This window comes from Clostridium sp. SY8519 (assembly GCF_000270305.1).
Taxonomy (GTDB): Bacteria; Bacillota; Clostridia; order Lachnospirales; family Lachnospiraceae; genus SY8519.
Map to the genome: position 1 here is coordinate 1,453,873 of NC_015737.1, position 57,671 is coordinate 1,511,543.

The 57,671-nt window shown below is 52.4% G+C and carries 51 protein-coding genes and 1 tRNA gene (2 of these 52 only partly in view); 42 read left to right on the forward strand and 10 right to left on the reverse strand.

Going from position 1 to position 57,671, the window contains the following annotated elements; genetic code table 11:
* Nucleotides 1-116, forward strand: partial view of a group II intron reverse transcriptase/maturase gene (gene ltrA, locus CXIVA_RS06865; RefSeq protein ID WP_013977280.1) — the 3' portion only. 1,156 nt of this gene lie to the left of the window's left edge; 116 of the gene's 1,272 nt are visible here — the last part of the coding sequence; its start codon lies beyond the left edge, outside the window; it ends in the stop codon at nt 114-116.
* A gap of 70 nt (nt 117-186) precedes the next feature.
* Here ltrA and CXIVA_RS06870 read toward each other — a convergent pair whose 3' ends face one another.
* The gene (locus CXIVA_RS06870; protein WP_013977281.1) at nt 187-2,985 is read right to left on the reverse strand and encodes a YhgE/Pip domain-containing protein; all 2,799 of its coding nucleotides are present in this window, start codon (nt 2,983-2,985) and stop codon (nt 187-189) included.
* Between the two features lie 335 nt (nt 2,986-3,320).
* Between CXIVA_RS06870 and CXIVA_RS06875 the strand changes: the two genes are divergently transcribed.
* The 6 genes from CXIVA_RS06875 to CXIVA_RS06905 all read left to right on the forward strand — a co-directional run bounded on the left by CXIVA_RS06875 (nt 3,321) and on the right by CXIVA_RS06905 (nt 10,722).
* Entirely contained in the window at nt 3,321-3,962 is a 642-nt protein-coding gene (locus tag CXIVA_RS06875; protein ID WP_013977282.1) for a TetR-like C-terminal domain-containing protein, read from the forward strand.
* Nucleotides 3,959-4,885 (forward strand): LysR family transcriptional regulator, encoded by a 927-nt coding sequence (locus CXIVA_RS06880; RefSeq protein WP_013977283.1) that lies wholly within the window; start codon nt 3,959-3,961, stop codon nt 4,883-4,885. Before CXIVA_RS06875 ends, CXIVA_RS06880 begins: the two co-directional genes overlap by 4 nt.
* Nucleotides 4,886-5,081: 196 nt before the next feature.
* A complete protein-coding gene (locus tag CXIVA_RS06885; protein WP_013977284.1) occupies nt 5,082-6,371 on the forward strand; it encodes an O-acetylhomoserine aminocarboxypropyltransferase/cysteine synthase family protein in 1,290 nt (429 codons plus the stop codon).
* A 310-nt stretch (nt 6,372-6,681) separates the two neighbouring features.
* Nucleotides 6,682-8,625, forward strand: a complete 1,944-nt coding sequence (locus CXIVA_RS06895; protein WP_013977286.1) for a DUF2207 domain-containing protein — start codon at nt 6,682-6,684, stop codon at nt 8,623-8,625.
* A 97-nt stretch (nt 8,626-8,722) separates the two neighbouring features.
* Complete coding sequence (nrdG, locus tag CXIVA_RS06900) at nt 8,723-9,265, forward strand: anaerobic ribonucleoside-triphosphate reductase activating protein (protein WP_013977287.1); 543 nt, start codon at nt 8,723-8,725, stop codon at nt 9,263-9,265.
* A gap of 56 nt (nt 9,266-9,321) precedes the next feature.
* Nucleotides 9,322-10,722: an NAD(P)/FAD-dependent oxidoreductase gene (locus tag CXIVA_RS06905; RefSeq protein ID WP_013977288.1), complete on the forward strand. Its 1,401-nt coding sequence runs from the start codon at nt 9,322-9,324 to the stop codon at nt 10,720-10,722.
* A gap of 43 nt (nt 10,723-10,765) precedes the next feature.
* Here CXIVA_RS06905 and CXIVA_RS06910 read toward each other — a convergent pair whose 3' ends face one another.
* Nucleotides 10,766-11,401: a M50 family metallopeptidase gene (locus CXIVA_RS06910; RefSeq protein ID WP_041727702.1), complete on the reverse strand. Its 636-nt coding sequence runs from the start codon at nt 11,399-11,401 to the stop codon at nt 10,766-10,768.
* A gap of 126 nt (nt 11,402-11,527) precedes the next feature.
* Nucleotides 11,528-12,901: a sodium-dependent transporter gene (locus CXIVA_RS06915; RefSeq protein ID WP_013977290.1), complete on the reverse strand. Its 1,374-nt coding sequence runs from the start codon at nt 12,899-12,901 to the stop codon at nt 11,528-11,530.
* Nucleotides 12,902-13,280: 379 nt separating this feature from the next.
* Here CXIVA_RS06915 and CXIVA_RS06920 point away from each other — a divergent pair, with 379 nt between their 5' ends.
* From CXIVA_RS06920 to CXIVA_RS06940, 5 genes are all read left to right on the forward strand, one after another.
* Complete coding sequence (locus CXIVA_RS06920) at nt 13,281-14,255, forward strand: carbohydrate kinase (protein WP_013977291.1); 975 nt, start codon at nt 13,281-13,283, stop codon at nt 14,253-14,255.
* Nucleotides 14,256-14,339: 84 nt separating this feature from the next.
* Entirely contained in the window at nt 14,340-14,564 is a 225-nt protein-coding gene (locus CXIVA_RS06925) for a hypothetical protein (RefSeq protein WP_013977292.1), read from the forward strand.
* 206 nt (nt 14,565-14,770) lie between these two features.
* Complete coding sequence (locus tag CXIVA_RS06930; protein WP_013977293.1) at nt 14,771-15,589, forward strand: HAD-IIA family hydrolase; 819 nt, start codon at nt 14,771-14,773, stop codon at nt 15,587-15,589.
* A gap of 123 nt (nt 15,590-15,712) precedes the next feature.
* Nucleotides 15,713-16,351 carry a class I SAM-dependent methyltransferase gene (locus tag CXIVA_RS06935; protein WP_013977294.1) on the forward strand — a complete coding sequence of 213 codons (639 nt, stop codon included), beginning with the start codon at nt 15,713-15,715 and terminating at the stop codon, nt 16,349-16,351.
* Nucleotides 16,338-17,039 (forward strand): class I SAM-dependent methyltransferase, encoded by a 702-nt coding sequence (locus CXIVA_RS06940; RefSeq protein WP_013977295.1) that lies wholly within the window; start codon nt 16,338-16,340, stop codon nt 17,037-17,039. Before CXIVA_RS06935 ends, CXIVA_RS06940 begins: the two co-directional genes overlap by 14 nt.
* Nucleotides 17,040-17,222: 183 nt before the next feature.
* Here CXIVA_RS06940 and CXIVA_RS06950 read toward each other — a convergent pair.
* A tRNA-Leu gene (locus CXIVA_RS06950) sits at nt 17,223-17,302 on the reverse strand.
* Nucleotides 17,303-17,492: 190 nt separating this feature from the next.
* On the opposite strand from CXIVA_RS06950, the gene CXIVA_RS06955 reads away from it, so the two are divergent.
* Nucleotides 17,493-18,329, forward strand: a complete 837-nt coding sequence (locus CXIVA_RS06955) for a hypothetical protein (protein WP_013977296.1) — start codon at nt 17,493-17,495, stop codon at nt 18,327-18,329.
* 115 nt (nt 18,330-18,444) lie between these two features.
* Here the strand turns inward: CXIVA_RS06955 and CXIVA_RS06960 are convergent, their stop codons facing one another.
* Both CXIVA_RS06960 and CXIVA_RS06965 read right to left on the reverse strand, forming a co-directional pair.
* Nucleotides 18,445-19,863, reverse strand: a complete 1,419-nt coding sequence (locus CXIVA_RS06960; RefSeq protein WP_013977297.1) for a sodium-dependent transporter — start codon at nt 19,861-19,863, stop codon at nt 18,445-18,447.
* 112 nt (nt 19,864-19,975) lie between these two features.
* Nucleotides 19,976-20,356, reverse strand: coding sequence for a metal-dependent transcriptional regulator (locus CXIVA_RS06965; RefSeq protein WP_013977298.1), 381 nt, complete (start codon nt 20,354-20,356; stop codon nt 19,976-19,978).
* A 312-nt stretch (nt 20,357-20,668) separates the two neighbouring features.
* Here CXIVA_RS06965 and CXIVA_RS06970 point away from each other — a divergent pair, with 312 nt between their 5' ends.
* The 16 genes from CXIVA_RS06970 (at nt 20,669) to CXIVA_RS07045 (ending at nt 38,942) form a co-directional block, all read left to right on the forward strand.
* Complete coding sequence (locus tag CXIVA_RS06970) at nt 20,669-21,343, forward strand: hypothetical protein (RefSeq protein WP_041727710.1); 675 nt, start codon at nt 20,669-20,671, stop codon at nt 21,341-21,343.
* Between the two features lie 77 nt (nt 21,344-21,420).
* A complete protein-coding gene (locus CXIVA_RS06975) occupies nt 21,421-22,161 on the forward strand; it encodes a DUF1653 domain-containing protein (RefSeq protein WP_013977301.1) in 741 nt (246 codons plus the stop codon).
* A 185-nt stretch (nt 22,162-22,346) separates the two neighbouring features.
* On the forward strand, nt 22,347-23,687 hold the full coding sequence (gene tig / locus CXIVA_RS06980; protein ID WP_013977302.1) for a trigger factor: 1,341 nt from the start codon (nt 22,347-22,349) through the stop codon (nt 23,685-23,687).
* Between the two features lie 232 nt (nt 23,688-23,919).
* Nucleotides 23,920-24,504: an ATP-dependent Clp endopeptidase proteolytic subunit ClpP gene (clpP, locus tag CXIVA_RS06985; protein WP_013977303.1), complete on the forward strand. Its 585-nt coding sequence runs from the start codon at nt 23,920-23,922 to the stop codon at nt 24,502-24,504.
* Nucleotides 24,505-24,537: 33 nt separating this feature from the next.
* Entirely contained in the window at nt 24,538-25,806 is a 1,269-nt protein-coding gene (gene clpX / locus CXIVA_RS06990; RefSeq protein ID WP_013977304.1) for an ATP-dependent Clp protease ATP-binding subunit ClpX, read from the forward strand.
* Between the two features lie 143 nt (nt 25,807-25,949).
* On the forward strand, nt 25,950-28,292 hold the full coding sequence (gene lon / locus CXIVA_RS06995; protein WP_013977305.1) for an endopeptidase La: 2,343 nt from the start codon (nt 25,950-25,952) through the stop codon (nt 28,290-28,292).
* Between the two features lie 17 nt (nt 28,293-28,309).
* Entirely contained in the window at nt 28,310-29,062 is a 753-nt protein-coding gene (yihA, locus tag CXIVA_RS07000; RefSeq protein ID WP_013977306.1) for a ribosome biogenesis GTP-binding protein YihA/YsxC, read from the forward strand.
* Entirely contained in the window at nt 29,059-30,093 is a 1,035-nt protein-coding gene (locus tag CXIVA_RS07005) for a metal ABC transporter substrate-binding protein (protein ID WP_013977307.1), read from the forward strand. Before yihA ends, CXIVA_RS07005 begins: the two co-directional genes overlap by 4 nt.
* On the forward strand, nt 30,094-30,930 hold the full coding sequence (locus CXIVA_RS07010; RefSeq protein ID WP_013977308.1) for a metal ABC transporter ATP-binding protein: 837 nt from the start codon (nt 30,094-30,096) through the stop codon (nt 30,928-30,930). It abuts the gene before it with no gap.
* 1 nt (nt 30,931) lies between these two features.
* Nucleotides 30,932-31,741, forward strand: a complete 810-nt coding sequence (locus CXIVA_RS07015; RefSeq protein WP_013977309.1) for a metal ABC transporter permease — start codon at nt 30,932-30,934, stop codon at nt 31,739-31,741.
* Between the two features lie 115 nt (nt 31,742-31,856).
* The gene (locus tag CXIVA_RS07020; protein ID WP_013977310.1) at nt 31,857-34,502 is read left to right on the forward strand and encodes a valine--tRNA ligase; all 2,646 of its coding nucleotides are present in this window, start codon (nt 31,857-31,859) and stop codon (nt 34,500-34,502) included.
* An 85-nt stretch (nt 34,503-34,587) separates the two neighbouring features.
* Nucleotides 34,588-35,943, forward strand: a complete 1,356-nt coding sequence (locus tag CXIVA_RS07025) for a Mur ligase family protein (RefSeq protein ID WP_013977311.1) — start codon at nt 34,588-34,590, stop codon at nt 35,941-35,943.
* Nucleotides 35,936-36,082 carry a hypothetical protein gene (locus CXIVA_RS14185; RefSeq protein ID WP_013977312.1) on the forward strand — a complete coding sequence of 49 codons (147 nt, stop codon included), beginning with the start codon at nt 35,936-35,938 and terminating at the stop codon, nt 36,080-36,082. Before CXIVA_RS07025 ends, CXIVA_RS14185 begins: the two co-directional genes overlap by 8 nt.
* A 22-nt stretch (nt 36,083-36,104) precedes the next feature.
* Complete coding sequence (locus tag CXIVA_RS07035; protein ID WP_013977313.1) at nt 36,105-37,493, forward strand: tetratricopeptide repeat protein; 1,389 nt, start codon at nt 36,105-36,107, stop codon at nt 37,491-37,493.
* A gap of 35 nt (nt 37,494-37,528) precedes the next feature.
* Nucleotides 37,529-38,485 carry an alpha-hydroxy acid oxidase gene (locus tag CXIVA_RS07040; protein ID WP_013977314.1) on the forward strand — a complete coding sequence of 319 codons (957 nt, stop codon included), beginning with the start codon at nt 37,529-37,531 and terminating at the stop codon, nt 38,483-38,485.
* 34 nt (nt 38,486-38,519) lie between these two features.
* A complete protein-coding gene (locus tag CXIVA_RS07045) occupies nt 38,520-38,942 on the forward strand; it encodes a hypothetical protein (RefSeq protein ID WP_013977315.1) in 423 nt (140 codons plus the stop codon).
* Nucleotides 38,943-39,222: 280 nt separating this feature from the next.
* On the opposite strand, the gene CXIVA_RS07050 is transcribed toward CXIVA_RS07045, so the two are convergent.
* On the reverse strand, nt 39,223-40,608 hold the full coding sequence (locus tag CXIVA_RS07050; RefSeq protein WP_013977316.1) for an IS3 family transposase: 1,386 nt from the start codon (nt 40,606-40,608) through the stop codon (nt 39,223-39,225).
* Nucleotides 40,609-40,762: 154 nt separating this feature from the next.
* Between CXIVA_RS07050 and CXIVA_RS07055 the strand changes: the two genes are divergently transcribed.
* Nucleotides 40,763-41,974 (forward strand): IS256 family transposase, encoded by a 1,212-nt coding sequence (locus tag CXIVA_RS07055; protein WP_148267800.1) that lies wholly within the window; start codon nt 40,763-40,765, stop codon nt 41,972-41,974.
* Nucleotides 41,975-42,023: 49 nt separating this feature from the next.
* On the opposite strand, the gene CXIVA_RS07060 is transcribed toward CXIVA_RS07055, so the two are convergent.
* A complete protein-coding gene (locus tag CXIVA_RS07060) occupies nt 42,024-42,209 on the reverse strand; it encodes a hypothetical protein (RefSeq protein ID WP_013977318.1) in 186 nt (61 codons plus the stop codon).
* Nucleotides 42,210-42,595: 386 nt separating this feature from the next.
* On the opposite strand from CXIVA_RS07060, the gene CXIVA_RS07065 reads away from it, so the two are divergent.
* From CXIVA_RS07065 to CXIVA_RS07075, 3 genes are all read left to right on the forward strand, one after another.
* Nucleotides 42,596-43,771, forward strand: a complete 1,176-nt coding sequence (locus tag CXIVA_RS07065) for a sugar ABC transporter substrate-binding protein (RefSeq protein WP_013977319.1) — start codon at nt 42,596-42,598, stop codon at nt 43,769-43,771.
* 70 nt (nt 43,772-43,841) lie between these two features.
* Entirely contained in the window at nt 43,842-45,335 is a 1,494-nt protein-coding gene (locus CXIVA_RS07070) for a sugar ABC transporter ATP-binding protein (RefSeq protein WP_013977320.1), read from the forward strand.
* Nucleotides 45,336-45,374: 39 nt separating this feature from the next.
* The gene (locus CXIVA_RS07075) at nt 45,375-46,337 is read left to right on the forward strand and encodes an ABC transporter permease (protein ID WP_013977321.1); all 963 of its coding nucleotides are present in this window, start codon (nt 45,375-45,377) and stop codon (nt 46,335-46,337) included.
* A 366-nt stretch (nt 46,338-46,703) separates the two neighbouring features.
* Here CXIVA_RS07075 and CXIVA_RS07085 read toward each other — a convergent pair whose 3' ends face one another.
* Together CXIVA_RS07085 and mobB are read right to left on the reverse strand one after the other, a co-directional pair.
* Nucleotides 46,704-47,564 carry a MerR family transcriptional regulator gene (locus tag CXIVA_RS07085; protein ID WP_013977322.1) on the reverse strand — a complete coding sequence of 287 codons (861 nt, stop codon included), beginning with the start codon at nt 47,562-47,564 and terminating at the stop codon, nt 46,704-46,706.
* Nucleotides 47,565-47,815: 251 nt separating this feature from the next.
* Nucleotides 47,816-48,988, reverse strand: a complete 1,173-nt coding sequence (gene mobB, locus CXIVA_RS13855) for a molybdopterin-guanine dinucleotide biosynthesis protein B (protein WP_158309834.1) — start codon at nt 48,986-48,988, stop codon at nt 47,816-47,818.
* 304 nt (nt 48,989-49,292) lie between these two features.
* On the opposite strand from mobB, the gene CXIVA_RS07095 reads away from it, so the two are divergent.
* The 9 genes from CXIVA_RS07095 to CXIVA_RS07135 form a co-directional block, all read left to right on the forward strand.
* A complete protein-coding gene (locus CXIVA_RS07095) occupies nt 49,293-50,249 on the forward strand; it encodes a substrate-binding domain-containing protein (protein ID WP_013977324.1) in 957 nt (318 codons plus the stop codon).
* A gap of 87 nt (nt 50,250-50,336) precedes the next feature.
* Nucleotides 50,337-51,191: a phosphate ABC transporter permease subunit PstC gene (gene pstC / locus CXIVA_RS07100; protein ID WP_347475620.1), complete on the forward strand. Its 855-nt coding sequence runs from the start codon at nt 50,337-50,339 to the stop codon at nt 51,189-51,191.
* Between the two features lie 67 nt (nt 51,192-51,258).
* Nucleotides 51,259-52,092: a phosphate ABC transporter permease PstA gene (gene pstA / locus CXIVA_RS07105; protein ID WP_041728681.1), complete on the forward strand. Its 834-nt coding sequence runs from the start codon at nt 51,259-51,261 to the stop codon at nt 52,090-52,092.
* A gap of 72 nt (nt 52,093-52,164) precedes the next feature.
* A complete protein-coding gene (pstB, locus tag CXIVA_RS07110) occupies nt 52,165-52,917 on the forward strand; it encodes a phosphate ABC transporter ATP-binding protein PstB (RefSeq protein WP_013977327.1) in 753 nt (250 codons plus the stop codon).
* A 19-nt stretch (nt 52,918-52,936) separates the two neighbouring features.
* A complete protein-coding gene (gene phoU, locus CXIVA_RS07115; RefSeq protein ID WP_013977328.1) occupies nt 52,937-53,584 on the forward strand; it encodes a phosphate signaling complex protein PhoU in 648 nt (215 codons plus the stop codon).
* 107 nt (nt 53,585-53,691) lie between these two features.
* Nucleotides 53,692-54,918, forward strand: coding sequence for an MFS transporter (locus CXIVA_RS07120; RefSeq protein WP_013977329.1), 1,227 nt, complete (start codon nt 53,692-53,694; stop codon nt 54,916-54,918).
* A gap of 226 nt (nt 54,919-55,144) precedes the next feature.
* Nucleotides 55,145-55,774 (forward strand): histidine phosphatase family protein, encoded by a 630-nt coding sequence (locus CXIVA_RS07125; protein WP_041727722.1) that lies wholly within the window; start codon nt 55,145-55,147, stop codon nt 55,772-55,774.
* 63 nt (nt 55,775-55,837) lie between these two features.
* Nucleotides 55,838-57,202, forward strand: a complete 1,365-nt coding sequence (gene trkA / locus CXIVA_RS07130; RefSeq protein ID WP_013977331.1) for a Trk system potassium transporter TrkA — start codon at nt 55,838-55,840, stop codon at nt 57,200-57,202.
* A 40-nt stretch (nt 57,203-57,242) separates the two neighbouring features.
* A protein-coding gene (locus CXIVA_RS07135; protein WP_013977332.1) for a TrkH family potassium uptake protein crosses the window boundary here: on the forward strand, nt 57,243-57,671 show its 5' portion. It continues 1,095 nt past the right edge of the window; only the first 429 of its 1,524 coding nucleotides appear in the window; the start codon lies at nt 57,243-57,245; its stop codon lies beyond the right edge, outside the window.

Below are 57,671 nucleotides of genomic sequence, written 5' to 3' on the forward strand. Positions count from 1 at the left end.
ACTGGTATTGTGCGAATCTGACAACAGTTAAGAAAGCCATGACAAAAGAAAGACTGATAAACAGTGGCTTTTATGATTTAGCCACAGCCTATCAGTCTGTGCACGTCAACTATTGAAACCGCCGTGTACCGAACGGTACGCACGGTGGTGTGAGAGGACGGCGGTTAGTCACCGCCTCCTACTCGATTACAGTCCCATGGATTTGATGAAGTCGGATAATACCGGTTTGTTCTGCTTGATTCGAACGGATCGCGCGGAGAACAGAAGAATGGTGGCTGCCGCAAATCCAACGGCATACAGCAGCAGACGGGCCACATCGAACTGAATGGAAGTGCCGCCGGCAATCGTGCTGCGGAATGCATCTACCGCATAGCTGAACGGTACCCAGCGGTGTACCAGGCTGACGTAACGGCCGGAAAGTTCCAGGGGATAGGTTCCGGCGGAAGCGGCCAGCTGGACCACGGTAAAGATCAGCATCAGGAAACTGCCGACTTTGCCCAGCAGCGCATTGAAGAAATACATGATGGACATGTACGCCAGTGACGCGGCGATGGCTACGAGGATCGTTTTTCCCATGGATGCCGGCTGGAATCCCAGGACCTGATGGAGAATCAGTACCATAAGCGGTGCCATAAGAATGCTTAACGGATAGAAAACGCTGGCTTTGCTGGCCCACCAGCCCAGGCCGGAATGCAGCTTTCCTTCATAATCCAGAATCGGGTACATGATGGAAAAGGCGATACATGCGATCCAGAGTCCCACGTTCATCATATAGGCGGCCATGGCATGGCCATTGTTCGGTACAGAGGTGATCTGTGATTCGCTGCCTGTTACAGGCGAAGCAAACATGCCGGTGGTTTTGCCGGTGAAATGCAGATCCTGAACCGTATCCGCCCCTTTGGAGAGACCGGAAGACAGTTTGGCGGATCCGCTGTAAGCGCTGGCAAGACCGGTGTTCAGCTGCGAGGAGCCGTCTGACAGTTTCCGGGAACCGGAGGCCAGCTGCGCGGTTCCGGATGCCAGCTGACCGGCGCCGGAATTTAAGGCCGCACTGTTGGACACCAGAGTGGCAAGACCGGTGCTCAGCTGTTTGGAACCGGAGGCCAGCTTCCTGGCACCGGATACTGCGGAAGCAGTGCCGTCGGTCAGGGTTTTTCCGGAAGAAATCAGGGTATTGCCGGCGGTCTGCAGTTTGACATTATTGGAAGTCAGCGCTGCGAGACCGCTGCGCATCTGTTTCATGCCGGCGGCTGCTTCCGGGAAAGAAGCAGTGGCTGTTTCCAGCTGATCAACAGCGGAACCGACCCAGGTTACACCTGCGCTGAGCTTCTGGGAACCGGCGTAAGCGGTATCCAGAGCCGCGGACAGACGGTTGATGCTGTCGCTGTCGATGGAGGCATTTGCCAGTCCGGCGGAAATTTTGGACAGGTATCCGGAAGCGTCGGACAGGGAAGAGCTGACCGTGTTCAGCTGTTTCTGTGCGGTGTTTAAGTCGGATACCGCGGTCTGCAGGCTGGATTTGTATTTTGCCGCCAGGGCAGAAAGGTCCACCGATGCGGAGGAAGCGGATACTTCCTCTACGGAGTCCTGTTTGGCGGATTCCAGCTTTTTGACCAGGATTTCTTTTTCTGATTCGCTTAAGCCGTCTGTCTGCCGGATGCTGCGGATACTTTCGTCGATTTTGGCGTTGGATGCTTTGATCCGGCTGTTGGCGGTGCGGATGGAATCGTTGGCCTTGGAGGAAACCGCGGAAATCTGCCTGCCGGCAGACTGTTCGGCAGCAGTTTCCATCCCGGAAATCATGCGGTCCAAAGTGGCCGGAAGGGTATTCAGCGTACGGCTGATCTGTCCCAGGCCTTCCGCGGACTGCTGAATGCCCGTCTGGCTTCTGGAAACAATGGTCCGGGCATTGCCGATGGCGGAAGAAAGGGTTTTCAGATTTTCTTCCGTGGCGGAACCCTTAAGGGCGCGTACCTGATCGGAAATGGTTTTTAGGCCGCTTTCCAGTGAATCCGCGCCTGCCTGCAGAGTCGTGCTGCCGGAACCGTTGATATTGTCCGACAACGTGGAAACGGCAGAAGACACCTGGCCGAGATTTTCCAGACCGGAGAGTTTCTGTGCGCCGAGATACAGTTTCCGCGCGCCTGCGGTATAGGTGCCGACACCATTGACATAGGAAGCGACGCCGCGGGTATATGCGGCGGTTCCGTTATTCAGTCTGGAGGCGCCGGAAGACAGGGCAGCGGCGCCGGAACTCAAAGTATCAGATCCGTTCTTCGCCGTGGCTGCGCCGTCTGTGTACTGCTGAATGCCGGAGGCCAGCCTGCCGGTGCCTTTTTTCAGGCTAAGTGTGCCGGCTGCCGCGGTGCGTAAGCCCTTGGAAAGGGCCTTTCCCCCGTTATTCAGCTTCTGCAGACCATTTGTCAGCTGACCGGAGCCGTCGGCAGCCTGGCTGATCTGGCTGCCGGCATCCCCGATCACGTCTTTCATAGCGTCCGCGTAGGTTTTGGTGACGGTGCGGGACACGCTGTTTTTCAGTTTTTCCATGGCAGATTCGCTCATTTTGGAAGCGATGTAGTTTTTGCCCGGATTGGTGTAATAGTACAGGTGCATTTTCTTCGGATTCTGATCCAACAGGGTGGCGGCATTGGAAGAAAAATTCTCCGGAATCCGGATTGCCATATAATAGTCACCGTTCTGCAGGCCCAGTTCTGCCTGCTGTTCTGTGACAAAATGAAAATCCAGGGAGTCATTTTTCTTCAGCCGCTTCACCAGCTGATCGCCCACGTCCAGCTTCTTGCCCTGATAGGTGGTGCTTTTGTCCTGATTGACGACGGCTACCGGCAGATTGCCGGTTTTTCCGTAAGGATCCCACATGGAGCCGAGAAACAGGGTGGTGTAAATGGCGGGGATCAGAAGAATCGCGATCAGTACGAAAATGATGATTTTGTTTTGAAACAGTTTATTCCATTCCTTGCGAATCATAGTATGGTCCTTCCTTAAAAAACTGACAGAATCAATGGAACATGCCATGCTGTCCTGCACACAAAGTATGTTAAACGGCAGGATAAGCATTAAACAATAACTAGTATGTTAATAAACAACGTGTTGATTATTTGGATAGTGAGTATTATAATCATCAGGAGAGGAGATTGCAAGAGGTATTTTTCACGTATTCGGAATGAAACAATGAAAAACAATAAAAAATACGGCGTTGATTAATAGACAAAACAAAAACAAATGTCTATTCTTATAATATAGAACACAAGGTATTGCGCTGCTTTGACAGAGACTGTCAGGGTCAGCCGGGAGAGGGAAAAATGGGAGAAAAGAAAACACTGGACCGAAGAGTCCGGAAAACAAGAGCACAGCTGAAGGCAGGACTGATCAAGCTGATGCAGACCAAGAGCATCCAGGAGATTACCGTGCAGGAGCTGGTGGATGAGGTGGATATCAACCGTTCCACCTTTTATCTGCACTATACGGATATCCAGGACATGCTCAGCCATCTGGAAAATGAATTTTTTGAATCGTTTCAGGAGATTCTGGAGGAATATGACGCCTTTGCGGTACAGGCGAAAAGTGTGGACGAACTGCGCCGAGCCGGCTTCCTGAAAAATATGTACCGCAACCTGAAGGAAAACGGCGAACTGTGCAAGGTGCTGTTCAGCGCCAACGGAGACATCCAGTTTATTAATGATGTGATCGAGACCATCGGCAGGGAATTCGAGGAGCGCTCCCGGTATGTGACGGATGTGCACCAGAACAGCCGCAGCGAATTTGTCTATGAATACTGTCTCTACGGCTGCCTCGGCCTGATTAAGCGATGGATGGAGGACGGGTTCCGGGAGTCCGCGGAGGAAATGGCGGATCTGACGGAGGAGCTGCTGCTCGCGAATCTGCACGGGCTGGAAGAGCGGGATGAGGTTTTGACACAGATTACACAGGAGACAGAAGCATGACACTGCAGCAGATGCATTATGCCCTTACCATAGCGGAATGCGGCTCCATGAACAAAGCGGCGGAGAAGCTGTTTTTGTCCCAGCCTGCGCTGACGAATACGATGCGGAGCCTGGAGGAGGAAATCGGCATCAATATTTTCCTGCGAAGCAAGCGGGGCGTTACCCCCACCAGTGAAGGCGAGGAATTTCTGGCCTATGTGCGCCAGCTCTACCAGCAGTATGAACTGCTGAAAGAGCGCTACAGCCCGGATGCGGAATTTAAGAGAAAATTCGGCGTATCTGCCCAGCACTACACCTTTGCGGTGCGTGCCTTTGTGGATACGGTGCGGAAGTTTGATACCCTGGAATTCGAATATGCCATGCGGGAGACCCGGACCCGAGAGGTGATCCAGGATGTGGCGCAGATGCGCAGCGAGATCGGGATCCTCTATATGAGCGCATATAATGAGAAGATTATCGGAAAAATGCTGCATGAAAAGGATCTGGAGTTTCACGAACTGGTGCAGGCCCGGGCCTATGTGTATCTGTGTGAGAAGCATCCGCTGGCCAAATGCCGGGAAGTGACCATGGATCAGCTGAAGGATTTTCCCTGTCTTTCCTTTGAACAGGATGTGCAGAGTTCCGTTTATCTGGCGGAGGAGATTCTCAGCGAGAATGTGTATCCGCGGACGATTCAGGTGAATGACCGGGCCACTATGCTGAATCTGATGGACAGCCTGAACGGGTATACCCTGTGTTCCGGCGTGATTTTTGATGATCTGAACGGGGACGGCTGCCTGGCGGTTCCTTTCCGGGAGGACGCGGAGGACTCCAGCGGGCTGATGCGCATCGGTTACGTGGTAAAGCGCAACAGCATCCGCAGTGAAATGGGGGAATACTATCTGGAAAGCTGCCGGCGCTGTCTGCAGCTGATCCGTAAATGAGGGCGGTGTGGTGTATAGCCTAGTAAAACAATTGTATATTCTGAAATAATAGATAAATGGCATGTTATAATTTTAAGTTATAATATGTCATTATTTTTTGCAATTATACAAGAGGAAAAAAGGATGGTATAGTTACACCATCAAAAGAAAACATACAAAACCTATTGCAAGAGTATATATTATGGAGGAATGGAAAATGGCAAATAAAAAGTACAGATTTGAGACACTTCAGTTACATGTAGGACAGGAAGAGGCGGATCCGGCAACAGATTCCAGAGCCGTACCGATCTACGCCACCACATCCTATGTATTCCACAATTCCCAGCACGCGGCTGACCGTTTCGGCCTGAAAGACGCCGGCAACATTTACGGAAGACTGACCAACACCACACAGAGCGTATTCGAGGAACGGATCGCGGCACTGGAAGGCGGCACAGGCGCCATCGCCACAGCATCCGGCGCGGCAGCCATCACATACGCCATCGAGGCACTGGCCAAGGCAGGCGAAAACATTGTGGCAGCCAAGACCATTTACGGCGGCACCTACAACCTGTTAAGCCACACACTTCCCCAGTACGGCATCACCGGCAGATGGGTGGATCCTTACAATTTCGATGAAGTGGAAGCTGCGATCGATGAGAATACCAAAGCGCTGTTCATCGAGACTCTGGGCAATCCCCTGGGTAATGTCATCGATATCGAGGGATGGGCAAAAGTAGCTCATAAGCACAACATTCCGCTGGTTGTGGACAACACCTTCGCAACCCCTTATCTGGTGCGTCCGCTGGAGTACGGCGCTGACATTGTGGTACATTCCGCAACCAAGTTCATCGGCGGCCACGGCACCGCAATCGGCGGCGTGGTAGTAGACGGCGGATCCTTTGACTGGCATACAGATCACAAGTATCCCTGGATCTCCGATCCGAATCCGTCCTATCACGGCATCAGCTTCGCGGACGCGACTGCGCCGGTAGCTTTTGTTACCTACATCCGTGCGATTCTGCTGCGTGATACCGGCGCGACCCTGTCACCCTTCCATGCGTTCCTGTTCCTGCAGGGCCTGGAGACACTGTCTCTCCGCGTAGAGCGTCATGTGGAGAACGCGTTGAAGATCGTAGATTATCTGAAAAACCATGAACAGGTGGAGGCAGTGCATCATCCGTCCATCGAGGGTGAGGCAGGCCATGAGTTCTATGACAAATATTTCCCCAACGGCGGCGCATCCATCTTTACGTTTGAAGTAAAAGGCACAGCGGCAGACGCGCAGAAATTCATTGACAATCTGGAGATCTTCTCCCTGCTGGCAAATGTGGCGGATGTAAAATCCCTGGTAATTCATCCGGCATCCACCACACATTCCCAGCTGACCGAGGAAGAACTGCTGGATCAGGGCATCAAACCGAACACCATCCGTCTGTCCATCGGTACGGAAAATGTCAATGACCTGATTGACGCTTTAGACGGCGCTTTCGCTGCAATTCGATAAACAGCAGACAATTCTGCCATTGTTACCATATTTTCCATAAGGAGTACACAGGAGACCGGGCTTCCCAGCGGGAGGCGCCGGTCTTCTGTGCGGTACGGGAGGCCGGCCGCCGTCCGGCCGGTACGTCTGCCTGCGCAGCGGGTACGTGCGGGTTCTGCCCGCGCTGCCCTGCCTGTGCCGTATGCCTCTGCGGCCGCCCGCACGGTTATAGCAGACAGAACCGCGGCGGGTATGTTATACTACCTGTGGTATGGTCTGCCGGCGGCAGGGATACGGCGCAGATTTGTCAGAATGGATAAGGAGACATGAAGTGAACAGTCAGAAGAACAAACAAAAGAGAAAGCAGCGGCTGATTGCTGTCATCTCAATCATTGTAATTGCCGCGATGGTGGTAACCATGATTGTGGTGCCGGCGCTGGCTTCTTCCTCTGCTTCCTCGGATCCTGCGGCAGTGACAGCCGCGGTATCCGGGAAGTATGATGACTCGGATCCGGGAGACTATATTACAGAAGCATTTGATGTGCGGATGACGGCGGACACCGCCCACCGGATAGCGGTGACGGAGAAAATCCGGGTGAATTTCATTCGGCGGCATCACGGAATCTACCGGGATATCCCCAACGGAGGAGCTTCCTACAGTATAAAAAATATCAGGGTATCGGAGCAGGACTATACAGTCAGCGGAACCGGGAGAAGCGGTTCCACCAGGATCCGGATCGGCAATGAGGATACCTATCTGCGGGGAACACACACCTATCAGATTACGTATGATCTGATCTGGTACAAAGACGCGGAGAAGGGAGCCGATGCCCTGGCTCAGAATCTGCTTCCGGTCAACTGGATGACTTCCATCCGGGAGGCGGATCTGACACTTACGATGCCGAAAGCAGTGGACTGGAATGCCATGGAATATTACGCAGGTCCGAAAGGCAGTGCCGGCGGCCTGAGCAGCCGGTATTTCACCAAGTCAGTCAGTTCAGACAAAAAGACACTGACCATTCACGGATCCAACCTGCCGAAGGGATATGGCGTGACGGTCCGGGGCAGTCTGCCGGAGCAGTACTGGAGCCAGGCGCAGACCTATGCCCGGGCCCACAGACAGTCGGCGCTGGGAATCGCCGTGATTCTGTGCGGGGCAGCGGTGTTTCTGCTGATCCTTTTCCTGATTTTTGGTAGAGATCCGAAGATTGTCCAAACCGTGGAATTTCGTCCGCCGGAAGATCTGACGCCGCTGGAAGCAGGATATCTGATTGACGGAAAGGCGGACAATGAGGACTTTATGTCCATGATTCTGTATTTTGCCTCCCGGGGCTATCTTTCCATCAAAGAAACCGGGACCAACACCTATACCCTGGTGAAGGAAAAGGAGCCTGCGCCGGAAGAGCCGGCGTTTGCACTGACGCTGTTCAAGGGGTTGTTCCGCAGAAAAACGGAGGTGGCGACAGCGAAGATTCCCACCTCATTTCTGGGTGATATGGACCGGGCAAAAACCCAGCTGTTTCAGAAGTACCGGGGCAGAGAAGGCCGCATTTTCCGTCCGGGCTGCAAGGGAGCCCGTGCGGCCGGCATTCTGATACTGATTGTGTATACCGTGATCGGCGTAGCCGCCCTGTATGGAAACCATCCGCATCTCGGGATCCTTCAGGTCATGCTGATGCTGGCGGGCATTTATTTCCTGGTGAGAAATTTTGACTATCGTTACTCCCGGGGAACCAAGGGAGGACTGATCGCCGGTGCGGTATGCTGTCTGATTCCCGCCGCGGGAATCAGTGTCGGACTGGGGATGACGCAGACCCCGTGGCTGGGGGCGGTATCCGCGGCAGCATTTCTGACCATACTGGTCTGCATCGTTTTTATGAGGGCCAGAAGCAGGGAAAATGCGCTGATTATGGGCAGATTGCTGGGATTCCGCGACTTCATCCGCACGGCGGAGTATGAACGGCTGAAAATGCTGTCCGCGGAGGATCCGGCCTACTTCTATGATGTGCTGCCCTACGCGGCGGTTATGGGCATGTCCACGGAGTGGGCAGAGAAGTTTACGAATATCCGGGTGCCGCAGCCGGAGTGGTACAGTACGTATGACGGCCGGCCGTTTGTGTATTCACCGCTGTGGTGCGGCTCCATGATGGAACATTGCGTAACCGGCAGCACACCGGTGCCGCCGGCTGATTCCGGAGGGAATTATGGCGGCGGATCCTTCGGCGGAGGCTTTTCCGGCGGAGGCGGCGGAGGCGGAGGCGGCGGCGCCTGGTAAACCGCCGATCCGCGTAAAAAATAAGACGCTGTAAATCTGCAGCCTCCTGACCGGAGGGGGGATCTGCGAGCAGGGAGAGACAGAAAGGACTGGGGATATGTATTACGGAACCATAAAGAAAGTAGACGTGGCAAACGGACCCGGGGTTCGTGTCAGCCTGTTTGTTTCCGGCTGCACCCATCACTGCAGGGAGTGTTTTCAGCCGGAAACCTGGGATTTCCATTACGGAGAGCCGTTCACAGAAGCTACAGAAGCCAGGATCCTGCAGGAACTGGCGCCCCATTATATCGAAGGATTTACCGTACTGGGGGGAGAACCCTTTGAACCGGAGAATCAGCGGGAACTGCTTCCGCTGCTGCGGAAGGTGCGGGAAACTTATCCGAAAAAAAATATCTGGATGTACACCGGCTATTCCTTTGAGGAACTGACCGGTCAGGAAAAAGGCACCGGCAGGGCCAGATGTGATGCCACAGATGAAATTCTGTCCCTGATTGATGTGCTGGTAGACGGTGAGTTTGAACTGGAGCGCAAGGATGCGGGCCTGCAGTTCCGCGGCTCCGCGAACCAGCGCCTGATTCTTGTGCCTGCGTCGCTGCAGGCCGGCCGGGTGATCTGGTGGGAAGACAGACTGCCGGTATAGACAGGAGAGACAGCAGGAACGAGACAGCAGAAAGATTGACAGAGGAAAGAAGAATTATGGCAGAATATTATGACGCAGTCATTATCGGCAGCGGAGAGGCCGGAATCTATACCGGATACCGGCTGCGGGAAAAATGTCCCGGATTGAAAACCGTGATCCTGGAGAAGGGAAATGATATTTACAAAAGAAAGTGTCCCATTGTGGCAGGCAGAGTCAAAGAATGCATTCACTGCCCGGTCTGTGATACCATGTGCGGCTTTGGCGGCGCAGGGGCCTTTTCCGACGGAAAATTTAATTTTACCACGGAATTCGGCGGCTGGCTGACAGATTATCTGGATGCGGGAACGGTGATGGGCCTGATTGACGAGGTGGATGCGGTCAATGTATCCCACGGGGCCACGAAGGAATTTTACTCCACCTCCACACCGGAAGCGAGAAAACTGGAAATCGAAGCCCTCAAATATGACCTGCACCTGCTGCAGGCCCGCTGCAAGCATCTGGGCACAGAGCGCAACCTGGAAATTCTCACCAATATCTATGAAGATATGCGGGAAGACGTGGAATTCCGCTTTCATGCCGGGGTGGACAGCTTCTGCAGAGCAGATGACGGTTACCTGGTGACACTGGAGGACGGCAGCGAAATCCGGTGCCGTTACCTGATCGCGGCTCCGGGCAGGAGCGGGGCGGAGTGGTTTGCTTCCCGGTGTCTGGATATGGGGATGAAACTGATCAACAATCAGGTGGATATCGGGGTTCGGGTGGAACTGCCCGCCAAGGTATTTGAACATATTACAGATGTGGTCTACGAATCCAAACTGCTCTACCGGACCAAGCGGTACGGGGACAAAGTGCGGACGTTCTGCATGAATCCCTACGGTCATGTGGTGGCGGAGAGCGTAGAGGGAATCAATACCGTAAACGGGCATTCCTATTCGGATCCGGCGCTGCGCAGTGAAAATACCAACTTTGCGCTGCTGGTATCCAACCGGTTTACCGAGCCTTTTAATCAGCCGTATCGCTACGGCAAACATATCGCCTCCCTTTCCAATATGCTGTCCGGCGGCGTGCTGGTGCAGCGGTTCGGGGATCTGATGAAAGGGGTGCGTACCAACGAACACCGGCTGGCCCAGTCGTATACCCATCCGACCCTTACGGCAGCGGTGCCCGGCGACCTGTCTCTGGCCCTGCCCAAACGGCAGCTGGATGATATCATAGAGATGATACAGGTACTGGACAAACTGGCGCCGGGTACAGCCAATTATGACACACTGCTGTACGGCGCAGAGGTGAAGTTCTACTCTGCCAGACCCCAGCTGACCAGTGAGTTTGAAACAGAATATCCGGGGTTTTTCGCCATCGGGGACGGCGCGGGGATTACCAGGGGACTGGCCCAGGCCGGCGCTTCGGGCATCCATGCCGCGGATGTCATCGCCCGGCGGGAAGCTTCCGGCAAATAAGAAGAAACAAAAAAGCCTGCCGGCCGTGGGCTGTCTGCACTGTTTATGCAGACAGTCCGCGGAACAGCAGGAGCAGTTCCTGAAGCAGATTGACCTTCAGAAATAAAAACACAAGAAACAGAAGCAGCATGCACACGGGGGTTCCCCGGAGTGCATTTTTTATATCCTGGGAACTCATATTCATGTGCAGAAGCACGCAGAGAAATCCGTAGCCAAACAGGACATAGTGCCACCACAGGGCGCAGAGAGGGAATACAAACATCCAGAGCAGGGCCAGGGTGCCGATTCCGCAGACCACCGGCGCGATGGAGGCGAGGGTCATCTGGATGCTTTTGGTGAGGGTGTTTCCCCGGGGAATAAATTCCACGCTGCCCAGCGTATCGCCCTGCGGGCGGAGCGTGATCCGGAGGACCCGGGCCCCGGTGAGCGCCGCGAAAAGCGCGTGGGCCAGTTCGTGATGAACTGTGCCGGGATAGGTGAAGTAATTCCGGATCTGTCCGGCGGCCCTTCCGCCCAGCAGAAGGGCGATGATCCGGGTGATCAGATGGTTGACGCCGGTAATGGCCAGTCCCAGCAGAAAGATGAGGACCGGAATCAGAATCGTGTTCAGAAGCGCTCGGGGCAGGGGCGCGGAAATGCCAGCCAGCAGGTCAAGCTGGTGCATCACAGCCTGTATCATAGAAGTACCTGACTTTCGTATGCGGATGGATCGGTTCCGGCCTATTATACACGATACCGGAAGAAAAAAACATGGAGTTCACAGATCGTTCAGGGTTTTGCGATCCGGGAACTCCATGGAAAAAGCTTACCGCGCGCCGAAGAGCTGGATGATGGAAGTGGCCAGGATGGCTACCAGGAAAATCGGGGCGACATAGCGTATCATGAGATTGTAGAGTTTTTCGCTTTTGAAGCGGGTTTCCGATTTCAGGACTTCTTCCTTGATGACTTTCGGTTTTGCCACATAACCGATCAGAATACAGGTCAGGAAAGCCAGGATCGGCATCATGATGGTATTGCTGATGAAATCAAAGAAATCCAGGAACTGCATGCCCAGGGGCCGGATATGGGCCCAGACGCCGTAGCCAAGCATGGAGGGGATGCCTACCAGGAAAATGCCGATGGCGGTTACAAAGCTGGCCGTGAGCCGGCGGCAGTGGGTCACTTCTTCCACCACGGCCACAATGGTCTCCATCAGGGCGATGGAAGAGGTCAGGGCAGCCAGGAATACCAGGAAGAAGAACAGGGCGCCGATGACATTGCCGAAAGCCATGGTATGGAAGACCTTTGGCAGCATGACAAACATCAGGCTCGGTCCGGAAGTGGAAGCCGCCGCTTCGCCGCCCGCGAAGATAAAGACGGAAGGAACCACGATGAGACCGGCAATAAAGGCAATCAGTGTATCCAGAATCTCGATCTTGCGGACACAGCCTTCGATGGGTTCGCTGCGCTTCATATAAGAGCCGTAAGTAATCAGGATTCCCATGGCAATGGACAGGGAATAGAACAGCTGTCCGGCAGCGGCGATAATGGCCTGCACGAGATTTGTGGCCTTGGCTTCCGGGGTGGCGCCGTGAAGCGCGGGCTTCAGATAATAGACCAGACCGTCCACACCGCCTTCGTTGGTCAAACCGTAGATCGCGATGACAATGGACAGAATCACCAGAACCGGCATCAGGACTTTGCTGAAGTTCTCAATGCCCTTCTGTACGCCCGCGGATACGATAATGGCGTTGACCGCCACATAAATCACCAGACACAGAAGCGGAATCTTCCACCCGGTGATAAAGTCTGTGAAGTAGTTGCTGCTGACCGCCTCGTTGCCCCGCCCGGACACGTAGGTGGCCATATAATGGGTGATCCAGCCGCCGATGACGCAGTAATAGGGTGTAATGATCATCGGGACCAGCGCGCCGATGGCGCCTAAGATTTTGAATTTCGGGTTAAAAACCCCGTAGGCAGTCAGGACGCTGCGCTCCGTGCGCCGTCCCATGGCGATCTCGGTGATCATCAGGGCAAAGCCGAAGGTGACCGCCAGAATGACATAGATCACGAGAAACGTGCCGCCGCCGTGTTTGGCTGCCAGGTACGGGAACCGCCACAGGTTGCCCAGGCCGACGGCTGATCCGGCGGCAGCCATGATAAAGCCGATCCGGCCGGTAAATTTATTTTTGGTTTTCATGGAATTCTCCCCCTTGGATGTGTAAGAAAGCATACAGACACAGAACGGCCAAGGAGCCGTCAGTCTGCAGAATGCTGTGAAAGTGTAGCATGTTTTGCAGGGTGTGTCAATTTACCGGCGTGTTGTATGCAAAATACTGACAGTGCATGGAATGCAAATGATTGCCGGCACGTTGTATGCCAAATACGGTAGGAACCTGGTGTTTTGAAATTGCGGCAGGCGCAGCCGGTGATGACCTGGCTGATCAGGCAGAAGATCCCTGTCGACAGACCGGGCAAAATCAGATAAACTGACAGGAGAAGACAGGTACGGACGAAACCCGGGAAAGCGGAGAAAAGAGCCGAAAAAGAACCGGAGAACAGGAAAGGATGAAACAGATATGAAGCAGGGACTGGATGTTCTGGCAGTGGGAGAGCTGCTGATCGATTTTACGGAAGCGGGGAAAAGCGCGGAAGGAACGCGCCTGTTTGAACAGAACCCCGGCGGCGCGCCGGCCAATCTGCTGACGGCGGTGACCCATATGGGCCATTCTGCGGGGCTGATCGGAAAGATCGGCGCGGATATGCATGGAGATTTTTTAAAGGAAGTGCTGCAGCGGGAGAAAATTGTCACAGATTATCTGCGGCAGGATCCGGAGGTCTTTACGACCCTGGCGTTTGTGGCTTTGAATGAAGAGGGGGAACGGGAATTTTCCTTTGCCCGGAAGCCGGGGGCCGACACCTGTCTGCGGACAGAGGAGCTGCCTGCGGAAGCGCTGGCGGACTGCCGGATCTTTCACTTCGGTTCCCTGTCCCTGACGGATGAGCCTGCCCGGACAGCCACGGCAGAAGCCCTGCGCATGGCGAAGGAAGGAGGCGCCCTGATTTCCTTTGATCCCAATTACCGGGCTTCCCTGTGGCGCAGCCCACAGGAAGCTGCGGAGGCGATCCGCGCCAGAATTCCCCAGGCAGATCTGATGAAAGTGTCCGATGAGGAGAGCCTGCTGCTGACAGGGGCTTCTGATTATGAGACTGCGGCAAGGCAGATCCTGTCCATGGGGCCCCGGCTGGTTGCTGTCACACTGGGAGCCGGCGGCGCCCTTCTGGTGACCGGAGAGATCTGTCTGACGGTTCCCGGGTATCCGGCACAGGTCACCGATACCACCGGAGCGGGGGATTCGTTCTGGGGAGGATTTCTCAGCGCGTTCCTGGAAACGGGAAAGACCCTGCAGGAACTGAACCGGGAGGACTGCCGGACCTGTGTACAGACCGGAAACGCGGTGGCTTCCCTGTGTGTGCGGAAACGGGGAGGCATCCCGGCGATTCCGGACCGGGCAGAAGTGGAAAACCTGCTGAAACAGGAGACCGTGGAATAGAAAATTTAAGGAAAATTCTTTTGCCGAACCGGAAAAAGACGGTATAATTATAAGAAAAGACAAAAAGAATGGAGGGATGTACTTATGTGTAAGACAAAAAAAATAATCCTTGCGGCGGCAGCGGCATTTTTCTGCCTGGCCGGTGTGTGTGCCTATAGAAAATGGCGAATCAGCAAAGGGGAATACCGCAGTATTTTCAGCGAGCTTGCGGATGCGGCAGGACGCTACAGCCATCAGTCCAGACAGCCGTCCGGAAGCAGGCAGACAACGGAACCGCCGGAATTCTGCAGACATTACCGCAGAAGCTGACGGGATCCGACGCAGGCATGATCAGCTGCCGAACCGGGTATTTTACCGGAACTTTACATCAATCATACAGAACTGTGATGGAAACAGGAGGCAATTCCCGGTAGGATGACCCTGTCAGAAAGGTTTTTTTGACAGAGTTGGACAGCTGATCATGGATGCGGGAAATCCATGATGAAATAGGAAGATTTCAAACAGAAAGGAGATTAATGATCAATTTTAAAGAAAAAAAAGGATTTATCTGTGATATGGACGGCGTGATTTATCACGGCAACCGGATCCTGCCGGGAGCGGCAGAGTTTGTGCAGTGGCTCCAGAAAGAGAAGAAGGAGTACCTGTTCCTGACAAACAACAGCGGAAAGACACCGAAAGAACTGCGGCAGAAGCTGCAGCGCATGGGCATGGATGTAGAGGAAAAGCATTTTTACACCAGCGCGCTGGCCACAGCGGAATTTATCAAAGCGCAGTCACCGGGCTGCTCCGCCTATGTGATCGGAGAAGCAGGCCTCTTTAACGCGCTGTATGACGCGGGGATCACGATGAATGAAGTGGATCCGGAGTATGTGGTTGTCGGGGAAGGCAATACCTATTCCTTTGATACACTGACCAGGGCGGTAAACCTGGTGCGCAGAGGCGCAAAGCTGATCGGAGCCAATTCGGACGTATCCGGTCCCATTGAAGACGGGATCGCGCCGGCCTGCAGGGCGCTGGTGGCGCCGATTGAGATGGCTACCGGCAAAAAGGCATATTTCTGCGGAAAGCCAAATCCGCTGATGATGCGCACCGGACTCCGGCTTCTGAACTGCCATTCGGCGGAAGCAGTGATTATCGGGGATCGGATGGATACGGATATTGTGGCAGGGACGGAGAGCGGAATCGCCACCGTACTGGTGCTGACCGGAGTATCTACCCGGGATACGGTCAGAAAATACGCGTATCAGCCAACGGTCATTATGGATGGAATCGGCAGTCTGGTACAGACGGCGCAGCAGCAGTCCGTACAGCAGAACGCGAAAAAAAACAAATAACCCTATCCCGGCCCGGACACAGCAGCGAGTTGTTTTCTGTTCTTCCTGTAAGGAGGAGAAACAAATCGCTTTTTTTGTGTTATAATCCAGAATCATGGAAATACAACAGACGGAGGAAAAAATATGGCCATCAGAAAAAAGGACTGGGAACAGGCAAATCCGGGAAAACCGGCAGGAGAAAGCGGCAGAGCAATGGTGCGGCGGATGAATGATTCCCACAGACCGTTAAGAGACTGGGCATTTTCCTATGTGAACTGGATGCCCGGGATGCGGATCCTGGATGTGGGCTGCGGCGGCGGAGCAGCCATTGCGGATATGCTGCAGCTGTCCGAAGACAGCGTGATCGACGGCGTGGATTATTCCGCGGATTGTGTAGCCGCCACAAAGGAGACCAATGGAGCGCTGCTGGGCACCCGGGTGTTTGTGCAGGAAGGAAACGTGGGCAGCCTGCCTTATGAAGGGGAGCAGTTTGATCTGGTAACGGCTGTGGAAACCGTGTATTTCTGGCCGGATCTGCTGCAGGGACTGAAGGAGATCTTCCGGGTGCTTAAGACCGGGGGACACATTGCGATTTTATGCGAGGTGGACGGCCCGGAACGCATGGACTGGGAAAAAGTTAATTTTGAGATCAATGTGTATACACCAGTCGAACTGCGGAAGTATCTGCACCAGGCAGGATTTTCCCAGGTGGAATATCATGTGCTGGACAACGGATATACCATGCTGTACGGATGCAGACAGGACAGCCATGACGGAGAATAAATTAACGGAGCGGAACGGTCTGGAAACAGCGGCACAGAAGGCTGCGCGGCAGGCAGGCCTGGAGCTGAAGGAAGAAGGCGCCGGCCTGACCCTGTCCGGCGGCGGCCGGGAACTGCGGGCGGATTTTACCCGGCTGCTGCCGCGGATCCGTCCGGACAATCTGAACCGGGAATTCCTGGTACGGGCGGCCCGGCTGAAATCCGCCGGCGACCTGCCCCTGGCAGTGGACGCGACGGCAGGTCTGGGAGAAGACGCTTTTTTACTGGCGGCTGCCGGCTTTCGGGTGCGTCTCTATGAATACGATCCGGTAATCGCCGCTTTGCTGGAAGACGGACTGCGCCGGGCTGCGGAAGTGCCGGAGCTGCAGCAGATCGTCGCCCGTATGGAACTGATCGCGGGGGACAGCGTCGCCGCGCTGTATCATCTGCCGGAGCGTCCGGATGTGGTGCTGCTGGATCCGATGTTTCCGGCCAGGAAGAAGAGCGCCCTGGTAAAAAAGAAGTTTCAGCTGCTGCAGAAGCTGGAGCTTCCCTGCGCGGATGAGAAGGAATTGCTGGAAGCGGCCATCGCCGCCGGACCGAAGAAAATTGTGATCAAACGGCCGCTGAAGGGGCCGGTACTGGCGGGAAAAACACCCAGCTATTCCCTGCGGGGAAAAGCGATTCGCTATGACTGCCTGGTACTGTGACGGTCAGAAGCTGTCGGAAGAAGCTTTCGTTTGCCGCCCTGGCTGAACTGTGCAGATGACAGTCAGATGCTCCCGGAAGAAGCTTTCGTTTGCCGCCCTGGCTGAACTGTGCAGATGACTGCGGATGCTTCCGAAAAACCGCGGAAAACAGCAAGTGCCCCGGAAGCATCCGGGGCACAGAAATGCGGATAACAGGACTTGAACCTGCACGGTCTCCCACCAGAACCTAAATCTGGCGCGTCTGCCAATTCCGCCATATCCGCAAGTGTGGAAATTCTATCATACAATAGTTGAACTGTCAATTTCCTGTAAATTCTATACGGATTTCGTAATAAAAACTTTAGGAATGCGCAATTGCAATCTGGAGACGCAGGCATATAATAGAGTAAGATGTTCTGTTGCGGAAATCTTTCCGCAGTGAATGAGGAACAGCAGAAAGGAGGCCATTCATCCATGAACGGCAAAACATTAATGAAAAAATCCACAGCAATCGCCCTGAGCGCTGTTATGGCAGCCTCTGTCGGAGCACCGGCTATGGCGGCAGGAGCGAAAAAGGCGGCTCCGAAGACCGTGAACAAATACGTCTTCAGTAAGATCGCCATTGCCTCCCAGGAGGATCCGGAAGTCATCGATCTTTCCTATAATTCCAACGGAATGATTCAGCGGGAACTGAGCAATTACAATGCTTCCAACAAAACATACGGAGAAAAAGTGCTGTACGGATACAACACCCTGGGACTCCGGACAAAGAAACACTATGACTCCGACAAGAAGTTAAGTTCCAAAGATACCTATCAGTATCTGTCCGCCGGCCAGGTGAAAAGCATGATCACCTTTGACGCGAATGGAAAGTATCAGTACAAATCCAGCTACACTTACAACAAAAAGAAACAGATCGCCAAAGAAGTATATGTCCGTTATGCCAGCAAAGGGATTCCGCGGGCAGAGTGGACCTATAAATACGGTTATAACAGAAAAGGTCTTCTGACGACAAGCAAGACGTATGTCAACGGAAAAGTCAGCGAAACGACCAAATATACATATGACAGCAGAAATCATTACAAAACGGTAACAACATACAACGCAAAAGGAAAAGTTACCAGAAAAGCCGTATACAGCCATACCTACAGCAAAGACGGCTATATCAAAAAAACAGCGGTAAAGATTACGAACGGAAGCTATGTCACCGGCGTGAAGTTCAAATATTACTATAAGAAGATCAAAATCGCCAAAAGCAATAAGAAAGCAGTCAGCGCACAGCAGAGAAATTATTTAAGCGCGATCCTGTAAGGACTGCGTGCAACAGTCAGCAGAGAAACCGAAAAAAGTCCCCGGGATACGGGACGGAACAAAAGTTCCGGAACGTATCCCGGGGACTTTGATTTTCCCGGCAGAGCAGGGCCGGTCAGTGCATAAACAGATTCAGGAAACCGGTGGACTGCAGGAACAGGACAAACATCATCACCGGCATAATAAAGCGGATCATGATGTTGTAAAGCTGTTTTCTGCGGAATCGGTCGCCGGTCAGTTCCATTTCATCCGCAATCCATTTCGGCTTGAGGATCCAGCCGATCAGCAGGCAGGAAAGGAAGGAAATAATGGGCATCATCACACTGTTGCTGATATAGTCCATCAGATCCAGCAGCTGTCCCACGGATCCGTTGGGAAGCGGCAGTTCAAAGTACAGTACATTGTAGCCCATGCAGATCAGGATGGTGGCGGCCGCGTAGATAAAGGTGCAGATGATCGTCAGTTTCTTGCGGCTCATATGGAAGATTTCCATACAGTTGGCCACGATGGTTTCCAGCACGGATACACAGGAGGTCAGCGCGGCGAAGGCCACCATGATAAAGAAGACGACGCCGATCCAGCGGCCGGCAGGCCCCATGGCATCGAAGACCTTCGGCAGGGAAATAAAGATCAGGCCCGGGCCCTGGACCATGCCGTCAGCGCCGGAGAACACAAAGACAGCCGGAATGATCATCATACCTGCAAGAAGGGCAACCACCGTGTCGAATATTTCGATCTGGGCGATGGAACGGTTTAAGTTCACGTCTTTTTTGACATAGGAACCATAGGTGATCATGATGCCCATGGATACACTTAAGGAAAAGAACAGCTGGCTCATGGCATCCAGCAGTACCTGCAGGAGGCGTTTCGGCGTCAGACCGGTCAGATCCGGCTTCAGATACACCGCGAGTCCGTCAAGGCCGGTACGGAAATTGCCGGCGGCATCGGTGTGATGCAGGGTCAGCGAATAGATGGAGATCACGATGATCATAACCAGCAGGATCGGCATAACGATTTTGGAGACCTGTTCGATTCCCTTTTCCACGCCGCGGTAGACGATGGCGGATGTAATTACTAAGAAAATAAGGGAGTAGACGATGGGCGCATAGGGCGCGGTAATAAAACCGGTAAAGTATCCGTCCTGAGCCGCTGAATGCTGGGCGCCCTGTCCGAAGGCCACCAGATAGCGGGTGATCCATCCGCCGATGATGGAGTAGTAAGTCATAATCAGGACAGGTACAAAGAAAGTGAAAATACCGAGGAATCCCCAGCGTCTGCGCATCGTGGCGTAGGCCCGGATGGAGCTTTGCTGGGTTTTGCGTCCGATGGCAATATCAGTGGTCAGCAGTGTGAATCCGAAGGTAACCACCAGAATCAGATAGATGATAATAAAGAGTCCGCCTCCGTTTTTGGCGGCCAGGTAGGGGAAACGCCAGATATTCCCGACGCCTACCGCGCTGCCGGCGGCAGCCATGACGAATCCCAGCTGTCCGCTGAATCCGCTTTTTTCTTTTCCATTTGCTTTTTTTCCCATATGCTTCTCCCTCTTAAGCGATGAAATGATAAAAATGTGATCCGCACCACGCCCTGTCCGGCTGAATCGGACAGAAAAACACCGCTGCCGGAACAGCGGTGCAGGTGTTTGCTCATTTGCTGGCTTTTGCGACAAATTTGGTGATCGCGTCAAAGCTCTCTTTGCTGATGTAATGCTCCAGCCGGCAGGCATCATCCGTGGCAATGGTTTCGTCAACACCCAGGCTGATCAGCCAGTTGCTGAAAAATGTATGGCGTTCGTAGATCGTTTCGGCAATCTCGCGGCCGGATTCGGTTAATGTGATGAATCCGGCATCACTCATAGTGATGTGATGATTGTTGCGCAGGTTCTTCATTGCTACGCTGACGCTGGGCTTGGAATAATGAAGATAATTTGCGATATCGATGGAACGTACCACCGGGAGCCGCTGACTCAGTACCAGAATTGCTTCCAGGTAATTCTCGGCGGACTCATGTGAACTGTTGGCAGCCATGGAGCTCTCCTCCTTATTGTATAGCAGGAAAAGAATCATCCTGCGGCATTCTGTGATACACAGACAGGCGCTGTGCAAGTTTTGCAACTGTGCAAGTTATGTATAAGATACCATGCAGACAGCAGAATTGCAAGAAGGGGCGCAAGGAACTTTCCCGGGGAATGGAATTGACTTTTTCTGCAGGTTTCGGCAAAATGGGGAAAAAGAATCTGCAGCCGGAAACCGGTTTGTGCTATGATAAGCAGAGAGAAAGAAAAGAGACCGCGCGGCCCGGAAAGGATTCCGTGAGGGGAAGCAGAAGGAGAGGTGCCTATGCCTGGAGCAATTTTGATATTTATAATCGTTGTACTGTGGGGAATCAGCAGCTATCTCAAAAACAGCCGCTCGGGCAGCCAGCAGCCGAAGCAGCCGTCGGGCAGCGGAAAGAAAAAGGAGCCGATTCCTCCTAAGGCATCCGGCACTGCGTCGGGGACTTCGGGCAGCGCGATTCTGGAACGCGCAAGGAAGAATACCCGGGATGTCCACCTGTCCCATCAGAATACAGGCGGGAAAAGAAAGGGATCGGGACGCGGAACCCTGACCGCCGGCGGGACGGGCGGAACCGGATCAGGAAGAAGAGAATCTGCCGGGAAAAGCACAGGAAATGGCAGCAGATCCATGTCTGACCGGACAGAATTCGGACACGGGCCCCTGACGGAAGCGGCAGACGGAGCCTCTGCCCTGTCTTCCCCGGAGCAGCGGGAAAACAGGCTCCGGGAAGAACTGTACCGGGAGCGGACAGATGCTAACAGCAGAAACGGGCAGAATCCGATCATGGAGGCGGCCAGGGAGAATTCCCTGGAGACCCGGCTGGACAATCTGGAGGACGCGAAGCAGGATCTGATGAAGGAAGTGGAACGGCTGATGATCCTGGGACCGGATACCACATTGGAATTTGCCCGGGATTTTACAGCGGAAGGCATTGAATTGATGCACCGTCTGTATTAGAATAGCAAAATCAGAAAAATTATAATGGATACAGCGGCGGGATGCGTACCGCCGCTTTTTTGACAGGAGGGATGGATATGCCGCAGGGAAATCCGCAGCCGGGAGAGTTGTATCTCCATTTTAAAAACAGAAAGTATCAGGTGCTGGCAGTGGCCCGCCATTCGGAAACCGGTGAAAAACTGGTGATCTATCAGGCACTGTACGGAACCTACCGTGTCTACGCAAGACCGTATGACATGTTTGTCAGTGAAGTGGATCACAGCAAGTATCCGCAGGTGGAGCAGGTGTACAGATTTCAGTATCTGACAGAGGAAGATCTGGAAGCAGAGAATCCGGTGGGAAAGGAAGCGGCGGCAGCGGAAGTGTCCGGAACGGCGGGTGCCGGGGAAGCTCCGCAGGCATCGGCCGGGACGGAGGCCTGGAACAAAGCGGTGACAGGCGGAAGCTGCCGGTCAGAGGTCCCGCAGGCGGGCGCCGGGGTTCCGGGGCAGGAGCCGGACCGGGATTCCGGCAGCGCTGTGACAGAGGAAGCAGAAGATCCCGGGGATGATGCGCAGACAGAACCGGATACGGGGGACAATACGCAGGAGGAAGCGGCCGACCCGTGGCTCATCCGTTTTATGGATGCGGAAAATATGGAAGAAAAGATGCAGGTGTTTTCCGAAATGCGCCCGCATATCACGGACAGGCTCATCGATGAGATCGCCATGGTATCGGATCTGTCCATACCGGAAGGGGAACTCTATGAACGCTACCGCCAGCTGAAAGAATGTCTGGATATGCGCATGCGTTTTGAAGGAAGCAGAATCCGCGGATAAAAACCGGCGGGAATTATCTTGCAATTCGGGATATGGTGTGTTATAATTCCTCAATGACTGCAAACGGCACAAGTACGCCCATTTCCTGCCCGCAGGGGTATCCCGGTGATGGACATTTACTTTCGAATATGGCGGAACAAGTGACCGTAATAGTACATAGATCTTGAAGGAGGATATTTTACAGAATGAGCGTACAGGTTGAGAAACTGGAAAACAGCACCGTTAAACTGACAATTGAAGTTCCGGCAGAGCAGTTTGATGCAGCGATGCAGGATGTATATAACAGACAGAAGAAGAATATCAGTATTCCGGGATTCCGTAAAGGCAAGGTACCGAGACAGATGGTAGAGAGAATGTACGGACCGGAAGTATTCTATGATGACGCGGCAAACCAGATCATGCCCCAGGCATACAGCGATGCTGCCAAAGAGAGCGGAGAGGACATCATGTCCCGTCCGACCGTGGATATTGTACAGATTGAAAAAGGCAAACCTTTTATTTTCACTGCGGAAGTTGCCGTACGTCCGGATGTGAAGCTGGGTGAATACAAAGGTGTGGAAGTGACTAAGATCGACACCGAAGTATCCGACGAAGAAGTGGAGACCGAGCTGAACAACGAAAGAGAACGCAACGCCAGAACCATTACCGTGGAAGACCGCGCGATTCAGTCCGGAGATACCGCAGTCATTGATTTCGAAGGATTTGCAGACGGCAAGGCATTCGAAGGCGGCAAAGGCGAGAACCACAACCTGGAGATCGGTTCCGGCAGCTTTATTCCGGGATTTGAAGATCAGCTGATCGGCAAGAACTCCGGAGATGAAGTGGAAGTCAATGTGACTTTCCCGGAAGATTATCACGCAGAGGATCTGAAGGGCAAGGATGCGGTATTCAAAGTAAAAATCCACGAAGTAAAAGCGAAGGAACTGCCGGAGGCAGATGATGAATTCGCCCAGGATGTATCCGAGTTCGACACAATTGCAGAGTACAGAGACAGCATCCGCAAGAAGCTGGAAGACCGCAAAGCGGATATGGCAAAGAACGAGCAGAAGCAGGAAGCCATCGACAAGATCGTGGAAGCGTCTGAAATGGAACTGCCGGACGCAATCGTTCTGACCCGTGCGGATGAGATCATCAACCAGTTCGCACAGCAGCTGGCTCAGCAGGGACTGTCCATGGATCAGTACATGCAGTATGCAGGCACAGATATTGACCAGCTGCGTGACAGCGTCAGACCGGAAGCTGTTACACGGATCAAGAATCAGCTGGTGATCGACGCCATCGCCAAAGCAGAAAACATCGAGATCACCGATGCGGAAGTAGAAGAAGAGCTCAAGAAGATGGCTGAGATGTACAATATGGAATTAGACAAGCTGAAGGGCTACATGACTGAGGAAGAGACAGAGAACATGAAACTGGATCTTGCAAGCCAGAAAGCACTCGACCTTGTATATGACAACGCAGTATTTGTAGATGCTCCGGAAGAGGAGAAGACAGAGGAAGCTGAGGCAGAGGCTGCCGAAGAGTAATCTGATCCGACAGACGGATGGTTATCAGATACACAGAACTCAGGCTGACCGATGAAGGTCGGCCTGAGTTTGTCTATAAAGAGAAAAATTCCGCACAGCCGGTCTTTTTATGAGATCTTTTATGAGATCTTTATGGAAAATTTATAGTAAGTTATGTTAAACTACTGGCGTAATGCAGGCGTTTACCATATAATGTGTATTATATTTCGAATAGAACAAGGAGGACATTGATATGCCATTAGTACCTTATGTCATTGAGCAGACAAGCAGAGGCGAGCGCAGTTACGACATCTACTCCCGCCTTTTAAAAGATAGAATCATTTTCCTGGGGGAAGAGGTTACCGACGCTTCCGCCAGCATTATTGTATCCCAGCTGCTGTTTCTGGAATCCGAGGATCCGGGAAAGGATATCAGCCTTTACATCAATTCTCCCGGCGGCAGTGTGACCGCAGGCATGGCGATCTATGACACCATGCAGTATATCAAGTGCGACGTATCCACCATCTGCATGGGTATGGCTGCCAGCATGGGCGCGTTCCTTCTGGCCGGCGGCGCCAAAGGCAAGCGCTTCGCCCTGCCCAACGCGGAGATTATGATTCACCAGCCTTCCGGCGGAGCCCGCGGGCAGGCCACCGAGATTCAGATCGTGGCGGAGAACATTCTGAAAATCAAGAAAAAACTCAACACCATACTTTCAGAAAATACAGGCCAGTCCTATGAGACCATCGCGGCAGATACCGAGCGGGACAACTATATGTCCGCGGAGGAAGCCCAGGCATACGGACTGATTGATGCGGTGATTAAGAACCGCGCCTGACAGATAAAGAGATCTTAGAGATCAGGAGGATATATGGCAGGAAGAAATAACAACGACGACGATATTCGCTGCTCCTTCTGCGGCAAGTCCCAGAACCAGGTCCGCAAGCTGATTGCAGGCCCGAACGGAGCCTATATCTGCGATGAGTGCATCGATATCTGCAATGAGATCATTGATGAGGAATTCGCGAATTACGGCACAGGAGAAGATACGGAATTTGATGTAAATCTTCTCAAACCGGAGGAACTGAAGGCATTTCTGGATGATTATGTCATCGGACAGGATGAAGCCAAGAAAGTACTCTCCGTAGCCGTGTACAATCATTACAAACGAATCAAAGCCGGCCGGGATTCCGATGTGGAACTGCAGAAAAGCAATATTCTGATGCTCGGCCCCACCGGCAGCGGCAAGACGCTGCTGGCCCAGACCCTGGCCAGGGTGCTGAATGTGCCGTTCGCGATCGCGGACGCCACCACCCTTACCGAGGCGGGGTATGTCGGCGAGGATGTGGAGAATATTCTCTTAAAGATCATCCAGGCGGCAGATTATGACATCGAGAAAGCTCAGTACGGCATTATTTATATTGATGAAATCGACAAAATCACACGAAAATCCGAAAACGCCTCCATTACCAGAGACGTATCCGGAGAGGGCGTGCAGCAGGCGCTGCTGAAAATTCTGGAAGGCACCATTGCATCCGTGCCTCCCCAGGGCGGACGCAAGCATCCGCAGCAGGAACTGATCCAGATCGATACCACCAATATTCTGTTTATCTGCGGCGGGGCATTTGAAGGAATCGACAAGATCATCGAGGCCCGCATGGACAAGAGTTCCATCGGATTCAACGCAGAGGTATATGACCGGAACGATGTAAATATCAGCGATGTGCTGGCACAGGCGCTGCCCCAGGATTTTGTCAAATTCGGCATGATTCCGGAGTTTGTCGGCCGTGTCCCGGTGACAGTATCTCTGGACGCGCTGGATCAGGAAGCCCTGGTCCGCATCCTGAAAGAGCCGAAGAACTCCCTGATCCGCCAGTACCAGAAGCTGTTTGAACTGGACGGCGTGGAACTGACCTTTGATGACGGAGCAGTGGAAGCCATTGCAGAGAAGACCCTGGCGCGCAAGACAGGAGCCCGGGGACTGCGGGCGATCATGGAAAGCGTCATGATGGATCTGATGTTCCGGATCCCTTCCGATGACAGCATCACCGCATGCCGGATTACCAGGGAATGCATCGACGGAACAGGAGACGCTGTGCTGTCCTTCCGTGATGACCGGCAGCTTGATTCAGCAGTATAATTACTTACATCTGTAAGTTCAGGAAAGCTGCCGTTGCGCAATTGAACGCTGCACGGCGGCTTTCTGTGCGATTTGGCTGTTTGCGGGTGTGCGCATCTGCAGGAAAACAGGATCTTTTTTCTGTGAATCAATGAGGAGGTTGTATGAACGAGACAATCGTGACACTGCCATTTGTTGTAGTGCGGGATGTGGCGATCCTGCCGGATACGGTGGCGCAGTTTGATCTGGGCAGGGACAAATCCGTCAAAGCCGTGGAAAAGGCGCTGCTTTCAGACAGCAGGATCTTTCTGGCAGCGCAGAAGGACGGCAGCCGGGAGGAGATTCCGACGGACCCGGAGGAAATCTGCCGGACCGGCACGGTCGTAACCGTCAGCCAGATCCTGAAATTACAGAACCATGCGCTCCGCGTGCTGGTGCATGCGGAGTCCCGGGGACGTCTGGTGCATATTTTTGAAGGGGAAGAGTATCTGCGGGCCGAGGTGGAACTCCTGCCGGAACTGTCGGAACTGTCCGCGGACAGTCAGACCGAGGAAGCCATGATCCGCAGTATTCTGGAAAGCATGATGGATTACTGTACGGTGAACCAGTCGGCGGGAAAGGAGCTGCTTGGCAAGATCGACGGACTGACAGGCATTGTCAGCCTGGTGCGGGTGGCAGGCAGCGCCCTCCCCATGGATTTTGAGCGAAAACAGCGGATGCTGGAAGCCGACAGCATTCAGGAACAGTATGAGATCCTCCTGGAATTCCTCATGCGCGAGACAAATGTGATCCGGATCAAAAATGAGCTGAAAGAGAAGGTTCAGCAGCGCATGGACCAGAACCAGAAGGAATACATCCTGCGGGAGCAGATGAAGGCGATCCGTGAGGAACTGGGTGAAAACGAAGAGTCGGAAGCGGACAAATACGAAGAACAGCTAAAAAAACTCAGCGCCCCGAAAGAGATCAAAGAACAGATCGAAAAAGAAATCAGCCGGTTTCGCAGCAGTTCCGGATTTAACGCGGAGAGCACGATACAGCGCACCTATATCGAGACCCTGCTGTCCCTGCCCTGGAACAAGACCTCCAGAGACCGGAAAGATCTGAAGGCCGCCCGGCAGATCCTGGACGAGGATCACTACGGACTGGAAGAAGTGAAAAAACGGATCCTGGAATTCCTGGCAGTCCGCAATATGACGAAAAAGGGCAGCAGTCCGATTATCTGCCTGGTGGGACCGCCCGGCACCGGCAAAACAAGCATTGCCCGTTCCATCGCCAGAGCGTTAGGCAAAAAATACGTGCGCATCGGTCTGGGCGGCGTCCGGGACGAAGCGGAAATCCGGGGACACCGGAGGACTTACGTAGGCGCAATTCCGGGGCGGATCATCGCGGCGATTCGGTACGCCGGCGTCAGCAATCCGCTGATCCTGCTGGATGAGATCGACAAAACCGGCAGCGATTACCGGGGAGACGTGGCGTCCGCGCTGCTGGAACTGCTGGATTCAGAGCAGAATTCCCGTTTCGTGGACCATTATGTGGAACTTCCGGTAGATATGTCGGAGGTACTGTTCCTGACAACGGCCAATGACCGAAGCGCGATTCCCCGTCCGCTGCTGGACCGGATGGAGATCATCGAAGTATCCAGCTATACCGCCAATGAAAAGATGCATATCGCGAAAGAGCATCTGATCGCGAAGCAGCGGGAGGCCAACGGACTGAAAGAAGACCAGCTGAGCATTTCAGACGCGGCCCTTAGCCATATCATCGAAGGATATACCCGGGAGGCCGGCGTCCGCGGGCTGGAACGAAAGATCGGTCAGATCTGCCGGAAAGCAGCCGGCGAGATCTTTGAAAAGAAAAAAACAAAGGTCCACATTACCGAGTCCAATCTGGAAAAATATCTGGGACACGAACGTTTCCAGAAAGAGAAAATCAGCGGAGAAGATGATATCGGCGTTGTGTGCGGCCTGGCCTGGACCAGCGTAGGCGGCACAACCCTGCGCATTGAGACCAATGTCATGCCGGGAAAGGGCAACATCCGTCTGACCGGGCAGCTGGGCGATGTCATGAAAGAGTCCGCCCAGGCGGGGATCAGCTATATCCGCTCGATCAAGGGAAGCCATGCCATCGCGGCAGATTATTTTGCCAGCCACGACATCCATATCCATATTCCGGAAGGCGCGGTACCGAAGGACGGCCCCTCCGCGGGCATTACCATGGCCACCGCGATTTATTCCGCGGTAACGGAGATCCCGGTAAAAGGCGACGTAGCCATGACCGGGGAGATTACGCTGCGGGGCAAAGTACTGCCCATCGGCGGCCTGAAGGAAAAGCTCCTGGCGGCCGGCATGGCGGGAATCCATACGGTATGTGTGCCGGAGAAAAACCGGCCGGATGTGGAGGAACTTTCCTCCGAAATCACCAAAGGACTGGATATCACCTATGTCAGCAATATGGATGAAGTACTGTCCGCGGCACTGGCGGAGCCGGCCCCGGAACCGGCGCAGTAACAGGGAAGGAGATAGATATGATTATCAGAAAAGCAGAACTGGAGACCGTCTGCGGGTACACCAGCAGGATTCCGGATCATGACAGGCCGGAAATCGCCTTTGCGGGCAAGTCCAACGTAGGTAAGTCGTCTCTGATCAACTGCCTTCTGGAACGCAAATCCCTGGCCAGGACCTCTTCCAGTCCGGGCAAGACCCAGACCATCAATTTTTATAATGTGAACGATCAGATGTATCTTACCGATCTGCCGGGGTACGGCTACGCGAAGATCACCCTGGCAGAAAAAGAAAAATGGGGAGAAATGATTGAACATTATCTCCATACGTCACAGCAGCTGTGCGCTGTGTTTCTGCTGCTGGACATCCGGCATGCGCCCCAGGAGAATGACGTCCGCATGTATGAATGGATGGAGTATCAGGGCTACGCGCCGATTATCATTGCCACCAAAAAGGACAAAATCAAAAAAACCGAGGTAGACCGTCAGCTGAATCTGATCAGGGAAACCCTGCATATGCCGGAAGACGCGGCAGTCATCCCGTTTTCCGCGGAAACCCGCGAAGGCAGGGAAGAAATCTGGGCTCTGATGGAACAGCTGACCGGCTGTGAGAAAGAGCCGGAAAAAGCAGGACCGGTAAAAACAAGGGATCCGGAGAAAAAGCCCCGCTGGAAGGAGACCGGAAGGACTTCCGCAAAGAAAACCATAAAGCAGCGCAGAAAGAAACAGGAAAAAACAGCTTCCCGCAAAAAGGGAAAACCCGGAAAACGCAAATGAAAAACAAGTATTTATTCGTAAGTATCCTGCTGGCGGTGATACTGGCAGCAGGACTGATAATCGCATATTTCTGCGGTGCCGGAACAGTCAGAAAAACACAGAAAGACAGGACCCTGAAGGTAGTGACTTCCTTTTACCCCATCTATATCGCGGCGGAAAATGTCATCGGCGATACAGAAGGGGTGACTCTGACGAATCTGACGGGAGAACAGACCGGCTGCCTGCATGATTACCAGCTGACCACAGAAGACATGAAGCATCTTTCCAAGGCAGATGTGTTCCTGATCAATGGCGGAGGCATGGAGTCCTTCCTTTCATCCGTCGCGAAGCAGTATCAGGATCTGGAGCTGGTAGACACCAGCGCTTCCTTTGCCAAAGAGGCGGCTGACCGGCTGGAGGAAGAAGAAAAAAAGACTGCCGATGCGCAGAACGGGGAAGAGGAAAAGGCTTCCGATGCGCAGAACGGGCATGGGGCAGAGAGAGACGGGTCCGAACCGGAAGAATCCGGGGAAGAGGAAGAGAGCAACGCCCATTACTGGATGAATATGGCGGATTATCAGAAACAGGTCCAGGCCATCGCGGAGGGACTCTCCAAAGCGGATCCGGACCACGCGGAGGCTTATGCGGCCAATGCCCGGGCGTATCAGGCCAAAATCCAGAAACTGATCGATGCATCTGCCGACCTGAAAAAGAAACTGTCCGGCCGCCGGATTATCGTATTTCATGAAGCCCTGGAGTTTTTCGCGGAAAATTTCGACATGAAAACCGTGGCGGACCTGGATCTGGATGAAGAACGGCAGGTCAGCGCCAATGAGGTTTCCGGAATCCTGGGGGCGATCCGCAATGACGGCGTCCGCCTGGTACTGGCGGAACGTCTCTACGGCGAAAGCATGGGAAATACCGTTCAGTCCGAGACCGACGCGGAGGTGCTGTACATGAACACGCTGGTTCGCGGAAAGTATTCCAAAGATGCCTATTTAACGGGCATGCAGTCCAATATTGATAAATTACGCAAATGGAGCGGACAGTAAATGCATAAATTAATCGAACCCTGCGGTCTGCACTGCATAAAAATCAATCAGATCGGCGTCACCATCGGGGAGCAGACGATTCTGTCCGATGTGAGCATGCATATTCACTGCGGACAGCTGGCGGCGGTCATCGGCCGTAACGGCGCCGGTAAATCGACCCTGATCAAGGCGATTCTGGGGGCAGTGCCCCATACCGGCACAATTGAATTTAAAGACCGGGAAGACGGACACATCCAGCACATGCGGATCGGATATGTGCCCCAGTCGCTGAATGTGGAAAAAAAGACCCCCTTAAGCGTCTATGATATGTTTGTCTGCTATCAGTCCCGGTTTCCGGCCTTCCTGGCCAGAAACAAAAAACTGTACCGCAGAATCCGGGAAACGCTGGCCGTGTTTCACGCGGAGGACCTGATCGACAAACAGGTCTGCAATCTTTCCGGCGGAGAGCTGCAGCGGGTGATGCTTTCCATGGCAGTGATGGACGAACCCAACCTGCTCCTGCTGGACGAGCCGGTGTCCGGCATTGACCAGAACGGCATGGACCTGTTTTTCCGCACCATTGAGGATCTGAAGACCCATTACGACCTGGCGGTGATCCTGATTTCCCATGACCTGGATTATGTGGCGGCCTACGCGGATCAGGTGATTCTCCTGGAACACCGGGTGCTGGCCCAGGGATCGGTGCGTCAGGTATACGGAAGTGAAGCGTTTCACCGGGTATTCGGCGCTTATGACCTGGACCGGATCCCCCGGGAGCGTCTCCGGGAGGAAGCGCGGACCTCCGCCATCGGAAACCGGAAGCACACAACCATGGGAATCTGGAAGGAGGGGGAATAGCATGGCAGTCTTTCAGACCTTGTTTACCTATGACTTTATGCGTCTGGCTTTTCTGGCGATTCTGATCATCACTCCCCTGTTTGGCATCCTGGGCACCATGGTGGTCAGCGACAAGATGGCCTATTTCTCAGATGCGCTGGGCCATTCCGCCCTGTGCGGCATGGCGGTGGGCGTACTCTTTGGCGTCGCCAACACCACCGTGTCCCTGATGATCTTCGGCGTCCTGTTTGCGCTGCTTCTGAATCTGATCCGGAGCAAAAGTCCGGCCTCCACGGACACCATCATTTCGGTGCTGTCTTCCAGCTGCATAGCCGTGGGCCTGATTATTCTGTCCCGCAACGGCAATTTCAGCAAATATTCCAGTCTGCTGATCGGCGATGTCTTAAGCATTACCAGGGGCGAGGTGATCGGACTGTTTCTGATCTTTCTGGCCACGCTGGTGTTCTGGATCCTGTGTTTTAACCAGCTGCAGGCAGTGAGCCTTCATCCGGTGCTGGCAAAAAGCAGAGGCTTTCGCGTGGCAGTGATTGAAAATCTGTTTACGGCGGTGATCGCGCTGGTGGTAATGCTTTCCATCAAATGGATCGGTATCCTGATCATTAACGCGCTGCTGATTCTGCCGCCGGCGGCTTCCCGCAACATTTCCGAAAATGTCAGGGAATACCATCTGTTTGCGGTGATTTTTTCCGTGTTCAGCGGTCTGCTGGGACTGGTGATTTCCTATTTCGCGAATGTGGCTACCGGCCCCACGATTATTGTGATTGCGGCAGTGATTTTTTTCGCCACATATATTTTCGGCCGCAATCGCTAAACGGTAGGCAGGATATGGAATTTGTGTTAAAATATGGAATTGGTTTCCTGGGGAAACCGCTGAAGATATGAGCAGAAATCTGCAGAATACAGCAGCAGAAAGGGATCATGAATCTATGAAAGAATTAGCAAAGACCTACGATCCGAAAGGACTGGAGGACAGACTGTATAAAAAATGGGAAGATCACCATTATTTTCACGCAAAGGTGGATCCGGAGAAGAAGCCCTTCACGATTGTGATGCCGCCGCCAAATATTACCGGTCAGCTGCACATGGGACACGCGCTGGACAATACCATGCAGGACATCCTGATCCGGTATAAGCGGATGCAGGGCTACTCGGCCCTCTGGCAGCCGGGAACCGATCACGCCGCCATCGCCACGGAAGTGAAAGTCCTGGCCGCCTTAAAGGAAAAAGGCATCGAAAAGAAGGACCTGACCCGGGAAGAATTCCTGAAATATGCCTGGGAATGGAAGGAAGAATACGGCGGACGGATTGTCCGGCAGTTAAAGAAGCTGGGATCTTCCGCGGACTGGGAGCGGGAACGCTTTACCATGGACGAGGGCTGCTCCGAGGCAGTGCGGGAAGTATTTATCCGTCTCTACGAAAAAGGCTATATTTACAAAGGATCCCGGATCATCAACTGGTGCCCGAAATGCCAGACCTCCATCTCGGATGCCGAGGTAGAGCATGAAGAGCAGAAAGGCCATTTCTGGCATATCCGCTATCCCATTGCCGGCGAAGAAGGCAGATATGTGGAGATCGCCACCACCAGACCGGAGACGATGCTGGGAGATACCGCGGTAGCTGTCAACCCGGAGGATGCCCGCTATCAGGACCTTATCGGCAAGACCCTGATCCTCCCGATCGTTAACAAAGAGATCCCGGTGATCGCGGATTCCTATGTGGACAAAGAGTTCGGCACCGGCTGTGTGAAGATTACACCGGCCCACGATCCCAACGACTTTGAGGTGGGCAGACGCCACGGCCTGGAAGAGATTAATATCCTGAACGATGACGGCACCATCAATGCCAACGGCGGAAAATACGAAGGCATGGACCGTTATGAAGCCCGGGAAGCCATTGTAAAAGAACTGGACGCACAGGGACTTCTGGTAAAAGTGCGGGAACACGTGCACAACGTGGGCACCCATGACCGGTGCCATACCACGGTGGAACCGATGATCAAGCCCCAGTGGTTTGTGGCCATGGAAGAAATGGCGAAACCTGCCATCGAGGCCTTAAAGAGCGGCAAGCTGAAATTCGTGCCGGAGAACTACGGCAAAACCTATATGCACTGGCTGGAGGGAATCCGCGACTGGTGCATCTCCAGACAGCTGTGGTGGGGCCATCGGATACCGGCGTATTACTGCAAAGACTGCGGAGAGATGACCGTGGCCAAGGAAGCGCCCGCAGTCTGCCCGAAGTGCGGAAGCACCCATCTTTATCAGGACGAGGATACGCTGGATACCTGGTTCTCTTCCGCCCTGTGGCCCTTTTCTACCCTGGGCTGGCCGGAGCAGACCCCGGAACTGAAGTATTTCTATCCGACGGATGTGCTGGTCACCGGATATGACATTATTTTCTTCTGGGTGATCCGAATGGTATTTTCCGGACTGGAGCAGACCGGGGAGGTACCGTTCCACACGGTTCTGATCCATGGACTGGTGCGGGATTCCCAGGGACGCAAGATGAGCAAATCCCTGGGCAACGGCATCGATCCGCTGGAAGTAATCGACAAATACGGCGCGGACGCCCTGCGTCTGACACTGATTACCGGCAATGCGCCGGGCAACGACATGCGTTTTTACTGGGAGCGCGTGGAGGCCAGCCGCAATTTTGCCAACAAGGTGTGGAACGCTTCCCGTTTCATCATGATGAATCTGGGAGATACCCAGCCGGCGGAGCCGGCAGCCGCGGACCTGCAGCCCGTGGACCGCTGGATTCTGTCCCGTGTCAATACCCTGGCCCGGGAAATGACGGAAAATATGGACAAATATGAGCTGGGCATTGCCGTCCAGAAAGTATATGACTTTATCTGGGAGGAATTCTGCGACTGGTACATTGAGATCGCCAAAGTGCGCCTGTATCAGAAGGAGAAAGACCCGGCAGCCGCCGACACGGCGCTCTGGGTATTGAAGACCGTGCTGACCAATGCCTTAAAGATGCTGCATCCCTTTCTTCCGTTCATCACGGAGGAGATTTACTGCACGCTTAATCCGGAGGAAGAGACCATTATGCTGGCAGCCTGGCCGGAATTCCGTCAGGACTGGGAGTATCCGCAGGAAGAGCAGTCCATGGACGCGGTGATGACGCTGGTAAAGGCAGTCCGGAACATGCGGTCGGAGATGAATGTGCCGCCATCCAGAAAGGCAGGCTATTTCATCGTGACGGAAGATCAGGACCTGGCAGACTGCTATACCGCGCTGCGGCAGGATTACAGCAATCTCATCAGCGCTACCGATGTGCTGGTACAGAAGGATAAGGCCGGAATACCGGACGACGCGGTGTCTGTAGTGATCCCGAAGGCAGTGGTGTATGTGCCGCTGGAAGAGCTGGTGGATTTGGACAAAGAGCGGGAACGGCTGCGCAAGGAGCAGACCAGACTGGAAAAAGAGCTGAAACGTTCCAAAGGAATGCTGTCCAATGAAAAATTCCTGAGCAAGGCGCCTCGCGAAAAAGTAGAGGAAGAAAAGGCAAAACAGGAAAAATACCTGCAGATGATGGAAGACGTAACCAGACGTCTGGAACAGTTAAAATAAACCGAATCTCCAAGGGGTGCCGCGAAACGGATGGAAAGCGGCATCCCTTCTTGTACAATAAAGCGGAAGAACAGGAGACATACCGATGACAGTAGAGGAAGCGGAAGCATATCTGAATGATCTGCCCCATTTCACAAAAAAGAACCCCATGACCCATACGGTAAAATTCATGGAAGCCCTGGGAAATCCCCAGGAGCAGTTCCGGGTGATTCATGTGGCGGGCAGCAATGGAAAAGGAAGCACCTGCAGTTTTCTGTATTCCATTCTGACAGCAGCAGGCTGCCGGGCGGCCCTGTTTACCTCTCCCCACCTGGTGGATATCCGGGAGCGGTTCCGCCTGCCGGAGGGCATGTGCAGCCGCAGGGATTTTCTGGAAGCCTATCAGCTGGTCCGGGATACGGCGGATCTGATGCACCGGCAGGGAGAGGATTATCCCACCTATTTTGAGTTCATATTCGCCATCGGCATGCTGATTTTCCAAAAGCACCGGATTCCCTATGTGGTCATGGAGACCGGGCTGGGCGGACGGCTGGATACCACAAATGTGGTCAGACATCCGGAACTGTGTATCCTGACTTCCATCAGTCTGGAGCATACGGAGTATCTGGGCAGCACCATTGCCCGGATTGCGGAGGAAAAGGCCGGCATCATCAAGCCCGGCGTGCCGGTGATCTTTGACGGCAGCAATCCGGAGGCTGCCCGGGTGATCCGGGAGACAGCGGCTGCCCGGGGATCGGCATTTTACGAAATTCTTAAAAATATGTGTAGAATTCGTGAAAGCAGAGGGGGCAGTATTGATTTTTCCCTGTCCACTGCGTATGATAAGGAAACAGTGTGGCAGATTCCCTTCGCGGCCACTTATCAGGTGGTGAACGCGGCGCTGGCCATTACCGGCTTCCGCGTACTGACGGAAACCGACGAATTTCTCCGGAATCTGACCACAGAGGAGCAGGAGGCAGCCATTGCCCGCGGGCTGGCGGATACCGTATGGCCGGGACGGATGCAGGAGATTCTGCCGGGGGTGATCTTTGACGGCGCCCATAACGCGGACGGCATCCGGGAATTTACAGACAATGCGGCACGGATCTGCAGAGAAGACCCTTACCCGCCGCTGCTGCTGTATTCCATGGTACGGGAAAAAGACTATCACCGCTGCGCGCAGATCCTGTCAGGGATGCGCTGGGACAGAATTGTGATCAGCCGGATTCCCTCGGAGCGGGGGCTGGACTGCATATGTTTGAAGGAAGCCTTTCCGGAGTATCTGCAGCCGCAGATTTTCACGGAAGAATCATATCAGGAAGCATTTCACCGGCTTCTGACAGAGCGGAAGCCGGGACAGAGAATATTCTGCACCGGTTCTCTGTATTTTATCGGTGCATTGCTGGAGACTGTCCGCAGACCGGACAGCGGACCGGCAGCGACAGGAGAAAGCAATGTTTGACTTTGAAGAAGAATTAAAAAAATTTGAACCCAGTCCGGAACTGGATGACGCGGAAGACGCAATTTATACCCATGATCTGCGGGATGTAATGGATATTGTGCAGGAACTGCTGAACAGAGGCAGCGAGCAGGAACAGTAGCGTTCTGCAGGAGGGAAAATTCATGAAATGCTGTTATTGCGGGGCAGAGCTGGATACCAGCAATTTCTGCCCGAGATGCGGCAACGATGTCCGCATCTGGAAAAAAACCCAGTTTATATCAAATTATCTGTACAATCAGGGCCTGGAAAAAGCAAAAAAACGGGAACTGTCCTATGCGGCGCAGGCGCTGACACTGAGCCTTCAGTACAATAAGCGCAATACAGACGCCCGCAATCTGCTGGGCGTCGTATATATGGAAATGGGCGAGCTGTATCTGGCCTTCAGTGAATGGTGCATCAGTTTGAACTTTCAGTCCCAGGAGAACGATGCCCGGTATTTTCTGGCTTCCTGCCAGCAGACAGGCAGTCAGATTGACCGGATGAACCTGACGATACACAAATACAACCAGTGCCTGCAGTACTGCCATCAGCAGACCTATGACCTGGCAGTGATCCAGCTGAGAAAAGTGCTGGAGCAGAGCCCCCATCTGGTGAAAGGCCATCTTCTGATGGCGCTGCTGCAGATGCGGGAAGGAAAGTATGACCAGGCGATGGAATCCTTAAAACGGGTGGAAGCCATCGACCGGAGCAATCCGACGGCCAGGGCATATCGGGAAGAGTGCAGCAGATATCTCGGCCGTGACGGCAAAGTACTGCGGCCAAAGGAAAAAAAGCAGCGCAGATCCTTAAAGGACTGGTATCGTGACCTGCAGGAAAACAGTTCCATGGCTTCGGTGGTGAATCTGATCATCGGCGCTGTTGCGGGAGCCGCAGTGGTGGGGTTTCTTGTGGTGCCCGCGATTCGTCACAGCCAGAACGCGGCACAGAGCAACGGGCTGGTGGAGGCTAATGCGACGATTTCCTCCAAAGCCCGGGAGATCAGCGCGCTGAACGAAAAAATCGACGAGCAGAAGCAGGCGGTAAAAGACGCCAAACAGGAAGCAGCGGACGCGCAGGATACCATCACTTCCTATCAGAACCTGATGAAGGCGTATGATCTGTACCGAAGCAAAAGCTATACTTCTGCCGGGAAATATATGGAAAAAGTCCAGCGCAAACTGCTGGATTCCGACAACAAAAAGATCTACGATGAAATCATGGCAGTAGTCAAGACGACACTGCTGAAGCAGGAGTACAACGAGGGCATGACGGCCTACTGGCAGAATGATTACAAAGCGGCCTCCAAGTCTCTGAAAAAAGTCGTGGACGAAGAGGAAGGCTATGACCGTTACAAGGCAGCCTACTATCTGGGGGACTGCTATGTGCAGCTGAAAGATACGAAACAGGCGAAGAAATATCTGCAGCTCTGCAGCGAAAAGAGCGGATCCTTTATCTACCGGAACCGGGCATCCAAAGCGCTGAAATCACTGGAGTCTTCTGATAAGAAGTCATCGGATACGGAAGAAAACTGAGATACAGAAAAATCAGAATCTGAGGGGGAACAGGCATGATTGGAGAATATGTGGAAGAGGGGCGGCAGCGGCTGCTGGCCCGGGGGATTCAAAAAGTCAGAGGCACGGAAAGCGGGACTTCCGTGCGTGCCAACCGGGCATATATTGACAGCATCCAGCTGGAAACCCGTATGCTGGATGCCGTGGAGCATCCGGATACGGCCATCACTTTTCTCGGCCGGAGATTTGACACGCCGGTGATGTCTGCGGCATTGTCCGGTCTGAACAATATCTGTCCCCATGGCATGGCGGAAACTGCCCGCGGCATTGCCGCGGCTGGAGCCTGTATGTGGGCCGGTATCGGGCAGCAGAAGGAACTGCATGAAATCTGTCAGGCAGGGGCGCCGACAGTCAAAATTATCAAACCCTATAAAGACACGGATCTGATCCTGGAGAAGCTCCGGCAGGCGGAGGAGGAAGGCTGTTTCGCCACCGGCATGGACATCTCTTTCTTCTATGGCGCGCAGATCGGAGACAGAATGGTAGCGGATCAGATCGTTGCGCCAAAGTCCTCTGAGGAGATGAAGCGCATCATGGACGCCACACGGCTCCCGTTTATTTTTAAAGGAGTATTATCTCTCCAGGATGCGAAAAAAGCGCTGGATCTGGGGGCAGCGGCAATTGTAGTTTCAAGCCACAGCGGTTCTGTGATGGATTACTCCGTTCCGCCGCTGCGGATTCTTCCGGCGATTGCCAAATTGGTCCGAGGCAGGATTCCCATACTGGCAGACGGCGATATCCGCCGGGGCAGTGATGTCTATAAGGCACTGGCACTGGGCGCGGACGGTGTTCTGGTGGGCAGGGCGCTGATGGCAGGACTGGAAATGGACGGCGCAGAGGGGGTGACCAAAGTGGTTCGGGGAATCACCGAGGAAATGCGGCGGATCATGGGACAGACCGGGTGTTCCCGGATTGCGGATATAGATCCGTCGGTGCTCTGGATGCCTGAATAATTGGCGCGTGTTTCAGAGAATGGAAAAGAAGATTATGGAAAAAAATTCAGTAAAAAAAATCAAACGGGCATATTTGATCACAGTAGCAGCACTTCTCGTTATTCTGGCTGCTGTCGAGCTTGTTCATTCCAGAAATAATGAAAAACAGCTGTCCAACCGAATTGTCGGATCCTATATGACGCAGGGTACGATGGATGATACGACCTATCTTGTATTCACCGATCAGAAGAACTATACGCTTTACAAACAGTTCCGGATTTTGGGAAAGGGGACGTATGAGACAGAAAACGCAGATCATTCCAGAGTTTATACCCTGTATGAAAGCGGTAAAGTTTCTGGAAATGTCATTCTGTACGGCGATACACTTTACTATATTGCGAAGGACAGTGAAGCGGTAACAGAAATGCGAAAATTCAGCAGTACGCCGGATTATATCAATATCAATGTTGATAAATAAAACCGGATGAAAGAAAAACAGGCCCCCGGATGGATGCGGCCTTTTTCAAGGCGTGTATCCATCCGGGGTCCTGTTTGTGTCAGGGGAAGAATCCCGCAGGAACTGACCGTTTTATTTTAGAATGAGAAATAGAGACGGAAGGATAATACTGCAATGACTGCAGCAAGCGCGATATGGCAGCCCCATACGGCTCCGGCAGAGATCCGCCGCGCAGCAGCAGGGACGGTTCCGTTTGTATGGATTTGTTTTGATAAGGGGGTGCGGACATTTTCTTAGACCGTTAACTAACTAATCCAAGACTTAGTCTGTACTCCCTTGGGCTCTTATTTCCTAGTGATAGCTTAATGCGTTTTTCGTTATACCAAATAAGATACTCATTAAGAGTTGCTATAAATTCAGAAATACCAATACCTGTCCAATCATGATTGTAAAACATCTCATTCTTCAATCGACCAAACAATCCTTCACAGGCAGAATTATCTGGAGAACATCCTTTTTTCGACATAGAACGTGTTAAGCCTGCTTTTTCTATCCGTTCGACCCATCCTGGCCAACGGTAGTGACATCCTCTGTCTGAATGTACTAGAGGTCTTTGATCAGATGATAACGTTTCTATAGCCTTATCTAGCATGCTGTTGACAAGTACAGAATCTGGCGTTGTGCCGATTGTCCATGCTGGAAGCATACCATCAAAACAGTCAACGATTGGTGATAGATATATTTTCCCGGCAGGTATTGCGAATTCGGTTATGTCTGTAAGCCACTTCTCATTTGGTTTATCGGCACGGAAGTTTCGTTGAATCACATTCGGCACAGCTGGAGAGATTTCACCTTTATAAGAGTTATACTTTCTACGCCTTTTTACACCAACTTCCAAATGTTCTTCCTTCATTATTCGTCGAATGACTTTTTCTGAAAGGGTGATATTTTCTTTCTGTAGCATTCCGTGAATTCGGCGATAACCATAGCACTCTTTGTTTTCCTTAAAGATATCCACAATACGTTTTCGGACGGTAGCATATTTATCTGCCTTACGCTTAGTTGATTCCTGATAATAATAGCTGCTTTTTGAGATATGTAGTTTTTGAAATAGAATCGGCAGTGGATAACGGTCTTTTAAGGCATCAACAATCACTGCCTTTTCCCTGTTCGTCAGGGATTCCTTGTTGACGCCGGGGTCTTTTTTTAAGACGTTGATAGTTTCTTTCAATACGTCGATTTCAAGCTGCATATCTTGTATTTGCTGCTTGAGATCCTCAAACTCTTTCAATGAAGAAGGTGTTCCCTCTTCAAGAAGACCTCTGGAATCATCCTTAGAGTTCATCAATGCCGCCATCCCCCTTGCTTGATATTTCCGTCTCCATGTATAAATAGAGGCTCTGCTATATCCTGTCTCTTCTGATACTAATTGTACATTTTCCCCATCTATAAAACAACGATGAAGAATATCTAGCTTAGTTTCAAGAGATGGATGCAAAGGATGTTCCGGTGAATTATTTATTCGTCGTCTCGGCGATTTTTCTTTCGGACTTTCGTTACGTTGTTTTATCCATAGATACATCCCTTGTCGTGTTTTAGGATATCCTAGCGTCCGGATTACTTTAGTAACGGAATGGCATTGATCATATAGCTGCAATGCTTTCTCACGCTGTTCTTTTGAATACATACTCAGCTCCTTTTTGGAGCCCTAAGGAAGTCCAGGTTTTTTGTCCGCACCCCCTAACGTATAATAAGTTTCGCAAATTCAATTGAATAAAAATAGACATAGTCTATTGCCATCGGTAAAATTAAGTTACCACACAAAATCCACCAAGGAGGCAATGACTATGTCCGATAACATTATACAGTTAAATGAAGACCTAATAAAGCATGATCTTAAAGATCTTGTCCGCAGCAGTGTTGAAGAAACGCTGAATGCCCTGCTCGATCATGAAGCGGATGAACTTGTCAACGCTTCAAAGTATGAACGTACAGAGAATCGTAATGGCTACCGCTCAGGTCATTATGAGAGAAACTTCACCACAACTGCAGGAGACGTAAAATTAAAGGTCCCTAAATTGAAAGGCATCCAGTTTGAGACAGCCATCATCGAACGCTATAAACGCAGGGAATGCTCCGTCGAAGAAGCCCTGATCGAAATGTATCTGGCCGGGGTATCCGTCCGCCGCGTAGAGGATATCACAGAAGCTCTTTGGGGAACTAAGGTATCTCCAGGAACGATCAGTAATCTCAATCAGAAGGCTTACGAACATATCGAAACCTGGCGCAGCCGAAAATTGACCGGTGAATACGCATACGTTTATGTTGACGGTATTTATCTGAAACGCAGCTGGGGCGGCGAAGTGCAGAACGTGTCCGTCCTTGTTGCTATCGGCGTATCTACAGACGGCTACCGCGAGATCATCGGCGCTGCAGAAGGCATGAAGGAAGATTTTGAAAGCTGGCATAACTTCTTTATCTGGCTTAAAGAGCGGGGCCTTACAGGAGTCAGACTAATCGTTGGTGATAAGTGCCTTGGTATGCTGGAATCCATTGCCGATGTATTTCCGGAAGCGAAATATCAGCGCTGCACAGTACATTTTTATCGGAATGTCTTCCGCGTAGTCCCTCGAGGCAGGATGCGGGAAGTATCCTTAATGCTGAAAGCCATCCACGCGCAGGAGAACAAAGAGGCAGCACGCGAAAAGGCAGCTTCCGTTGTTGCGAAACTTCGTGAAATGAAGCTCTCTGCAGCCGCAAAGAAAGTTGAGGACGGTATAGATGAAACTCTGACCTACATGGACTTTCCTACAGAACATTGGACCCGTATTCGGACGAACAATGTAACAGAGCGAGTCAACCGAGAAATCAAGCGGCGCACCAAGGCAATCGGGGCGTTTCCAGATGGGAAAAGTGCTTTGATGCTGGTTTGTGCCAGACTGCGTTATGTAGCGGCTTCGGATTGGGGAACCAAGCGGTATCTCAATATGGATCATCTGTTCCAGATGGAACTTATGAACAATACGGAAACGGCTGAGGCGTCTGCCGTCTAACTACCAAGAATCCGATGGTTGAAATTGAATTTGCGAAAAAATCTTGACACTATCTTTGTTTTTGATAGCGGGCAAAGATGGCACAGTCCAGCAGTGCAACTGCTCCGATGATCAGATAATAGATCAGAATAGAGGAGGCAGAATAAGAGCTGGATGCAGTAAGAAGTGAAATGACAGGGTTTGTTGAAAATAACAGCATTGCGCACAGGGAATTGATAAATCGAAGTTTTTTCATACGAGCCTCCTGTAAGATTTTAAGCAAATTATCGGGTATCTGTGCTTCTGATTGACTTTTACCAAGGCGATTTTATTAATTCAAATATAATATAGCATACTCCCGCGAAAAAAAGAGATAACACCGATAAAAAACGTAATTAGTATAACAGGAACCAGGGACACCTTTCGTATCCCGATGGTTTTTCTATTGTGCAATCTGTCGTATTCCGCACGAAAACAATCATTTCATTTATTCATAATAGACAAGAATGGACGAATAACTGCAGAAACTCTCAGTTGCTATACTGGAACTGACAAAAAGGTACTGAATCGATTCTTAAGGGAACTAAGGGAAAGGAATACAGTACAGAATTCATTGATAAAAGTGTCAGGAGGGAACCAGCTATGAAGAAGAAACTGATGAGACTGGCAGCAGTCGGACTGATCTGTGCCATGACCGGCGGCCTTGCCGCCTGCGGAAGCAGCAAGACTGGGGGAACCGGCGGATCTTCCGGTTCGGAAAAGAAATCTGCCACGACGGTGGGCATCGTAGTCAAGACCGCGACAAACGCGCATTTTCAGGATATTGCCTACGGCGCGGTATTAGCCGGCAAGGATCTGGGAATCAATGTTAAGGTGGACAATACTTCTACCGAGTCGGATGTGGAAGGCCAGGTGACCAAATGTGAGAATATGATTTCTTCCGGTGTGGACGCGCTGATTCTTACGGCGAATGATTCCGACGGCGTATCAAATGCGGTTGCCGCCGCCCATGACGCGAAGATTCCATTCGTTATGGTGGATACAAAGATCACCAATCAGTGGGGCGATGATGTTAAAGAATATATGCCGAACTACATTGGCGTGGATCACGAAAAGATGGCCTATGAACTGGCGAAAAATGTGTTTAAGAAAATGGGAGGCAAAGGCCAGGTAGTTATTCTGCGAGGCGTAGACGCGGCTAGTTCCTCCCGGGAAAGAACCGCAGGTTTCAAACGCGCGCTGAAGGAATATCCGAATATCAAGCTGGTAGAGTCACAGAGCGCGAAATATGATCAGGATACGGCCGCATCCACCATGGCGGATATTATCCAGGCCCATCCGAAAGTAAAAGCCGTGCTTTGCTGCAACGACCTGATGGCTGCCGGAGCGGTGACCGCACTGGAAGAGAACAACATCAAAGTCGGCGGAGACAGCGGCGTGCTGGTGGCAGGTATTGACGGCAACTACATCGCGCTGCAGTCCATTGATGACAGCAAGATTTACGCGACCGCGTATGACTGGTCCATTCTCCAGGGATACTACGCCGTGGAGCAGGCCTATGACCTGATTCAGGGCAAGAGCGTACCGGAGGAAACCATGACGCCGGATACGATTATTACCAAAGAGAATGTGGATGATTATCTGGAGCATGGAAAAGAACTGTCCCAGTGGACCATGGGCAAATCCATTGGCAAGGTATCGGATTATATGAGAAACTTTGTCACCATGGGTGAAAAGATGAAGACAGGCGGTACGGCTTCTTCCGGTTCCGGAGACAGCAGCGCGTCCGGGGAAACGAAAGATGCCGCGGAGAAGTAAGGACAAATAAAGAACTGGATCTCTGCCGCAGCAGTCCCGCTGCGGCAGAATACTGTCAGGGAGATTTGGTATGGGCAAACAGATATTAAAGATGGAGCATATTTCAAAAACATTCAGCGGCACAAAGGTGCTGGATGACGTGAGCTTTTATGCCTATGCGGGAGAAGTGCATGCCCTGTTGGGCGCAAACGGCGCAGGCAAATCCACGCTGATGAAAATCCTGGCCGGTGTCTTTCTGCCGGATCCGGGCGCTGAGATCAGCCACGACGGACGTCCCGCCAAAATCATGGCCTGTGTCCACGACGCGCAGCAGGATGGTGTGACAATGGTTTTTCAGGAGCTGAATATCCTGCCGCATTTAAGTGTGCTGGAAAATATATTCATAGCCAATGAGATTACCCACAGAGGCGTCTATGACTGGAAAGCCATGCGCCGGCGGGCGAAAGAAGTCATGGCAGAAGTGGGCATTGACCTGGATCTGGACCAGCGGGCCGGGGATCTGTCCGTGGCCATGCAGCAGATGGTGGAGATCACACGGGCGCTGAACCTGAACTCAGACCTGCTGGTGTTTGACGAGCCTACGTCGTCTCTTACGTCGCAGGAGACAGAGCAGCTCTTCGCGCTGATTGACCGGCTGAAGAAACGGGATGTGGGGATGATCTACATTACCCACCGGATGTCAGAAGTCTATCAGATTTGTGATCGGATCACACTGCTGCGGGACGGTAAACTGGTTTTTACCGATCGGATTGAAAATGTGACCAATGAGCGGCTTCTCACCGGTATTATCGGATCGAAAAACACCAATCAGTTTCCGGAAAAATACCGGAAGGAAGGCGAAGTGATCTTTGAAGCGAAGCATGTGACCAGCAAGGGCAGATATGAGGATGTGAGCTTTCAGCTGAAGGAAGGGGAAATTCTCGGTTTCGCGGGGCTGGCAGGCGCCGGGAGGACTGAGATCGCCAAAACGATCTTCGGCGTTTATCCCCTGGATGCGGGCGAGTTCCTTTATAAAGGAAAACCCATGCGTGTGAAAAGTCCCATGGATGCGGTCAGGCAGGGAATCGGCTATGTGACGGAAGACCGAAAGAATGAAGGAATTCTGGGCGTCCGGTCGATCCGGGAAAATATGGGAATCGCCAGCATGAGACGGCTGGGCAGAGGCCTGCATATCCATACCCAGGAAGAAAAACGGGAAGTTCTGGAGCAGATTCAGGAACTGAAAATCAAGACAACCGGGATGGAGCAGCATATTGAAAATTTAAGCGGCGGCAATCAGCAGAAGGTCTGTCTGGGCAAATGGCTGATGGTACAGCCGAAACTGCTGATTCTCGACGAGCCGACCCGGGGCATTGATGTGGGTGCCCGGGCGGATTTCTACCGGATCATTCAGAACCTGGTGAAAAATGATATCGGCGTCATTGTGATCTCTTCGGAGGAGGATGAACTCATCGGCCTCTGCAACCGGATCGTTGTGATGCGTGAAGGACGCAAGGTAGGAGAATTTGCCGATACGGAACCGGATCTGAAATCTAAAATGCTGAAGCGCATGCTCAATATATAGGTAAAAACGTTTAAAAATCAGAAGATAGAGAGGTTTATTATGCAGGCTTCATTAGGAAAAAGGATTTATGATACATACGGAACATATATCATACTTGTGGTGCTGATCATTTTCTTTTCCGTCACTTCCCCGGGATTTTTCTCCATTGGGAATCTGACGAATCTGCTCCGGACCGGCGCGGTATATATTCTGTTCGGGTGCGGAATGACATTTGTCATGATTAGCGGAAAGATCGATCTGTCCATCGGCGCGATCGCGGCTCTGGTGGGCTGTACCGTGTCCCTTTGCATACAGGCGGGAATGACGACGATTCCGGCTTCCATTGTGGGTATAATCGTGGGTCTGGTCTGCGGATTCATCAACGGATTCTGCATCGCAAAGCTGCGGGTGCCGTTCTTTATCATGACTGCCGGCATGATGTACGCGGCCAGCGGTCTGGCGCTTGTGATTACCCATGAGACTTCTGTCAGGATCGCAAACGCGGCATCTGCCAGGATCCCCTTTGAATTCTGGGGGTCCAAGCGGATCGGTGTGATTCCTTCCCAGTTTATTGTTGCAGTGATCTTTTTTGTGATCTGCCTTTATATTATGAAAAATACAAAAATGGGCCGTTATACCTATGCCATCGGCAGCAATGAGAAAACTGCCCGGCTGTCCGGGGTAAATGTGGACAAATATAACATCCTGATTTTCACCCTGAACGGGCTTGCGGCAGCGATTGCCGGCCTGGTGCTGGCCTCCCGGCTGATGACCGGAAGCCCCAATGTGGCAGACGGAGGGTACAACATTCTGGCGATTGCCGCGGCGGCCATCGGCGGCACCAGCCTTACCGGCGGCGAAGGCAATATCGCGAAAACGGTGGTAGGCGCCTTTGTCCTGACGGTAATCAGTACCGGACTGAACATTATGGGCGTAACCTCTTCGGTACAGAATATCGTAATCGGTGCGGTGCTGGTAATCGTGGTAGCCGTGGATATGCTCGGACGGCGCAGACAGGAGTAAATAAGAGCAGGTGACAGGAAAACGGCGGTCCCAGGGAGCGAAGCAGCTCTCCGGGACCGCTGTTTTTGTGCCTGCTGTTTTCAGAGCAGCGAATCAGCACAGCGAATCAACACAGCGAATCAGCACCCCGAATCAGCGCAATGAATCAGCACAAAGCGGAAAGAAAAGACGGATGGAACAGCCAGACAGGAAGTGCGGCTGTTCCATCCGTTTCCGGGAATGAAATCCCATGGGGTACCTTTTCCGGGTATCCCGTATTCTGATTAGGGGGAGGAGTGTGGTCAGGGAGCAGGGCTCCCGGTCAATTTCTGTTTTTCATGCAGCGGCCCGGCGGCTGCCGTCAGATTCCTGATGTTTTGTTCCTTCTCAGGCGCGCCTGCGCACCGGTATCTGCAGTTCGCAGAAATCCGGTTCATTTTCGCTTTCGTAGAAGCTTCCGTCCATCAGGCATTCGTCGAAGATATTGCCGACGATTTCGAAGCCGTTTCGGTCAATCCAGCGGCGGAGCTTTCGGACGGGCTCCGGTTCGTAAGGCATGCCGAACCGCTGGAGACAGACGTATTCCCCTTCCTGAAGCACGTGGATATTTGCGGAGGCCTCTTCGACACATTCGTCCGCGTCTATGATGCATCCGCAGCCGGCATGCTGCAGCGGCCGGTCCTTTTGCAGATCCTCCTGAAAGATCAGGGTGCCGTAGCGGCTGGAAGGCAGCAGATCGTACCGTTCCGATTCATTCCAGGCTTTCATCAGCGCGAAATGCAGACCGTGGCGGGTCAGATCTGATTTGTTCCAGGCGTGGTAAATCAGATGCCGCTCAGGAAAATGCTGTACCCTTGGCGAAGAAAGTTCACTGCCGTCGTATTCATTGGGCTGCTGATAGACCTGGATCCGTTCTTCGATTTTCTGCTTCTGGGCAGCAAGCCTGTGGATTTCCGCGTCCAGCTTGGCATTCTGCGCGTCCAGAAGTTCGATGGTGGTTGTGGAATTGTTATATTTGTTGTTTTTGCGGATTTCATCCAGAGGCATGCCGATGGAACGGAGAAAACAGATTTCCCGCAGAAGGGGAATCTGCAGCGTGCTGTAATAGCGGTACCCGTTCGGTTCGGTAATGTCCGGCTTGAAAAGATCAATTTTATCGTAGTAGATCAGAGTCTGGCGGGTGATATCGTTGATCTGCGCCATCTCAGAGATAGATAATTTTCGGTTAATAGAAGGATAAGTAACCATACGATCTGCCTCCAGTCACGCATTTCTGAAATTATCTAAAAACTACCGCGAGTAATTGCAATTTATCTCTGTATTGCTGCTACACACTTATTATATTCACCGGCAAGTGTATAAGTTATGCAGAAAAATATTTTATTTATTCAAAAACAGCAAAAACTGGGAATCACAAAAGCGGCATTGGAGGCATGCCGCTTTTGTTTGGTTCGACAGAACGCATGTATGCATGAAAATCGGAGGAAGGCCGCAGAGGATCAGCGGCACTGGTTGGAGGCGTCCCTGAGAAAGTCCAGGAGAAAGGGGACAATCCCTTCCGGCCGGTTCAGGTCAAATACCGGCACCTGGCTTTCATAGGGGAAGTCTGTGAGGTAGGCGATGACGTTTTCCTGATTGCCCACAGGGGTTTCGCTGTATCCCCGGCGCAGCAGATGGATCTTTTTCTGACGGCCCAGTTTGTAGCCTTCGGTAATGATCAGATCCACATTGCGAATCCGGGCGAGGACGGATTCCAGCTCCGGATGCTGATGCCTGTGTGTAATGATGGCGGCAGTCTGGTCTTCGGAGGTCAGAATCATATGATCGGCGCCGGCCTTTGTCAGACGGTAGCTGTCTTTGCCGGGATGGTCGATTTCGAAGCCATGGGCATCGTGTTTGACGACGGCAATGCGCAGGCCCTGTTTTTTCAGCAGGGGGAGGAGTTTTTCCAGGAAGGTGGTTTTGCCGGTGCCGGATTTTGCGGTAAAGGACAGAACCGGAATGGAGGGACTGTCCGAGGCGGGCGTTCCGGCAAAGGACTGGTTGAAATCCGCGGGAAAAACACCGGGCTGCCGCAGGGCAAGCTTGTGGAGGGCATAATAATAAGAAGCCGGGTCATTCATATTAAAAAACTGCTCCGGCGGGAGAAAGCGGTCCAGCACCAGAGTGTGCGCCGGATCAAAAAGTTCCCGCAGCCGGTAGTTTCGGGCGGCGATCAGTTCCTGCAGCCGGGGCAGACAGGTGCGGCGGTAAGCAGTAAACAGCGGCTGCAGTCCGTTTTTCGGACTGCGGATGGAACAGAGCCGGGCGCAGGGGTTGGCCTGTAGCTGATCGGCAATCTCGCCGGCCAGTTCCGGATCGGTAAAAGGGGCGTCCACGGAGGTAAAAAAGAGGATATCCTCGTCCAGCGCCTGCATGCAGCTGTACAGCCCGCCCATGGGACCGATGTTTTCATAGATGTCTTCGATGGCACGGCAGCCGCAGTAATTCTCATAATCAAAGGGACGGCTGCTGTGTTTCGGTACAGACAGAAAAATCTGTGAAAAATAAGGGCGGAACCGCTCCAGCTGATACAGGAGCAGGGACTGGCTGCCAAAAGGCAGAAAGGTTTTATCCGATCCCATGCGGGTACTCCGGCCGCCGCACAGAATCACAAGGGTTCTTTTTTTCATAAAGGCTGATACCATTCTTTCTTCCGCAGTCTGCGGAGTTTTTTTCAGTGCAGTCTCATTATCTGTTTTTTTGAAAGTTCCGTCAAGCGCGGCGGACGGCCGCCGGAAAGTGAAGTCTGCCGGTCAGATGCCGGAAAACGAAGGCAGGCAGCTGCCGGCTGCGCCTGACAGTTTACATATAGTTTACATGACCTTTGCATGGGCTCGATAGTATGTAAACCGCCTTAGGGGCTATTCTGTCAGTGTCAGATGAAGACAGAAAAAAAGAAAAAAACCAAACCGACGTGAGAGGAGATATTTGGAAATGAAAAAAACAGCATCCGAGAAATTTATGAAACGGGCAATTATGGGAGCAGCAGGCGCGCTGACCATCGCATCCATGCTTGCGGCATGCGGTACCGGCGCGGCAACCAACAGCAATTCCTCCAAGGGAACAGAATCCAGCGCTTCCGCAGAAAATACAGGCAGTTTCGATTCCGGTAAGGCCATCGATGTAATTTCCCGGGAGGACGGATCCGGTACCAGAGGCGCATTTGTAGAACTCTTCGGCGTACAGCAGGAGAACAGCAAAGGCGAGAAGGAAGATATGACTACAAGCAGCGCAGCAGTGACTAACAGTACGGAAGTTATGCTGTCCACCGTAGCCAGCGATACTTATTCCATTGGATACTGCTCCCTGGGAAGTCTAAATGATACGGTGAAAGCGGTTAAAATTGACGGCGCGGCACCCAGCGTGAAGACTATCAAAGACGGCAGCTACAAAATCGCCCGTCCGTTTAACATCATGACCGGCAAAAAAGTCAGCAAAACAACCCAGGATTTCATTAACTATATTATGAGCGCTGACGGCCAGGCGATTGTAGAGAAGAACGGATACATTTCCGTAGCTAAAGGTGAGAAGTTCAAATCCACAGAAGCCAAAGGAAAAGTGACGGTAGCAGGTTCCTCCAGCGTATCTCCGGTTATGGAAAAACTGGCAGAGGCTTATCAGAAGGTAAATACAAACGCGACGGTAGAAGTGCAGACCAGCGACTCCACTACCGGTATTTCTTCTGCGGCAGAAGGATCCTGTGACATCGGCATGGCTTCCAGAGAACTGAAAGATGAAGAACTGAAAGAAAACCTGAAAGTGACCAAGATCGCGACAGACGGTATCGCGGTAATTGTCAACAAGGCAAATACTAACGATGAACTTACCAGCGACCAGGTGAAATCCATTTACCTTGGGGAAGCAACAGAATGGAGCGCAATTGAAAAATAAGCGTCCCGCGAATCGCAGAAATACAGCAGATCGAAGAGGAGGATGCCCGGATCCGGACATCTGAACACGGAGGAAGCGAGATCTATTATGAAGTTAAGAGAACTGGTGACAGAGAAAATCTTTCTGGCCATCGCGTGCATATCCATTGCGGCAGTTGCCTGTATCTGTATCTTCCTTTTCGCGAACGGAATACCGGCGATCGGGAAGATCGGATTCTTGAATTTCTTAGGCGGACTGGAATGGAAGCCGAGTATTGATAAATATGGAATTTTTCCGATGATCGTCGGAAGCCTGTGTGTCACCGGCGGGGCCCTGGTAATCGGAATCCCCGTCGGTATCCTGACAGCGGTCTTCCTGGCAGAGTACTGCCCGGAACCGCTGTATCGGATTATGAAACCGGCTACCGAGCTTTTGGCGGGTATTCCGTCTATTGTCTATGGCTTTTTCGGACTGATGGTGGTGGTTCCGTTTATCCGGCTTTATATCGGCGGTACCGGGATGAGTATCCTGGCAGCGGCGTTTATTCTGGGAATTATGATCCTGCCTACGATCATCGGCGTATCGGAGGCAGCGCTGCGGGCGGTAAACCGCAGCTACTACGAGGGTGCGCTGGCACTTGGAGCCACGAAGGAAAGCAGTATTTTCCGCTGTGTGCTTCCAGCAGCCAAATCCGGTGTCCTGGCATCTGTGGTACTGGGAATCGGACGTGCCATCGGTGAGACCATGGCAGTAGTCATGGTGGCCGGCAACCAGGCGAGAATTCCCGGAGCCATCACAGACGGGGTACGTACCATGACCACCAATATTGTTATGGAAATGGGATATGCCACAGGCATCCACAGAGAGGCACTGATTGCTACCGGTGTCGTTCTGTTTGCCTTTATCCTGATTATCAATCTGGTATTTACGATTCTGAAGGGAAAGGCGGAAGCAAATGAATAAAATCCTGGCCGGTGATAACGGAAGTGCGGTACTGGAACCAGAGTACCACGGAGAACGAAAAAATAATATGAAGAAAAAGACTTATGCGGGATCGACAGTGCTGAAAGTACTGATCGGAATAGCGGCAGCCCTTACCGTTGTGGCGCTGGGTTTCCTTCTGGTTTATATACTGGTGAAGGGAATTCCGAATCTTTCACCGGAACTGTTTTCTCCCGGTTATAACAGTGAAAACGTATCAATGCTGCCATCCATTATCAGTACTTTGATTATGATGGCGATTTCCCTTTTGATTGCAGTACCGATAGGCGTGTTTTCCGCTGTATATATGACAGAATATGCCAGAAAGAACAATCTTCTGGTACGGATCATCCGCATGATGACAGAGACTCTGACGGGTATTCCATCGATTGTATACGGCCTGTTCGGTATGTTGTTTTTTGTTCTGACCCTGCATATGGGGCTGTCACTGATTTCCGGTATTCTGACCCTGTCTATCATGGTGCTCCCTACCGTGCTGCGGACTTCGGAAGAAGCTCTGATGGCAGTGCCCCAGAGTTTTCGTGAAGGCAGCTTCGGATTGGGCGCAGGCAAGCTGCGGACGATTTTCCGTGTGGTGCTGCCCAGCGCGGTTCCGGGAATACTGTCCGGAATTATCCTTGCTATCGGAAGAATTGCCGGCGAATCCGCAGCGCTGATTTATACGGCAGGCACGGTGGCTACGATGCCTCACAACCTGATGGCTTCCGGCCGAAGTCTGGCGGTGCATCTGTACGTGCTGTCCAGTGAAGGTCTGCACACCAATCAGGCGTTTGCGACAGCGGTAGTGCTGATTGCCATGGTGCTGGCAATTAACATTGCGTCTTCCAAAATTGCCAAACGTATGAACAGCAAACTGAGCTGACGGCAGCATACAGCAGACGCGGAATCCGACAGACGCATCTGCCGGAACAGCCGATGAAAAAGAGGAGTATCTATGGAAAAAATGAGTGTACGCAATGTGAATCTTCACTATGGAGAGTTTCACGCGTTAAAGAATATTAATCTGCCGATTGAAAAGAATCAGATTACCGCGCTGATCGGTCCTTCCGGCTGCGGAAAATCCACACTGCTGAAATGCCTGGATCGGATGAATGATCTGGTGGACGGCTGTCGTGTGGACGGTGAGATTCTTCTGGATGGTGAAAATATCTATCAGAAGGGTGTGGATGTGAATCTTCTGAGAAAAAGAGTGGGAATGGTATTTCAGAAGGCCAATCCATTTCCCATGAGTATTTATGATAATGTGGCATTCGGTCCGAGAACCCATGGAATCCGTTCCAAGAAAAAACTGGACGAGATTGTGGAAAAATCTCTGCGAGGCGCGGCGATCTGGGATGAAGTGAAGGACCGTTTGAATAAAAGCGCGCTTGGCGTATCCGGCGGACAGCAGCAGAGAATCTGCATCGCCCGGGCACTTGCGGTAGAACCGGAAGTGTTGCTGATGGATGAGTCCACTTCAGCGCTGGATCCAATTTCCACATCCAAGATCGAGGATCTGGTGGTGGAGCTGAAAAAAGACTATACCATCGTTATGGTAACCCATAATATGCAGCAGGCAGTGCGTGTATCGGATAAGACCGCGTTTTTCCTGCTGGGAGAGATGATCGAGTACGGCGATACGGAACAGATTTTTTCCATGCCCAAAGAGAAAAAGACAGAAGACTACATTACCGGCAGATTCGGATAATACGAGTAGGAGCAGAAGTATGAGAATCAAGTATGATGAACAGCTGAAACGTCTGAATCAGGAAATGATTCAGATGGGAAATATGGTAGAACAGGCCATAGAGCAGAGCTATGCGGCACTGACCCAGGGGGATATCGAACGGGCGAAACAGATCGTGCATGAGGATTCCGCTGTGAATGACCAGGAGCGTCTGATTGAAAATCTTTGCCTGAAACTGATTCTGCAGCAGCAGCCGGTAGCGTCGGATTTGCGGACGATTTCCGCAGCATTAAAGATGGTGACAGATATGGAGCGGATCGGGGACCACGCGGCGGATATCTCGGAACTTACCATTTATCTGGCAGATCGGAAAGAAGATGTGAATCAGGAAAATATCCGAAAAATGGCAGCCGAGACCATGACCATGGTACTGGATAGTGTGGATGCCTATGTGCGGAAGGATTTGCAGGAGGCTCGTGCCGTAATTGCCCGAGATGATACAGTGGATGCGCTGTTTGACGCCGTGAAGCAGGATCTGGTCAACCAGATTGCGAAACATCCGGAAAATGCCGGATCTATGCCGGATCTGCTGCTGGTGGCAAAGTATTTTGAACGGATTGGGGATCATGCGGTAAATATTGCGGAATGGGTAATTTACGCAGTTACCGGACAGGAGCTGCCGAGCTGATCAGATTTAGCATTGTGCATAATATAAAACTTTTCCTTGTCATTCGAAAAATCTGCGTTTATAATTTAGGTACGTTATATTTGTTAAGGTTTTTGGGAGGACATGATATGAAACATCTGAATCGCTGGGTCTATGTCATTGTGGGCGTTGTGACGCTCCTGATGGCAGGCCTCATTTATGCATGGAGTGTGATGTCTAAGACCATCGGCGCATCTTACGACTGGTCGGCGGCGTCTCTGTCGCTGACATTCACACTGGTCATGCTCTTTTTTTGTGTCGGCAGTCTGCTGGCAGGTATTTTTTCCAAAAAAATCAAACCGAGAATCTACCTGATCCTGTCTGCCGTTCTGTTCCTGGCAGGTTTTTTGACCGCTTCCGGAACCGGAAGTTCTCTGGTTACCCTTTATCTGGGCTTCGGCGCCTTATGTGGACTGGGAGCCGGATTTGCTTATAATGCGGTTATGGGCACGGTATGCGCCTGGTTTCCGGACAAGCAGGGCCTGATTTCCGGTATTCTGCTGATGGGCTTCGGTCTGAGCAGCTTTATTGTGGGAAAGGTCTTCGCGGCAGCGACACCGCCGGTATCCGGCAGTTATGCCTGGACCGGTACCTTTCGGCTGATGGGCATCGTGATTTTTGTTGTAATGCTGATCTGCAGTATTTTTATGGTCAGACCGGGAGAAGACTTCCACGCCCCGGAACCGAAAAAAGCAAAAACCGTCCGTGAGCCGGCCTGTGATATCGGACCGGGCCAGATGGTAAAAAAGCCGTCCTTCTGGCTGTTTTATATCTGGGCGATCATGGTCAGCGCGGCAGGCCTGGCTCTGGTGGGACAGGCCAGCGGCATTGCCACACAGGTGGGACCGCAGGTGGATGCGGGCACGATTGCCACGGTAGTGGGTCTGATTTCCATTATGAATGGTGTCGGACGTGTGCTGATGGGAGCCATTTTTGACAAAAAGGGATACCGTTTTACCATGGTGCTGGATATGATCATTTTCCTGATTACAGCAGGTATTCTGGTGCTGGCAATCCGCAGCGGCAGTTTTTCACTGATTGTTGTGGGATTTGTTGTGGGCGGTCTGGCTTACAGCGGCGTAACCCCGATCCAGTCAGCCCTGATCAGCGATTTTTATGGAAGAACCTACTATTCCACGAACTTCTCCATCGTTGTGACGAACCTGCTGATCGGTTCCTTTGCCTCCACCATTGCAGGCAAACTGTATGATATGACCCAGTCTTACATGAGTACGATCCTGATGATGTTTCTTGTGACCATTGTGGCTTTTGTTGTATCCGTCGGCGTACGCAGACCGGTGAAGGAAGAAGCATAAGCGAAGCCGCAAAATATATCAGTAAAAATAAAAACTGCCGCCATCCGGAAAACTGCCGGGGCGGCAGTTTTGCGTAATGCGCGAAGCAGCAGAAGCCGGCAGATGCCGGGAGCGGCAAATCCAATGATTCGCCGCGTTCCGGGCAGGAACCGCAGGAGCAGGTAGACCTGGCCCCGCAGGCATGGTATAGTAAACAGACACTGACAGAGACGAACGGAGGGCGGATATGGAGGTATGGATGCTGCGCCACGGACGCACACAGGGCAATCTGGAACATCGCTACGTGGGGCGCACGGATGAGAAACTGACGGACCGGCAGAAACAGGAGCTGAAGGAGCTGGCGGGAGTGTTCCCGGCGCCGGACCTTCTGTATGTCAGTCCCATGCGCCGCTGCCGCCAGACGGCGGAGGGGCTTTTCCCGGGACAGGAGCAGATCCTGTGGGAAGCCTTCCGGGAAACAGATTTCGGGGAGTATGAATATCTGACCTACGAGGACCTGAACGGCCGGCCGGCGTATCAGGCCTGGATTGACAGCGGAGGGCTGACCGCTTTCCCGCATGGCGAATCCGGGGAGGCGTTTCGCCGGCGCTGCTGGCAGGGATTTCAGTCCTGCATGGCGGATGCCAGTCACAGAGGCGCGGAATCCGTGGGAATTGTCTGCCATGGGGGCACAATTATGAGTATCTGTGCCGCACTGACCGGGGATCCGGCATCGTTTTACCACTGGCAGGCTGCGAATCTGCAGGGATTTCGTATGGAAATTACAGAAAATGGAACAAACAGAGAAATCTGCCTGGAAGGATCGATTCAAAAGCTGGCGGATACTTGCAAATCAAAGAAAAACAGCGTATTATAATTCTGCTTTGAAAGGAACGTACCGCGCAGGTGCAGGGGGCACAGGCGCAGGAGTGTGAATCAGATGAATATAATTGTGGTAGGAAATGGAAAAGTTGGAAGCCTGCTGGTGGAACAGCTGTCCCAGGAGGGACATGATGTGGTCAGCATCGATATCCGGGAGGACCGCCTGACAGATATTCAGAATTCCCTGGATGTACTCTGTATCTGCGGCAACGGAGTTTCCAGAGAGGTGCTGTTGGAAGCCGGGGCGGATGACGCGGATCTGCTGCTGGCGGTGACTGCAGGTGATGAACTGAATCTGCTGTGCTGCCTGGTAGCCAAAAAACTGGGTACACGGCATACCATTGCCCGAGTGCGGAACCCGGAGCTGGCGGATGAGCTGGTGCTGTTCCGGAAAGATATGGGACTTTCCATGGCGATTAATCCGGAATATTCCGCGGCGCAGGAGATTTTTTCCGTGCTGCGTTTTCCGGGCCTTATGTCCATCGAAGAGTTCGGACACGGCAAGTTCGAACTGGCGGAATTTAAAGTGACGAAGGAGTCTCCGATTACCTCCATGCCGCTGCGCCGGTTCAGCAGCAAATACAATTCCAAGTCCTTGGTCTGCGCGATCCGCCGGGACGGAGAGACCATTATTCCTTCCGGGGAAGCCCAGATTCAGGTCAACGACAAGATCAGCTTTGCGGCAGAGCCAGGTGAGGCGGAGCGGTTTCTCCACCTGGCGGGCGTGCAGAGCCAGATGCCCCGCAGTGTGATGATACTCGGTGCCGGCAGAATTACGTATTATCTGGTGCGTATGATGCTGAAAGTAGGGATGCGTCCGGTAGTGATTGAAAGCGATGAGAAAAAGAGCATGGAGTTTAACCGCGCCTTTCCGAATGTACTGACGATTCATGCGGACGGAAGCGACCGCAGCATGCTGGAGGAGGAGGGTATCGAATCCGCGGATGCCTTCGTGTCCCTGACAGGCACCGATGAGGTCAATGTATTGGTATCCATGTACGCTTCTTCCCAGAATGTGCCGAAAGTAGTGACAAAAGTCAGCCGCCTTTCCGTACTGGAACTGCTGCAGCACGAGAACATCGGCAGCACTGTTTCCCCCAGGGATATCGTGGCCAGCCGGGTCATCAGTTATGTCCGGGCACTGGAAAAGGCGGAAGCATGCAACGTAGAAACGGTATACCGGGTGGTGGAGAATTCGGTGGAAGCGCTGGAATTCATTGCCCGGACCCGGGATGACGCGCTGATCGGCATCCCGCTGAAAAACCTGCAGCTGAAGCCGAATCTGCTGATCTGCGCATTGATCCGCCGTGGACAGGTGATTATTCCCCGGGGCGATGACTGTATACAGAAAGATGATCATGTGATCATCGTGACAACGATCAAGCACTTAAATGACCTGAAGAATATTCTGGACAACAGATAATTAAGACGGCAGTCTGCCGGACTGCCGCGTGTACGGAGCTATGAATAAACGAATTGTATTTTACACGATCGGATTTATCCTGTTGATTGAGGCAGTATTGATGATGCTGCCTCTTGTCGTTTCTGTTATTTACAGAGAGGCGGCCGGCCGCAACGCGTTTCTGATTTCCGCACTGATCAGCGCGGCGGCCGGCGGTCTGATGATTATGAAAAAACCGAAAAAAACCAGGATCTTTGCCCGGGAAGGATTTGCCATTGTGGCACTGGCCTGGATCATGCTGAGTGTTTTCGGCTGTCTGCCCTTTGTCATCAGCGGGGAGATCCCCAATTTTATCGACGCTTTTTTCGAAACAGTATCCGGTTTTACCACCACAGGCTCCAGCATCCTGACAGATGTAGAGGCTATGAGCCATTCCCTGGTCTTCTGGCGCAGTTTCACCCACTGGGTCGGCGGCATGGGGGTGCTGGTC

Bases quoted from the DNA above. Each gene is read 5' to 3' on its own strand.
- CXIVA_RS07010 (WP_013977308.1), top strand. From the start codon at position 30,094: ATGCATAAATTAATCGAACCCTGCGGTCTGCACTGCATAAAAATCAAT.
- CXIVA_RS06915 (WP_013977290.1), bottom strand. From the start codon at position 12,901: ATGAAAACCAAAAATAAATTTACCGGCCGGATCGGCTTTATCATGGCT.
- CXIVA_RS07050 (WP_013977316.1), bottom strand. From the start codon at position 40,608: ATGTATTCAAAAGAACAGCGTGAGAAAGCATTGCAGCTATATGATCAA.
- CXIVA_RS06940 (WP_013977295.1), top strand. From the start codon at position 16,338: ATGACGGAGAATAAATTAACGGAGCGGAACGGTCTGGAAACAGCGGCA.
- phoU (WP_013977328.1), top strand. From the start codon at position 52,937: ATGAGAATCAAGTATGATGAACAGCTGAAACGTCTGAATCAGGAAATG.
- lon (WP_013977305.1), top strand. From the start codon at position 25,950: ATGAACGAGACAATCGTGACACTGCCATTTGTTGTAGTGCGGGATGTG.
- CXIVA_RS07060 (WP_013977318.1), bottom strand. From the start codon at position 42,209: ATGAAAAAACTTCGATTTATCAATTCCCTGTGCGCAATGCTGTTATTT.
- pstA (WP_041728681.1), top strand. From the start codon at position 51,259: ATGAAGAAAAAGACTTATGCGGGATCGACAGTGCTGAAAGTACTGATC.
- clpP (WP_013977303.1), top strand. From the start codon at position 23,920: ATGCCATTAGTACCTTATGTCATTGAGCAGACAAGCAGAGGCGAGCGC.
- CXIVA_RS07025 (WP_013977311.1), top strand. From the start codon at position 34,588: ATGACAGTAGAGGAAGCGGAAGCATATCTGAATGATCTGCCCCATTTC.
- mobB (WP_158309834.1), bottom strand. From the start codon at position 48,988: ATGAAAAAAAGAACCCTTGTGATTCTGTGCGGCGGCCGGAGTACCCGC.
- CXIVA_RS06880 (WP_013977283.1), top strand. From the start codon at position 3,959: ATGACACTGCAGCAGATGCATTATGCCCTTACCATAGCGGAATGCGGC.
- CXIVA_RS06965 (WP_013977298.1), bottom strand. From the start codon at position 20,356: ATGGCTGCCAACAGTTCACATGAGTCCGCCGAGAATTACCTGGAAGCA.
- CXIVA_RS06955 (WP_013977296.1), top strand. From the start codon at position 17,493: ATGAACGGCAAAACATTAATGAAAAAATCCACAGCAATCGCCCTGAGC.
- CXIVA_RS07020 (WP_013977310.1), top strand. From the start codon at position 31,857: ATGAAAGAATTAGCAAAGACCTACGATCCGAAAGGACTGGAGGACAGA.
- nrdG (WP_013977287.1), top strand. From the start codon at position 8,723: ATGTATTACGGAACCATAAAGAAAGTAGACGTGGCAAACGGACCCGGG.
- CXIVA_RS06975 (WP_013977301.1), top strand. From the start codon at position 21,421: ATGCCGCAGGGAAATCCGCAGCCGGGAGAGTTGTATCTCCATTTTAAA.
- pstB (WP_013977327.1), top strand. From the start codon at position 52,165: ATGGAAAAAATGAGTGTACGCAATGTGAATCTTCACTATGGAGAGTTT.
- CXIVA_RS06885 (WP_013977284.1), top strand. From the start codon at position 5,082: ATGGCAAATAAAAAGTACAGATTTGAGACACTTCAGTTACATGTAGGA.
- yihA (WP_013977306.1), top strand. From the start codon at position 28,310: ATGATTATCAGAAAAGCAGAACTGGAGACCGTCTGCGGGTACACCAGC.
- CXIVA_RS06930 (WP_013977293.1), top strand. From the start codon at position 14,771: ATGATCAATTTTAAAGAAAAAAAAGGATTTATCTGTGATATGGACGGC.
- CXIVA_RS06875 (WP_013977282.1), top strand. From the start codon at position 3,321: ATGGGAGAAAAGAAAACACTGGACCGAAGAGTCCGGAAAACAAGAGCA.
- CXIVA_RS06935 (WP_013977294.1), top strand. From the start codon at position 15,713: ATGGCCATCAGAAAAAAGGACTGGGAACAGGCAAATCCGGGAAAACCG.
- CXIVA_RS07095 (WP_013977324.1), top strand. From the start codon at position 49,293: ATGAAAAAAACAGCATCCGAGAAATTTATGAAACGGGCAATTATGGGA.
- trkA (WP_013977331.1), top strand. From the start codon at position 55,838: ATGAATATAATTGTGGTAGGAAATGGAAAAGTTGGAAGCCTGCTGGTG.
- CXIVA_RS06925 (WP_013977292.1), top strand. From the start codon at position 14,340: ATGTGTAAGACAAAAAAAATAATCCTTGCGGCGGCAGCGGCATTTTTC.
- CXIVA_RS07015 (WP_013977309.1), top strand. From the start codon at position 30,932: ATGGCAGTCTTTCAGACCTTGTTTACCTATGACTTTATGCGTCTGGCT.
- CXIVA_RS07005 (WP_013977307.1), top strand. From the start codon at position 29,059: ATGAAAAACAAGTATTTATTCGTAAGTATCCTGCTGGCGGTGATACTG.
- CXIVA_RS07035 (WP_013977313.1), top strand. From the start codon at position 36,105: ATGAAATGCTGTTATTGCGGGGCAGAGCTGGATACCAGCAATTTCTGC.
- clpX (WP_013977304.1), top strand. From the start codon at position 24,538: ATGGCAGGAAGAAATAACAACGACGACGATATTCGCTGCTCCTTCTGC.
- CXIVA_RS07055 (WP_148267800.1), top strand. From the start codon at position 40,763: ATGACTATGTCCGATAACATTATACAGTTAAATGAAGACCTAATAAAG.
- CXIVA_RS06870 (WP_013977281.1), bottom strand. From the start codon at position 2,985: ATGATTCGCAAGGAATGGAATAAACTGTTTCAAAACAAAATCATCATT.
- CXIVA_RS07045 (WP_013977315.1), top strand. From the start codon at position 38,520: ATGGAAAAAAATTCAGTAAAAAAAATCAAACGGGCATATTTGATCACA.
- CXIVA_RS06910 (WP_041727702.1), bottom strand. From the start codon at position 11,401: ATGATACAGGCTGTGATGCACCAGCTTGACCTGCTGGCTGGCATTTCC.
- CXIVA_RS06960 (WP_013977297.1), bottom strand. From the start codon at position 19,863: ATGGGAAAAAAAGCAAATGGAAAAGAAAAAAGCGGATTCAGCGGACAG.
- CXIVA_RS07085 (WP_013977322.1), bottom strand. From the start codon at position 47,564: ATGGTTACTTATCCTTCTATTAACCGAAAATTATCTATCTCTGAGATG.
- CXIVA_RS06970 (WP_041727710.1), top strand. From the start codon at position 20,669: ATGCCTGGAGCAATTTTGATATTTATAATCGTTGTACTGTGGGGAATC.
- CXIVA_RS06920 (WP_013977291.1), top strand. From the start codon at position 13,281: ATGAAGCAGGGACTGGATGTTCTGGCAGTGGGAGAGCTGCTGATCGAT.
- CXIVA_RS07070 (WP_013977320.1), top strand. From the start codon at position 43,842: ATGGGCAAACAGATATTAAAGATGGAGCATATTTCAAAAACATTCAGC.
- CXIVA_RS07065 (WP_013977319.1), top strand. From the start codon at position 42,596: ATGAAGAAGAAACTGATGAGACTGGCAGCAGTCGGACTGATCTGTGCC.
- CXIVA_RS07120 (WP_013977329.1), top strand. From the start codon at position 53,692: ATGAAACATCTGAATCGCTGGGTCTATGTCATTGTGGGCGTTGTGACG.
- CXIVA_RS14185 (WP_013977312.1), top strand. From the start codon at position 35,936: ATGTTTGACTTTGAAGAAGAATTAAAAAAATTTGAACCCAGTCCGGAA.
- CXIVA_RS07125 (WP_041727722.1), top strand. From the start codon at position 55,145: ATGGAGGTATGGATGCTGCGCCACGGACGCACACAGGGCAATCTGGAA.
- CXIVA_RS06905 (WP_013977288.1), top strand. From the start codon at position 9,322: ATGGCAGAATATTATGACGCAGTCATTATCGGCAGCGGAGAGGCCGGA.
- CXIVA_RS07040 (WP_013977314.1), top strand. From the start codon at position 37,529: ATGATTGGAGAATATGTGGAAGAGGGGCGGCAGCGGCTGCTGGCCCGG.
- pstC (WP_347475620.1), top strand. From the start codon at position 50,337: ATGAAGTTAAGAGAACTGGTGACAGAGAAAATCTTTCTGGCCATCGCG.
- CXIVA_RS07075 (WP_013977321.1), top strand. From the start codon at position 45,375: ATGCAGGCTTCATTAGGAAAAAGGATTTATGATACATACGGAACATAT.
- tig (WP_013977302.1), top strand. From the start codon at position 22,347: ATGAGCGTACAGGTTGAGAAACTGGAAAACAGCACCGTTAAACTGACA.